Annotated in this window: 42 protein-coding genes and 1 riboswitch (2 of these 43 cut by a window edge); of the genes, 16 read left to right on the top strand and 26 right to left on the bottom strand. The window is 49.6% G+C overall.

The features are described from left to right. The 3 genes from WH45_RS06805 to WH45_RS06795 all read right to left on the bottom strand — a co-directional run. Window positions 1–364, bottom strand: partial view of an ABC transporter ATP-binding protein gene (locus WH45_RS06805; RefSeq protein WP_046213623.1) — the 5' portion only. Its footprint begins 560 nt before the window's first position; the window shows 364 of its 924 coding nt (coding positions 1–364); the start codon lies at window positions 362–364; the stop codon falls past the left edge of the window. Window positions 365–525: 161 nt separating this feature from the next. Further along, window positions 526–1,464, bottom strand: coding sequence for a sensor histidine kinase (locus tag WH45_RS06800; RefSeq protein ID WP_046213622.1), 939 nt, complete (start codon window positions 1,462–1,464; stop codon window positions 526–528). After that, window positions 1,465–2,166 (bottom strand): response regulator transcription factor, encoded by a 702-nt coding sequence (locus WH45_RS06795; protein ID WP_046213621.1) that lies wholly within the window; start codon window positions 2,164–2,166, stop codon window positions 1,465–1,467. It lies immediately after the preceding gene. A gap of 879 nt (window positions 2,167–3,045) precedes the next feature. Here WH45_RS06795 and WH45_RS06790 point away from each other — a divergent pair. After that, a complete protein-coding gene (locus WH45_RS06790; RefSeq protein WP_046213620.1) occupies window positions 3,046–5,121 on the top strand; it encodes a molybdopterin-dependent oxidoreductase in 2,076 nt (691 codons plus the stop codon). Window positions 5,122–5,244: 123 nt separating this feature from the next. Here the strand turns inward: WH45_RS06790 and WH45_RS06785 are convergent, their stop codons facing one another. The 13 genes from WH45_RS06785 to WH45_RS06725 form a co-directional block, all read right to left on the bottom strand. Then, the gene (locus WH45_RS06785; protein ID WP_324292921.1) at window positions 5,245–6,273 is read right to left on the bottom strand and encodes a GGDEF domain-containing protein; all 1,029 of its coding nucleotides are present in this window, start codon (window positions 6,271–6,273) and stop codon (window positions 5,245–5,247) included. Between the two features lie 304 nt (window positions 6,274–6,577). After that, entirely contained in the window at window positions 6,578–7,378 is an 801-nt protein-coding gene (locus WH45_RS06780; protein ID WP_046213665.1) for a class I SAM-dependent DNA methyltransferase, read from the bottom strand. Between the two features lie 94 nt (window positions 7,379–7,472). After that, the gene (locus tag WH45_RS06775) at window positions 7,473–8,393 is read right to left on the bottom strand and encodes a CvfB family protein (protein WP_046213619.1); all 921 of its coding nucleotides are present in this window, start codon (window positions 8,391–8,393) and stop codon (window positions 7,473–7,475) included. After that, window positions 8,390–8,737, bottom strand: a complete 348-nt coding sequence (rsfS, locus tag WH45_RS06770; protein WP_046213618.1) for a ribosome silencing factor — start codon at window positions 8,735–8,737, stop codon at window positions 8,390–8,392. The genes WH45_RS06775 and rsfS overlap by 4 nt, the downstream gene beginning before the upstream one ends. After that, complete coding sequence (gene yqeK / locus WH45_RS06765) at window positions 8,738–9,322, bottom strand: bis(5'-nucleosyl)-tetraphosphatase (symmetrical) YqeK (RefSeq protein ID WP_082096566.1); 585 nt, start codon at window positions 9,320–9,322, stop codon at window positions 8,738–8,740. Continuing rightward, complete coding sequence (gene nadD / locus WH45_RS06760; RefSeq protein ID WP_046213617.1) at window positions 9,303–9,896, bottom strand: nicotinate-nucleotide adenylyltransferase; 594 nt, start codon at window positions 9,894–9,896, stop codon at window positions 9,303–9,305. Before nadD ends, yqeK begins: the two co-directional genes overlap by 20 nt. A gap of 55 nt (window positions 9,897–9,951) precedes the next feature. Beyond that, the gene (yhbY, locus tag WH45_RS06755; protein ID WP_046213616.1) at window positions 9,952–10,248 is read right to left on the bottom strand and encodes a ribosome assembly RNA-binding protein YhbY; all 297 of its coding nucleotides are present in this window, start codon (window positions 10,246–10,248) and stop codon (window positions 9,952–9,954) included. A gap of 21 nt (window positions 10,249–10,269) precedes the next feature. Further along, window positions 10,270–11,142, bottom strand: coding sequence for a shikimate dehydrogenase (locus WH45_RS06750; RefSeq protein ID WP_200897664.1), 873 nt, complete (start codon window positions 11,140–11,142; stop codon window positions 10,270–10,272). Between the two features lie 32 nt (window positions 11,143–11,174). Beyond that, a complete protein-coding gene (gene yqeH / locus WH45_RS06745; protein WP_046213615.1) occupies window positions 11,175–12,302 on the bottom strand; it encodes a ribosome biogenesis GTPase YqeH in 1,128 nt (375 codons plus the stop codon). After that, window positions 12,299–12,826 carry a YqeG family HAD IIIA-type phosphatase gene (locus WH45_RS06740; protein WP_046213614.1) on the bottom strand — a complete coding sequence of 176 codons (528 nt, stop codon included), beginning with the start codon at window positions 12,824–12,826 and terminating at the stop codon, window positions 12,299–12,301. Before WH45_RS06740 ends, yqeH begins: the two co-directional genes overlap by 4 nt. A 184-nt stretch (window positions 12,827–13,010) precedes the next feature. Beyond that, on the bottom strand, window positions 13,011–15,230 hold the full coding sequence (locus WH45_RS06735) for a transglutaminase domain-containing protein (protein ID WP_046213613.1): 2,220 nt from the start codon (window positions 15,228–15,230) through the stop codon (window positions 13,011–13,013). Continuing rightward, window positions 15,227–16,483 carry a DUF58 domain-containing protein gene (locus tag WH45_RS06730; RefSeq protein ID WP_046213612.1) on the bottom strand — a complete coding sequence of 419 codons (1,257 nt, stop codon included), beginning with the start codon at window positions 16,481–16,483 and terminating at the stop codon, window positions 15,227–15,229. The genes WH45_RS06735 and WH45_RS06730 overlap by 4 nt, the downstream gene beginning before the upstream one ends. Before the next feature lie 4 nt (window positions 16,484–16,487). Further along, window positions 16,488–17,447 (bottom strand): AAA family ATPase, encoded by a 960-nt coding sequence (locus WH45_RS06725; protein WP_046213611.1) that lies wholly within the window; start codon window positions 17,445–17,447, stop codon window positions 16,488–16,490. Window positions 17,448–17,728: 281 nt separating this feature from the next. Here WH45_RS06725 and WH45_RS06720 point away from each other — a divergent pair, with 281 nt between their 5' ends. The 11 genes from WH45_RS06720 (at window position 17,729) to WH45_RS06670 (ending at window position 40,497) form a co-directional block, all read left to right on the top strand. Beyond that, on the top strand, window positions 17,729–18,802 hold the full coding sequence (locus WH45_RS06720; RefSeq protein ID WP_046213610.1) for a M42 family metallopeptidase: 1,074 nt from the start codon (window positions 17,729–17,731) through the stop codon (window positions 18,800–18,802). Between the two features lie 436 nt (window positions 18,803–19,238). Further along, window positions 19,239–21,671, top strand: a complete 2,433-nt coding sequence (locus WH45_RS06715) for a right-handed parallel beta-helix repeat-containing protein (protein ID WP_046213609.1) — start codon at window positions 19,239–19,241, stop codon at window positions 21,669–21,671. Between the two features lie 500 nt (window positions 21,672–22,171). Further along, window positions 22,172–24,688, top strand: coding sequence for a right-handed parallel beta-helix repeat-containing protein (locus WH45_RS06710; protein WP_046213608.1), 2,517 nt, complete (start codon window positions 22,172–22,174; stop codon window positions 24,686–24,688). A gap of 362 nt (window positions 24,689–25,050) precedes the next feature. Then, window positions 25,051–25,863 carry a hypothetical protein gene (locus WH45_RS06705; RefSeq protein WP_046213607.1) on the top strand — a complete coding sequence of 271 codons (813 nt, stop codon included), beginning with the start codon at window positions 25,051–25,053 and terminating at the stop codon, window positions 25,861–25,863. Beyond that, window positions 25,815–26,459, top strand: a complete 645-nt coding sequence (locus WH45_RS06700; protein WP_046213606.1) for a hypothetical protein — start codon at window positions 25,815–25,817, stop codon at window positions 26,457–26,459. The genes WH45_RS06705 and WH45_RS06700 overlap by 49 nt, the downstream gene beginning before the upstream one ends. Window positions 26,460–26,980: 521 nt before the next feature. Beyond that, window positions 26,981–29,482, top strand: coding sequence for a right-handed parallel beta-helix repeat-containing protein (locus WH45_RS06695; protein WP_046213605.1), 2,502 nt, complete (start codon window positions 26,981–26,983; stop codon window positions 29,480–29,482). A gap of 348 nt (window positions 29,483–29,830) precedes the next feature. Next, window positions 29,831–32,098: a right-handed parallel beta-helix repeat-containing protein gene (locus tag WH45_RS06690; protein WP_235338308.1), complete on the top strand. Its 2,268-nt coding sequence runs from the start codon at window positions 29,831–29,833 to the stop codon at window positions 32,096–32,098. A gap of 211 nt (window positions 32,099–32,309) precedes the next feature. After that, window positions 32,310–34,574 (top strand): right-handed parallel beta-helix repeat-containing protein, encoded by a 2,265-nt coding sequence (locus tag WH45_RS06685; protein WP_235338306.1) that lies wholly within the window; start codon window positions 32,310–32,312, stop codon window positions 34,572–34,574. Between the two features lie 344 nt (window positions 34,575–34,918). Next, window positions 34,919–37,618, top strand: a complete 2,700-nt coding sequence (locus WH45_RS06680) for a right-handed parallel beta-helix repeat-containing protein (RefSeq protein ID WP_046213602.1) — start codon at window positions 34,919–34,921, stop codon at window positions 37,616–37,618. Between the two features lie 340 nt (window positions 37,619–37,958). Continuing rightward, entirely contained in the window at window positions 37,959–38,933 is a 975-nt protein-coding gene (locus WH45_RS06675; protein WP_046213601.1) for a ring-cleaving dioxygenase, read from the top strand. Window positions 38,934–39,069: 136 nt separating this feature from the next. Next, the gene (locus WH45_RS06670) at window positions 39,070–40,497 is read left to right on the top strand and encodes an SNIPE associated domain-containing protein (protein ID WP_082096564.1); all 1,428 of its coding nucleotides are present in this window, start codon (window positions 39,070–39,072) and stop codon (window positions 40,495–40,497) included. Window positions 40,498–40,571: 74 nt separating this feature from the next. Here the strand turns inward: WH45_RS06670 and WH45_RS06665 are convergent, their stop codons facing one another. The 5 genes from WH45_RS06665 to WH45_RS06645 all read right to left on the bottom strand — a co-directional run bounded on the left by WH45_RS06665 (window position 40,572) and on the right by WH45_RS06645 (window position 47,507). Further along, the gene (locus tag WH45_RS06665) at window positions 40,572–41,366 is read right to left on the bottom strand and encodes an SDR family NAD(P)-dependent oxidoreductase (RefSeq protein ID WP_046213600.1); all 795 of its coding nucleotides are present in this window, start codon (window positions 41,364–41,366) and stop codon (window positions 40,572–40,574) included. A 251-nt stretch (window positions 41,367–41,617) separates the two neighbouring features. Then, window positions 41,618–42,511, bottom strand: a complete 894-nt coding sequence (gene sdaAA, locus WH45_RS06660) for an L-serine ammonia-lyase, iron-sulfur-dependent, subunit alpha (protein WP_046213599.1) — start codon at window positions 42,509–42,511, stop codon at window positions 41,618–41,620. Window positions 42,512–42,530: 19 nt separating this feature from the next. After that, entirely contained in the window at window positions 42,531–43,196 is a 666-nt protein-coding gene (gene sdaAB, locus WH45_RS06655; protein ID WP_046213598.1) for an L-serine ammonia-lyase, iron-sulfur-dependent subunit beta, read from the bottom strand. Between the two features lie 267 nt (window positions 43,197–43,463). Next, window positions 43,464–43,577, bottom strand: a riboswitch (glycine riboswitch). 252 nt (window positions 43,578–43,829) lie between these two features. Then, complete coding sequence (locus tag WH45_RS06650; RefSeq protein WP_046213597.1) at window positions 43,830–44,618, bottom strand: SDR family oxidoreductase; 789 nt, start codon at window positions 44,616–44,618, stop codon at window positions 43,830–43,832. Between the two features lie 114 nt (window positions 44,619–44,732). Continuing rightward, entirely contained in the window at window positions 44,733–47,507 is a 2,775-nt protein-coding gene (locus WH45_RS06645) for an ATP-binding protein (RefSeq protein WP_046213596.1), read from the bottom strand. A 559-nt stretch (window positions 47,508–48,066) separates the two neighbouring features. On the opposite strand from WH45_RS06645, the gene WH45_RS06640 reads away from it, so the two are divergent. Further along, window positions 48,067–48,768, top strand: coding sequence for a response regulator transcription factor (locus WH45_RS06640; RefSeq protein WP_046213595.1), 702 nt, complete (start codon window positions 48,067–48,069; stop codon window positions 48,766–48,768). A gap of 34 nt (window positions 48,769–48,802) precedes the next feature. Beyond that, complete coding sequence (locus WH45_RS06635; RefSeq protein WP_046213594.1) at window positions 48,803–49,789, top strand: DMT family transporter; 987 nt, start codon at window positions 48,803–48,805, stop codon at window positions 49,787–49,789. 253 nt (window positions 49,790–50,042) lie between these two features. Here WH45_RS06635 and WH45_RS06630 read toward each other — a convergent pair whose 3' ends face one another. The 3 genes from WH45_RS06630 to WH45_RS06625 form a co-directional block, all read right to left on the bottom strand. Then, complete coding sequence (locus tag WH45_RS06630) at window positions 50,043–52,094, bottom strand: iron ABC transporter permease (protein ID WP_046213593.1); 2,052 nt, start codon at window positions 52,092–52,094, stop codon at window positions 50,043–50,045. Next, window positions 52,091–52,228, bottom strand: coding sequence for a hypothetical protein (locus WH45_RS23555; protein ID WP_156075150.1), 138 nt, complete (start codon window positions 52,226–52,228; stop codon window positions 52,091–52,093). The genes WH45_RS06630 and WH45_RS23555 overlap by 4 nt, the downstream gene beginning before the upstream one ends. A 214-nt stretch (window positions 52,229–52,442) precedes the next feature. Further along, window positions 52,443–53,099 carry a restriction endonuclease gene (locus tag WH45_RS06625; RefSeq protein ID WP_052723647.1) on the bottom strand — a complete coding sequence of 219 codons (657 nt, stop codon included), beginning with the start codon at window positions 53,097–53,099 and terminating at the stop codon, window positions 52,443–52,445. Window positions 53,100–53,419: 320 nt separating this feature from the next. Here WH45_RS06625 and WH45_RS06620 point away from each other — a divergent pair, with 320 nt between their 5' ends. Next, a complete protein-coding gene (locus tag WH45_RS06620) occupies window positions 53,420–54,211 on the top strand; it encodes an SDR family oxidoreductase (protein ID WP_046213592.1) in 792 nt (263 codons plus the stop codon). A 376-nt stretch (window positions 54,212–54,587) separates the two neighbouring features. Next, entirely contained in the window at window positions 54,588–55,535 is a 948-nt protein-coding gene (locus WH45_RS06615) for a sulfurtransferase (protein WP_046213591.1), read from the top strand. 71 nt (window positions 55,536–55,606) lie between these two features. Here WH45_RS06615 and WH45_RS06610 read toward each other — a convergent pair whose 3' ends face one another. Continuing rightward, a complete protein-coding gene (locus WH45_RS06610; RefSeq protein WP_046213590.1) occupies window positions 55,607–57,082 on the bottom strand; it encodes a DHA2 family efflux MFS transporter permease subunit in 1,476 nt (491 codons plus the stop codon). Between the two features lie 5 nt (window positions 57,083–57,087). Next, window positions 57,088–57,671, bottom strand: the 3' portion of a protein-coding gene (locus tag WH45_RS06605) for an NAD-dependent epimerase/dehydratase family protein (protein ID WP_046213589.1). The gene runs 313 nt beyond the window's last position; 584 of the gene's 897 nt are visible here — the last part of the coding sequence; the start codon falls outside the window, past its right edge; its stop codon occupies window positions 57,088–57,090.

The following is a 57,671-nucleotide window of genomic DNA, read 5'->3' as shown; positions in this document are numbered from 1 at the left end:
GATTTACAAGTGTCAGTGCTTCTTCAATCGCCTGATGATCATAATAACCGGCATATTCACAATGCAGCTGTAGATTCTCACGCGCGCTCAGCTTTTCATAAAATACCGGGAATTCGATAATGCTGCCGATTCTTTTTAACATCTCATAGGAATGCTCGGTCACTTTTTCACCGAAAATCTCGATCTCCCCGCTCGTCGGTTTGATCAGATTGGTCATCATTTTCATAACCGTTGTTTTACCTGCACCGTTGGGACCAAGAAAACCATAAATTTCTCCTTTTTTAACACTCATGTTTAAATTGGAGACTACTTCATGACCATCGTAGCTTTTGCTTAATTGATGGGTTTTAATTAAATATGTCACTGGATTTCCCTCCTAAGTGTAATGGATTACTTATACTTTTACTTTACAGGAGTGAAATTGCTTTTTTATTAATCAACTCTTACTTATTCCTTAATTTCGTGAGAAAGGAATACCTATCCTCGATATCCCCTTTATCCAGTAGGGTATTCTCGATAATTGGATTATGTGGTGTATCGTTTAAGCATTACGGTAAATACCGTCTTTTCATAAGGCTTACTGACAAATGAAATCTCTCCGCCCATTTTCTCCACGAGACGCTTGGTAATGGTTAATCCCAGACCACTCCCCTGGTATAGTCGGTTTCTTGAATCTTCCAGCGTATACATGCGCTCAAACACACGATCTTTGTGCTTTTCGCTAATTCCCTTACCTTTGTCCCATACATCGATACATATATGCTGATTCTGCTGATGAACCGACAACCCCAGTACTCTTCCCTCACTGCCGTACTGAACCGCATTTGATAATAAATTGTTTAATATCCGGTTTAACTCTTCTTCATTTCCATAAGCCATATAATGTTTGTCATCCGGAATATCGATGACGACTTCAATATCCTGAGCAGTCAAAATATCGTAAAAGCTTAAAATATTCGCTTTGCAAATCTCACTTACGTCAATTTTGGAAATTTCGATATCGTGATCACCGGATTCGAGCTTGACCAGATCAAAAAACTTTTTCATTAAGCTGAGCACTTCGATCGTCTTGTCATGAACTTTGGCAAGCAAAACATCCACTTGGGATCTGGTTAGTGTAGGGTCATTCAGGATGACCTCAATGTAACCAAGCACAACCGTAAGTGGAGTACGCAAATCATGTGAAATATTGGATAACATTTTACGGATGGATATTTCCATCTGATAGTAGGAAGCGACCGTTTTCTGATTTTGCTCCAACAGCCGGTTAATCTCATTCAAAAGGGTTTTCAGATGAATATCCTCTGTATGCAGCAGCAGTTTTTCATCTGTATGTTGATTGGTAATGGCTTGTAATTTGGTACAAGCATAAAGAAGATTAGCCTGCTGCTGCTTATAGCGATGATGTTGAAATAAAACCAGCAGTACAAGCATAATGATGACAAGCCCCAGTATAATATCCATTTAAAATTCTCCCAGCTTATAACCGATGCCCCATAATGTTTTGATATAGCGGGGAGTAGAAGGATCATCTTCAATCTTTTCACGCAGTCTTCTCATATGTACATTAATTACATTGTTGTCACCGTAGTAATCTTCACCCCAGACCAGATTATACAGTTGGGCCTTGGTAAATACTTTTTTGGGGTTAGTCATGAATAATTTCAGGATTTGAAATTCTTTGGCAGTGAGTTTAATTTCATCCTCGCTTTTGTACACGGCAAAATTATCCGTATCCAGATCCAATTCACCCACATGGATCTTTTCTTTGGTCACTGTTGTAATAACAGGATTGGAATATTGCAGTGCACGCCGGATATTGGCTTTTACCCGGGCGGTTAATTCAATCATGGAAAATGGCTTGGATATGTAATCATCGGCTCCAAAACCGAGTCCAAGGGCTTTATCAAGATCCCCGTCTTTTGCAGACATAATCAGAATCGGTACCATGCTCTGTGACCGAATAATTTTCAGAATTTCTATCCCATCCAATTTGGGAAGCATCAAATCCAGCAAAATGATATCAAATATATCTTCCGAGAAGGCCTGAAGTGCCTGTTCCCCGTCATAAGCACAGCTAATATCAAAACCTTCTTTGGCAAATTGAGTCTGGATCAATTCACTGATAGATACATCGTCTTCAATCAATAAAATTCGATTATTCACTTGCTGTTCCCCCTTACGTTCATTGTCAATTTTATTCTACCTTAGATTGTATTGATTTTACAATTTTATATTTTATTGATAATTATGTGGATTGAAAGGAATATTATTACTTTGGTTAATCGAGTGAATCGTAGCATTTTTTCATACAGATAGGAGATTTATGCATTGTTGTTCAGCAAATAATACTTATAAAAGTAACTTAAACTTATAAAAGTATAGGTGTATAGTATAGATGCACATACTACTTTTAGCGGTGTAAACAGAACCCCATCTCGCAAAAAAACTCCTATCTTCAGCATATACATCGCCAGGATAGAAGTTGAGTTGGGCAGCGCTGTATATCAACTGGATCGTGCTGCCTTATTATGTATTTATTTTATTTCGGTCAATGCAGAAAAGGATTATCTCTTGCTTCAATAAAAAAGTGATTCGGGGTTCAGCAAAATATCTTACATTAAAATACTACCATTCCATTGCTTTTACAACCGCACCGATACATCTTCTTACTGTACACCCATCCTTCAGCTGCTGACGGCCTTAGTAGTTAGCTTTAAAGCAAAGAGTATAGATAATGTAAACCAAAAGAGCCTCTTTCCCCAGGTACGGAAAGAGGCTCTGTACAGCTTGGAAATTGCCGAGTTATCGCAAGGGCAGCCCTTTCCGCTCTCTGCACAGAAAATATAATGAATATGTAGCTGTAAGGTTGTGCAATAATAAGGAACACGCTATGATATGTAGCAATGTAAGCTTGACTAAATTTGTCGATTCGACAATAATTCTTCTTGATTCTAATTAAACCCAGTAACAAAGTCGACATTAAAGAGAATCTCTTTGGAATAAAATTTAAAAGAAATACTCACCCGAAAGGAGCAGTGATTCATGTCTGCTTATACGCAACAGCCGGATGGCGTCTTCAAAACGGTCTGCTCACTGGACTGCCCGGATCAGTGCGGACTGCTCATTCATAAAGAAAACGGCAAAATCACCAAAATCGCCGGCGACCCGGAACATCCGGTTACCCGTGGCAATATATGCAACAAAGTACGGCATATGGCCGAGCGTATCTATGATGATCAACGTCTCACCCAGCCGCTTAAACGGATAGGACCCAAAGGCAGCCGCCAGTTCGAGCCGATTACATGGACAGAGGCGATCGAGATGATCACTTCCCGCTGGAAAGGCCTGATTGAAGAGCATGGTCCCGAAACCATCCTGCCGTACAGCTTCTATGGCAATATGGGCAATATCAATGCGGAAGGCATGGATCGGCGCTTTTTCCATCGCCTGGGTGCCAGTCAGCTGGAGCGTACAATTTGTACGGCAGCCGGAGGAGCCGGATTCAAGTATACGATGGGCGGCAGCATAGGAACCGACCCGGAAGACACGGTGCATACACGATTGTTTATCCTGTGGGGAATCAATGCGGTCAGTACCAATATGCACCAGATTACCCTGGCTCAGCAGGCACGCAAGCAGGGCGCCAAAATCGTCGTCATCGACGTGCACCGCAATCAGACCGGCCGGATGGCGGACTGGTTCATTCCGATCCTCCCCGGCACGGATACTGCACTGGCGCTTGGGCTGATGCATGTACTGTTCGCCGAGAACCGGGTAGATGAGCATTTTCTGCATGAATATACAATCGGGCATGAACAGCTGCGTGAACATGTGAAGTCCTATGATCCGGTAACCGTATCCGGCATCACAGGCGTTCCTGTGGATGACATTTACAAATTGGCCCGTATGTATAGCGAGACGGCCCCGTCCATGATCCGCATCGGCAATGGGCTGCAGCATCATGATAACGGCGGCATGAATACTCGTGCGATTACCTGCCTATCCGTATTAACCGGCCAGTGGCTGGTGCGCGGTGGCGGAGCGATCCGTTCCAATTCTGCTTATCTGGCTCATAATGCAGCCGCTCTGCAGCGTCCTGATCTGCTGCACAACCGCAATACCCGTTCTTTTAACATGAACCAGCTGGGAAGGGCGCTCACCGCTGCCGAGCCGCCGGTATATTCCCTGTATGTCTACAGCTGCAATCCGGCTGTCGTAGCGCCTCGTGCTGCACAGGTGCGTGAGGGACTGGAGCGGGAAGATCTGTTTACAGTGGTGCATGATCTGTTTTTGACGGAGACAGCGGCATATGCGGATATTGTACTGCCTGCCACTTCAGCCTTTGAGAATCTGGATTTCTATACGTCCTACTGGCATCATTATATACAGATCGGTCAGCCGGTGATCGAGAATTATGGACAAAGTAAATCCAATACCGAAGTGTTTCGTCTGCTGGCGGCTGCGATGGGCTTTGAAGAGCAAGCGCTGCAGGACAGTGATGAGCAGATGATCCGCCAGGCGCTGGCTCATCCGGGCAATCCGCATTTGCAGGGAATTGATTATGAGGGACTGCTGGATCATCAGTATCTCAAGGCGAACCGTGCCACCATTTACCCGGAGCGGCTGGATACGCCAAGCGGTAAGGTGGAACTATACTCCAGCACCATGCTGCAGCATGGTCTGCCGCCGCTGCCGACCTATATTCCGCTGCAGGAACAGGACAGTCACAGCTATATTTTCATACCGGGTCCGACACATAATTTCCTGAATTCGACCTTCTCCAATAATGCCAAGCATGCCGGTATGGAAAAGCTGCCGCGGCTGTTTATGAACACGGCTGATGCCGAGCGGGAAGGCATCGTTGATGGCGATACCGTCATCGTCTCCAATCGGTACGGCTCCTGTGAACTGATCGCCGCTGTCGGCGAGACGGTGCTGCCCGGCGTGGTGGTCAGCCAGGGACTATGGGCCGACACCCCGGATCATCAGCCGTCTCATCTGGTGAATGCACTGACTCCGGACCGCCTGTCTGATATGGGCGGCGGTGCCACCTTCTTCTCGGGTAGAGTCGATCTGCAAAAAAAGCAGGCATTCATTCCTGCCGAATCGTTCGGTTAAACTAATCGGCTGACAAGAAGATTATTCAACTTATAATATGGCCAAAAAATGACCCAAAAGGCTGTCTGCTCCTGGTACTCACAAGAGAGACAGCCTTTTGGGTTGTTTGTCTTAAATCAGCTTTTACTCTGCCGGCGTACAGTCAGCCAGCGCTACCCGATTGCGTCCATTTTCCTTGGCCTGGTAAAGTGCACGGTCCGCTTCGGGAAAGAGCTGCTCCGGCGCGGTCAATGGATAACAGCTTACTCCGATTGAAACGGTCAATTGGATGCTCTGTCCCTCTTCCAGCACAAAGGTATGCTGTTCCATTGCGGTCCGGATCTCCTCTGCCAGCTCTACTGCCTGTCGCTCATCACACTCGTTCAGAATAACCGCAAATTCTTCTCCACCTTTGCGGGCGCAGTAGTCTCCCGGTCGAATCGTCCGGCCCAGCACTTCGGCTACCTGTACCAATACCGTATCCCCGTTAAGATGCCCGTAACTATCGTTAATTTTTTTGAAAAAATCGATGTCTACGACCAGCAGGGCAAATGATCGCTGATGCTCCCTGGCATCAACAATCGTCTGTCGGAACAGCCGGTCAAACGCACGCGGATTGTATAACTGGGTCAGAAAATCATGATTGGCCGCTTCCCTGGTCATAGTGAGCGTATCATCGGCCCGCTGGATATAGCGGATGATATAATAGGCGAACAGCCCGGCACAAATATATAACAATCCAAAAAACAGATTCAGCTCAATATGTGTAATCGCCTGCAAAATGGTGACAGCCACGATATAAACCAGCAAAGTAGCGATAATCGCTCTGAACCAGATTTTCAGCGAGGTCTCCCGTGGGCCGCGCATGCACAGTGAGGTAACGACATACGTAAACATCGCATTGCCAAACCCGACCCATGAACTGAATTGCAGCGGCTCTCCGCTGAACAGACGATACACGCCTATCATAATCGCCGAGATCAGCCCACTCCAGGCTCCGCCATAATAAAAGGAAATCATAATAGCCAGCTGGCGAAAATCCACCATAACCGTATTATCTCCGGTAGAGAAACGGATTGAGAAAAAGCTCATCATGCAAATGCCAAGCAAGCCTGCAAATACTCCGGCAAGCACTGGAATCATCCAATTTACTCTCTGTAATTTTTGATCCATAAATTTCAGAAAAAGATTTCCGAAAAAAAGGACAGTCGTCAAAAAGGTAAGATTGTTGAACAATGTCTGAATAATCGTCTGCATATATCGTCCCCATCATCGTAGCATTGAATTGCCTTCTTGTTTGTATTATCGGGTTCATTTTATCGGTTGTATTTATTATACACAATTCATGCTTCGACAAATATCATCATTCTTTTTATTTTACCGACTATTTAAATTGTATTGTCTATATGTACGCACAAGTAAAAAGCTCCTGAGACAGGAGCTTTACATATTATTCCGTTTTTTTGTCATGCCCGTCTTATTTGACGGCGATAAAAAATAAACGGGCGGCATCATCGCTTGCTTCGATCCATTCAAAGTCGGCATAACATTTCACATCACGGAAGCCGGCTTTGTACAGCTCGGTACGCAGCCAGTCCTGTTCATAGGCACGCTGGACATGTATTTCCTCAAAGCGTTCATACAGCGACTGGCTGTCTTCATTTACCCGGGCAAAAATCGTCAGATGATGCTCAATCTCCGTGCGGGCCGTATCATACTCACAGGTCCACAGATAGGAGATCGACCGGTCATCCAGCATAAAGGGCTGCTCTTCATCATATCGGCGCAGCGTGCTCGGATGATGCACATCAAAAATAAACGTACCACCCGGCTTCAGACCGGCATAAGTGGACTGAAACGTATGCACAATATCTTCCGGTTCGGTCAGGTAATTCAGACAATCGCAAAAGGAAATGACGCTGTCTACCGGCTCAGGCAGCTGCCAGCTGGTCATGTTCTGGCAGATCCACTGGACACTGCCATCCTGGAACAGCCGGTGTCCCTGCGACGTTGATTCCATTTTGTCACGGGCGACCGAGAGCATATCCGACGACAGATCAATTCCAGTCATTCGGAAGCCGGAGTTCACCAGCGGAATGGTAATGCTGCCGGTACCGCAGCCCAGCTCGGCTACCGTACGCGGCATTCCATATCGATCCCAGGCTTCACGTACAAAACGCAGCCAGTCCGGATAAGGCATGTCTTCCATCAACTCATCATATACATAGGCAAACTTGCGGTATGGCACTGCTTTAACCGTCCTTCCCTGTTTTTGCATGCCGGTGATCATGGCTGATGCAAAAACAGAAAGGTCCGGACTGCGGGATGCAGTCCTAACCTTTCCGTCTGTAATTGAAAATCAATCGTTCCCTTTATTGCTGGGATTCCTGTGTGCCTTCAGCGGCAGGAGCATCCTTGTCCACGATACGTGTCCAGTTCTGATCCTGTACGACAACGCCTTCTTTCATCAGCTTGCCGAGTGCGCGCTTGAAAGCTGCTTTGCTGATGCCAAAGCGCTGCTTGATGACATCCGGTGGAGTCCGGTCCGAATAAGGCATTGCCTTGTCCGGGCGATCCAGCATAAAGGACAGCAGACGCTGGGAGTCTTCATCACGTCCGATTTCCTTGCGCTGGATCATGGACAGATTCACACGTCCGTCTTCCTCGCGTACCTGGGTCACGCGTACTTTGACCCGTTCCCCCAGGCGCAGCATCCGGCTGCGTTCGTTCTGATGAATCAGACCGAGTACGCCGAAGCCGAGTACGCCGCCATCCACGAGTACAAATGTACCCATCTGGAGCGGCTTGTACACCAGCGCTTCCACCCATTCATTCATCCAGCTGGTTGGTGCATGGAATACAAGCGGATTGAATTCCTCTTCACCGGCGAGACGGGCGAGCAGACGACCCTGACGGTCATGCTGCATCACCACATACACCTCGTCACCGATCTGCGGACGCAGTTCCGGCTTCTCCGGCAGTTCGCTCATCGGCAGCAGCAGCTGGCGTCCAAGCCCCATTTCCAGAAAAGCACCCAGACGCGGATGCAGATCGGCGATCTTCAGCTTGCCCAGTTCTCCCAGAGTCAGCAGCGGCTTTTTCATCGTAGCGGCCAGACGATCTTCGGTATCATGGAAAATAAATGCTTCCACCCGGTCGCCGACTTTTACTTTGCCGATCAGTTCGCTGTAATGCATCAGTACTTCCTGCTCACCATCAGTCAGGAAAAAGCCATAAGGGGATACTTCACGCCCGATGGGAAGCGTGACAATCGTTCCTGCTTCCAGGCTCATACTTTCTCCACCACTTTGGCGTCGGACCACAGACGCTCGATATTGTAATATTCGCGCTCGTCGCGATGGAAAATGTGTACCACGACGTCACCCAGGTCGATCAGTACCCAGCGTGCCGCGTTAACGCCTTCGATACCACGGATTACTACATTGGCATCATGGGCGCGCTTGCGCACCTCGGATGCGATCGATTGTACCTGTGTATCCGAGTTACCATGACAGATTACAAAATAGTCGGCTACCAGCGAGATTCCTCTCAGGTCCAGTGCCACCAGGTCGTGAGCTTTTATACTTTCGGCTGCGTCAATTGTCATTTGCAGCAATTGTTCCGGATTTAATGCCATTTAAAGTTCTCCCTCCAATTCAAGTTGTTTGACCAGATCATTTCTGGACAATACCGTTAACGGGTAAATCACCTGACGCCGCGCCAGCAGCAGATTAATCGTGGAATCAAATCCTGCGACCAGTCCGGCTTCCAGACTGGTCTCCGCCAGACGGCGAATATGGTCGACTCCCGGAAAATCACGGCCAGGTTCAATATAATCCGCGAGACAGATGACCTTTTCCAAAGTCGTCATGCCTACGCGGCCGGAGGTATGATAGCGGATGGCATTGAGAATCTCCGTGTCTTCAATACCGTATTCGGTCTCGGCGACATAAGCGCCGATCTCCGCATGCCACAGCGGCTTATCATATAACAGCAGTTCATCATTGAGCGCCTTGTCGCGGAGCAGCTGCTCCTGACGGTCACTCGGCCAGTATTTGGCCACATCGTGTAAAATGGCGGCAAGATCCGCCTTGTCGGGGTCTGCCCCATAACGCCGGGCGAGTACGACAGCAGACTGCATGACACCCTCGGTATGGCGCCAGCGCTTTTCCGGCATTTGAGAGGAGACGGATTGAATGAGTTCAGCGCGTGTCAGATTCATAGAGTCCACTCCTCTTGATATATTCATACACATGATCGTGCACCATGTAACGGACGGTTTTGCCGGCAGCGAGACGTTCACGGATGTCTGTAGAAGAAATATCCACCTGCGGCATATTGACCAGCACCACTCTCGGCTGCAGATAGGCAGGCATGGTCTCCGTATGAATGACCGAGCCCGGACGCCCTACACCAACAAAGGTCAGACGCCGGGCCAGCTCTTCGATGCCATGCCACTCGGTCAATGAGTTTACCATGTCCGCTCCGATAATAAAGTAGAATTCATGCTGATCATACCGCTCCTGCAGCGCACGGATTGTCTCAATCGTATAGGATACACCGCCGCGGACCAGCTCGATATCGAGCGTACGGAATGCCGGATTGGTGCCAATGGCATGCTCCACCATCTCCAGACGCTGCTCTCCGCTTACACCGGCCGCATGCTTATGCGGCGGAATATGTGACGGCATGAACCAGACTTCATCCAGTTCGCAGCCTTCAAGCGCGGCCTCTGCGGCGAGCATATGCCCGATATGCACAGGATCAAATGTACCTCCCATAATACCGACTTTCATGAACCCACCACCGAATCATTTTTTATTCCAGCAAAATCGGCTGCCTGACTTTGACTTAACCTCTAGGCAATTCGATCTGCTTGTGATCTTTGGACTCTTTGTACAGAATGATTGTGCGTCCGATAACCTGTACCAGCTCGGCTCCTGTACCTTCAGCCAGCTGCTCGGCCAGATCTTTTGGCTCTTCCAGGCAGTTGTTCAGTACGGATACCTTCATCAGTTCACGTGTCTCGATCGCATCCAGAACGTGACGGACGATACCTTCATTCATACCGGCTTTACCGATTTGGAAAATCGGGTCCAGATGATGCGCCTGACTGCGCAAATAACGTTTTTGTTTTCCAGTTAGCATTGTATATCCCCTTAATTATAATTAATGATTTGCATGGTTCAGTGCTTCCAGTACCGCGCTGTGCATCAGCGACACCGGCGCTTCCTGTCCTGTCCAGTATTCATACGCATACGCGCCCTGATAAATGAACATACCCAGTCCGCCTACCGTCCGGCAGCCCCGGGCACGTGCTTCACGCAGCAGGCGTGTCTCCATCGGATTGTAAATGAGATCACTGACAATAATGCCTTCCGGAATCAGCTCCGCGGCTACAGGCGTCTCGTCCATATTCGGATGCATACCGATCGAGGTCGTATTAATGAGTATATCGGTCTGCGGCAGATACTCTGCCAGCTCTTCATAGGTCGCTGTCTGCATCTGTGCATCGGAAGCGTTCAGTTCCCGAATCAGTTGTGCTGCTTTGTCCACCGTACGGTTGATGAGCGTAATACCGGCGACATTTTCCTTGAGCAGCGCATAGACAATCCCTCTTGCTGCTCCTCCGGCGCCCAGTACGGTCACCCGCTTGTCGGCCAGTTCCCCGGCTTCCTCACGCAGTGAACGCACATAGCCGATGCCATCGGTATTATATCCTTTCATCCGTCCATCACGGATCACTACCGTATTCACCGCTCCGCAGCTGACTGCGGATTCGTCCAGTTCGTCCAGTAGCTTCATAATCTCCACCTTATGCGGGATGGTGACGTTGAAGCCTGTGAACCCAAGGGCACGGGCGCCTGTGACCGCCTCGGCCAGATGATCCGGCTTGACGTGCAGCGGCACATACATTCCCGGCAGTCCGGCCGCTTCCAATGCGATATTATGCATTACCGGGGACATGGAGTGGGCGATCGGATCACCCATGACTCCGAGCAGCAGAGCAGCCTGCTTGTTGGCCTGATTACGGTCAGTCATTATTCTCATCCTCCTCATTACTTACGAAATGATCAGATCAGCGACGGACGCATCATCACTTTGACGCCTTTTGGCAGATGTACGGCAACGAGTGCGCCGTCCGTACTGTTAGCTTTGATCCAGCCCAGTCCGGAGATGAAGATATCCGTCGGTTTGCCTTTGGGAATACGTAGCTCGTGACGTGTCCACGCCGGCAGTTTGTCCAGATCCGCTTTGACCGGCGGAGCCAGCATCTCACCTGCATGGTTCGCATACAGTTCATCTGCGCGCTCCAGCTTGGTGCGGTGGATTTTGAGGCGATTATTCAAGTAGAGGGTAAAAGACTGACGTCCTCCCTGAATATAGTCAAACCGTACCATCGCACCGAAGAACAGAGATTGTCCTTGATTTAACTGGTACACAAGCGGCTTGAGTGGTTTGTCCGGCATAATCGCAGCCAGATCCTGCTTGTTCACCAATTCGGTATAACGGGATTCGTATACAATTCCCGGTGTATCGATAATATAATGACCGTCATCCAGCGGAATATTCACCGTATCCAGTGTCGTACCCGGATAACGGGAAGTGGTCAACTCTTCTTCCAGATCGCTGTAATCGGAGATCAGACGGTTAATGAGCGTCGATTTGCCGACATTGGTCGCGCCGACCACATAGACGTCGCGGTCACCGCGCATCGAGCCGACAATATCCAATAGACGATCAAACCCGGTATTCTGCTTGGCACTGCACAGTACGATATCTTCGACTTTGAGTCCAAGTTCCTTGGCTTCCTTCTGGACCCAGTTGCGAAGCTTGTTCCAGTTGGTTACTTTGGGCAGCAGATCGATCTTGTTGACCGCCAGTACTACAGGATTATTGCCTACAAAACGCTGCAGTCCGGAAATCACACTACCGTGAAAATCGAACAGGTCGACAATATGGATGACCAGTGCATCCTGTTCCCCTACTTGACCAAGCAGACGTAAGAATTCACTCTGATCTACCGTTACTGTCGACGATTCATTGTAGTTACGTATGCGGAAACAGCGCTGACACAGCAGTGGTGTCCGTTCAAGCGCCTGTGCCGGTATATAGCCCGGATGATCCGGGGATTCATTCTGCAGCACGATACCGCAGCCGCTGCATTTGGTTCCAGCGGTTAACCCGCTAAGTTCTGTCATTTATTGCGTTCCTCCTCAGCCCATAAGCCTTTTTTGCGAAGTCTTGTTCTTGCCAGCCGTTCCACCTGACGATTAAACCGGGTTCGCCAGCCCTCTTCATTGAGAGCGATTGGCAGCACCAGAACTGTGAATAAGCCCAGACGATTCCCTCCATACACGTCCGTCAACAGCTGATCCCCCACAACGATCGTCTGATCATCGCGGCAGTTCATCAATTTCATCGCCTTCCGGAAAGGGGCATTGGACGGCTTACGTGCTGCATGCACGAACTTAATATCCAGCGGAGTGGCAAACAGGGAGACCCTGTCCATTTTGTTATTGGATACAATAATCAGTTCAAATCCGTACTTTTTTACTTTGGCGAACCATTCTATCAGTTCAGGCGTAGCCGTAGGTGATTTGGCACCGACCAGGGTATTGTCAAGGTCCGTAATGATCCCCCGATAGCCCTGGGCGTACAGCTTTTCCAGATCAATATCAAATACTGTATTTACACGTAATTTAGGAATGAGTAATTCAAACAAGCTTTATTCACCTCGATTTCATACGACAAACTATATCATAAATTTAACCACTCTGACAAAAAGAAACGCCGCTATGCGGCGTTATTTTGAACTTCATGGTATTTTTTTGATCGGGATACTCTGGCTCACACGATATCGACCGGTGCTCCATCGAGACCGGCCGATACGCACTTTATCCATTATACTACTTTGCGGCAGATTTGCGCCATAACTTTCGTAAATCCTGCAAATGCTGCTTCATCGATACCCATTCATCCTCGGTAACCACCTCGGGACTGTACTTGGCCCGTTCAAACAGGGCCAGCAGCGGGTCCAGCACTCCGCTCAGTTCGGGACGCATCTCCCGCCAGCGGCTTACCGATTCCCGCAGGGTCTCATGAGATTGACGATCCATGCCATGCCGCTTCATCCAGCTCAGCCAGCGTTTGGATTCCGCCATGATTTTCTGTTGTGGTGTCATCGGTTCTCCGTAGCGAATACGCGTATAGGCTGCTTTGAGCTGGCGACGGTAACGATACAGCATGAATCCGGTCCATGCAGCGACCAGCACTGCCGCTGTCCAGACGACAGCTGGCGATACGGCACGATCCGAAGCCTGCACAGGAGCCTTGGTATCTTCCGCTTCCGGCTGCGGTGCAGTTTCTTCCTGCTCCGGTGTATCCGGCGTCGCCGCAGGTGTCTGTACACTCTCGGTCAACAGCGGCATATCAAAGCCCGGCGTTGCTTCCACCGGAATCCATCCATACCCGGCAAAATAAATCTCTGCCCAGGAATGGGCATCCGCATTGGTCACCGTATATTCGGTTGCACCGTCAGGGAAATAGTCATTGGTGACATAGCCGGACGCCTGACCGGGCGCATAACCTTTGACCCAGCGTGCCGGAATATCCAGCGAGCGGGCCATCATGACCATGGCAGTGGAATAATAATCGCAGTACCCTTCCTTGATCTCAAACAAAAAGCTGTCGACAAAGTCGCTGCTTTTTTGGCGGGAAAGATCCGGGTTGTTCGTATAGGCATAATTATTTTGCAAATACTGCTGCAGCAGTTCGATTTTGCGGTAAGGCGTCTCTGCCGAAGCAGTTACTTCCTTTGCCAGATCTTTGACCCGTTTGGGGAAATCCGACGGCACCTGCAGATACGGCTCCAGCGATTTGCCGGCATACAGCTGGTTGTAGGTTTCCTTTTCCAGATCGGCTACCGGTACGACAGGTACTCTCGATACGAGCGAGTAGGATTCCGGGTACTGCCGATTCTGCCGGGTCTGGCTCCAGTGCACCTCACCGTTGTTGCTGCGCCAGTCCAGTTGACTCGTATCATCTCCGCCATTGACGTCTTCGATGCGAGCAATCGTATACGCACCGAACAGCACCGGATAGGTCGTATTGTTGTCCGACAGCATTTTTACCTGCTGCTTGACGCTGCGCTTGTCTTCATCCGAACTCTCATCCAGCGACAGCTCGTCTCCGGCTTTTACCGGATCCAGCTCCCGCCAGCCATTGCCGGAACGATCAATCCAGCCCGTACCCGAATAGGCCAGACGGGTCTCGCCGCGCCAGTAACTACGGCTGGTAGTGCTCACCGTCATTACCGGCGTGTAGTCAAAGTTGAAGCCGCCGCCCAGATTGGAGTCTTCCCGGCTGTAGCCGGAGGAAGCACCCTGTCCATCCAGCGGACTCGAGCCATTAATGGTAATAACCGACTCGCCGCGCCAGTTTTTCCAGGCGGTATACGGATCTTTCAGTGTCGGCTGAATCTCCGGCATATTGATCCCCGCTAGCAGTACAATCGAGAAAATTACGGCGATATTAAACATGATTTTGAGCGGATATTTGCGCAGATGCTTCCAGCCTTTGGGGAATCTCTCCTGAAAATAACGGAAATGATTGCTCACGAGCCAGCCCATTCCGGCAAATACCACCCAGGCAACTTCCTGCCATAATGTCGCAGCCGTAAAGGAATCAAGAACGGCCAGCGCGATAATGTTCGTACCGACAAACATGATGATCGCCCGGCGCGACGTACCGATGCGCGCGGAGACCTCCAGCAGCACCCAGGCAGAGATTACGAACCACACATAGGAACGAAGCGTCTCTATGAACAGTTCCAGATTCGCCATCGGCGATTCGCCGGGCTGCCAGTGATATATACCATAATAATCTAGTGCGTAATATACCACTACAATAACCGCCACCAGCTTGATCAGCAGCCGATACCAGGCGTTGACCGGCAGTACAATATCTATAACTGCAACAGCAGCCATCGTTCCGAGTACGAGTAATGTCGTCTCGGTATACCAGATGTCTGCCGCATATTGAATCCATTGATAGGCAATAATCATCACCCATAACAGGCACAGCGAGTAATACCAGGAGCTGCGAATACCGCTCCACCACTTTATCATAGGGCTCTCCCTCCTAAAACCACCGGCAGCTGATCCAGGGAATTCAGCGCATAGCTGGCCACACCCCGGATATGATCAACGGCAGGTTCCTGTCCGGCGGATTCCTGCTCCTTGCCTTCGATCCGGATCTGTACCGGATTCATCTGACGCATTCGTGCAAACTGGAAAATCTCCCAGGCTTTGTCACCGCGCAGCGGACTGATCAGGACAAACAGCGAACCTGCAGGGAACAGACGTGCATCCCGCTCCAGCTTATCCAGCAGCTCGCCCCGGCCATCCGCCATAATATCTACCAGATGCACCTGCATCCGGTGCCAGTCTGCCGCTTGATCCGTCGGCAGGAATGAATAATTGTCTTCACCAATTGTAAATAAACCCATACCCATTCGCTCGCGCATGCCGTATTCCAGCATGGACGAAGCGACCGATACCGCCAGCTCAAACTGGGTACCCGATTCATAATGATCGGCCATCCCATCCAGCACAATGACGGTCTTGGGCAGTGCTTCATGTTCAAATTCCTTGGACTTCCAGATCCCGGTACGTGCGGTCGCGTTCCAGTGAATCCGGGAAATACGGTCACCGTACACATAGTCACGCACTCCGTTGATCTGGTTAGTCTCGGGACGGGACATCAGCTGCGAAGTCTGCTGTCCGCCAAGACGCGAGTGACGAGAACCCATTTCCCAGTAAGGAACAAAAGCTGTCCGCGGCAGCACCAGAAATTCACCGGGAGCGTTGAACTTGCCCTTATTCTCCAGCAGTCCGAAAATATCTTCACTGATACACTCTGTTCCATAGAAACGATAACGCCCGCGCTCCAGCGGCGGCGTCTGGAACAGCAGCTCTCCCTTGCCTCTCATGCTCGGAATCAGACTCTCCTCAAATGACCATGATTCGCCGTTATGACGCTTCAGCGTCTCACGGACAATCACATACGGCAGCGGCAGGAAGCCCGGAATGGTCACACTCAGGCGCACCTGCACCTGATCGCCCGCATGGATAATCTCGCTATGATCGCCGCCGATAGACAAATGACGGCTGCCCCGCGCACGTCCCACGCCGCGAAAGCCTCCGCCAATCAGATAAAGGGACAGCAGTGTGACCATGGAGAACAACATGACCGACGTTTTGCCGCCCTGAAAAAGCATATACAACAGGCAGCCGATCCATACCAGCACGACGAGCCATAATTTGGATGGCTGATGCTGGCGCTGCAGATTCAGCCGCAAATATGAAAATAGTGCTCTCATGGTATTATGGCCCCACCGATACAGGAGCCGGGATCTGCTCCAGAATCTGATGCATAATCCGGTCTGCGCTCATGCGCTCCATCCGTGCTTCCGGACGGGCAAGTATACGGTGACCGATAATATAAGGCGCCAGACGCTTCACATCATCCGGCAGCACAAAATCGCGCTCATGAATAAAGGCGTACGCTTTGACTGCCATCATAAAGGACAGCGTCGCCCGTGGACTTGCACCGAGCAGTACCGAACGGTGTTCGCGCGTCGCCCGGATAATCCGTACCAGATAGTCGCTGACGGATTCATCCATATGCACCCCGCGAATCTCCTGCTGGATATCCGCAATGCTCTGCATATCGGTGACAGGCTCCAGACGGTCAACCGGCTGTCCGGCCACTCCCTGCTGAAGCAGCAGATTTTTCTCGGTCTGCTCATCCGGATAACCGATCGTAATCTTCATCATGAACCGGTCCAGCTGCGCTTCCGGCAGCATATAGGTTCCTTCAAAATCAATCGGGTTCTGGGTCGCACACAGCATGAACGGATGCGGCAGCGGATGAGTCTCGCCATCGACCGTCACATTGCGCTCTTCCATTACTTCCAGTAGTGCCGACTGCGTCTTGGTCGTGGCCCGGTTGATCTCGTCGGCCAGCAGAATATTGGTCATAACCGGACCCGGACGGAAATAAAACTGCTCATCCCGCGGGTGGAAAATGGACACGCCGGTAATATCGCTCGGCAGTAAATCGGGATTGCACTGAATCCGGCGGTATTGACCGCTCATCGATTTTGCGAGCGCTTTGATCATTTGCGTCTTGCCTGTTCCGGGAACGTCTTCAATCAGGACATGTCCGCCTGCGAGCAGAGCAGTCAGCAGAAGCTCTATTTCAAAAGACTTTCCAAGTATGCATGATTCCAGGTTGGATCTTACAGCTGCGATGACTTGCATCGATTCCTTACGTGCCGGCATATATTGAAAACCTCCTACATCAGGTTCATAGATTCAAAGTCGCCAGTCAGCAAATTCGACAATCCTTTTGCCCTGCCGCTGGCTTATTCTTACTATATAAGAATATTTCATAACAGAAATATGGTTATAACGTATATTGTACATGAACGATAGGGCGTAGTCACTTTTGGATGGAATAAATATAGTTACATGTCCCAAATCTCCACGAGTATGGTTGGACATTTTTCGACAGTACCCTCATACTGGTATGAGCCAAATTATGCTAAGGAGTGAACGATGGAATGGATCAACACACACTTCAGATGTTTAAACAATTAACCGAATTCCCGGCCGTATCCGGCTTTGAACGGGAACTGCGGCAGCTGGTCAAGGAGAAAATGTCTGCCTATACAAATGAGTTTGTGCAGGATCGGCTGGGAAGTCTGTTCGGCGTGCTACGCGGCGAAGAGAATGGCCCGAAGATCATGGTAGCCGGGCATTTTGATGAAGTAGGCTTTATGGTGACAGGCGTTACGGAGCAGGGGCTTGTGCTGTTTCAACCGCTTGGGGGCTGGTTCAGCCAGGTCGTGCTCGCCCAGCGGCTGCACATCATTACCGATCATGGACCGGTAACCGGTGTGGTCGGCTCAACGCCTACCCATCTGCTCAGTCCCGAACAGCGTAATAAACCGGTGGACATCCGGACCATGTATATCGATATCGGTGCCGATGACCGGGCGGAAGCTGAATCGCTCGGTATCCGCCCCGGTCTGCAGATCGTGCCGGTGTGTGAGTTCACTCCGCTGGCAAATCCCAAAAAAATCATGGCCAAAGCCTGGGATAATCGCTATGGCGTCGGCCTGGCGATCGAACTGCTGCAAGCGCTGCAGGGCGAAAAGCTCGGCGGCACGGTCTATTCCGGTGCTACGGTACAGGAAGAGCTGGGACTGCGCGGCGCTCGTACAGCGGCACAAATGATCCAGCCGGATATTTTCTTCGGACTGGATTGCAGTGCCGCCAATGACATGACAGGTGATCGCAATGCATTCGGTCATATCGGCAAAGGCGCACTGCTGCGCATCTACGATCCGACCATGTTCACCCACCGCGGAATGGTGGAATATATCCAGGATACAGCCAGTACCCATCGGATTCCGGTACAGTACTTTGTCTCTCAGGGTGGTACGGATGCGGGAGCGGTTCATCTGAGTGGAATTGGCGTTCCTTCAACCGTCATCGGGATCTGTGCAAGATATATTCATACCTCTTCTTCCATTATTCATACGGATGACTATGATGCAGCCAAGGAACTGCTGATTCGTCTTGTCAAAGGAATGAATGCGTCCACATACCAGACGCTGCTGGAACGGGCCTAACTCTCCGATTTTCTCGCTGCTGTACCTTATTGGTGCAGCAGCTTTTTTGCTTTTCCACCGGATATCCTATCGTGCGATCTATATGGGCCAAATAGCTGCCTCTCTTCTGTATCCCTCTATGCTCTTGTTGAATGATGTGCCGTATTACTCCATTATAACCCGGCGTCACGCCGCTTCAATCCACTTCAACGTACAGTTTCCCAACTATTTTTTGATAAAACTTTATTATGAGAACAGGAAGTTATCATCTCTCATTTTAAAGACTTAGTGCTATATTTTATCATATTTATAATATTTTTGGATTATTTTGCCCAAAATTGTTTCAAATCAATTATATTTTATTATATCAATGCAGGTAACACTTTATCACTTCGTAGTTGTGCTGCTCTTATTCTGAGCCGCTGTTCCCTATTTTCCAAAGAGAAGGAGTGAAATCATGAATCGCAGTCGTTATGTGCTGCAGCTGTTATGTATAATAACCGGCATATTGCTGCTGCTGTCTACAGTTGTTCCTGTCCACGCTGCCAATAGTGGACCTTATTCCGGGATGGATGATTCCAGTCCACTTCAGTCCGAACTCTCTCCTGTCACACCGGTGAACATCTATGTCTCTCCAACAGGGAGTGATGCCCTGAATAAGGGTACCCTGGAGAGCCCGTACCGTACCCTGGGCAAAGCGCGTTCTGTTGTCCGTGATACGTATGGGCAGCGTCCCGAGGGTGGAATTACCGTCTGGCTGCGAGAAGGCCGCTATTCCCTGCCCGCTTCGCTGAATCTGAAGGAAGAGGATTCCGGATCACCCGGCAGTCCCGTCATTTATCGCAGTTATCCGGGGGAGCAGGCCATCGTTACTACAGCCAAAATCATCCCGCCCGCTGCCTGGAAACCGCTGAATCCTGAAGCTGCTGCCCGTGTTCATCCCGACGTCTATGCCGGAGATTTGCGGGAGCTTGATCTGACGGCACTCGATATCCGCAATATTCAGGGATTTCCCGGAGGTACTACTTTTATCCAGGAATGGGGAATTCCCGATCTCATCGTTAACGGGGTCAGACAGCCCATCTCCCAGTGGCCAAATCCCAATCAGGGAGTCGGCGGTGGACGTCCCGGCTGGGCCACCATGAATGGATCGGCGGATGCCCAATCCTTTTATTATGGACCTGGCGGTCAGCCAAAAGACGCCGTGACTACCAACGACCTGGATGCAGATGGAACCGCACGCAGCAGCCGCTGGGCCGCTTCGGTAGCCCAGGGACATGACCTGTATTTACGAGGCTTCTGGCGAACCGATTTTGATCCGGTCATGAGCAAGGTAGAGCAGATTGATGTGAACCGGAATACCATCCGGCTGGTCGACGTACCGGAAGGCGGTATGGGCTCCAAGTGGAGTCAGGCAGCCCCTGGCATGGAAGAACCTGAATCACCGGGTCCCTCTGTCATGAGCAGTACCTATGCCTATGCGCCATGGGACAGCCCTCCTGGCGTAAACGATAGTGTATACGGAGCAGCCGATACGGTCGTTCAGGATGTATACACCGAACCGCCAGCTCCGCCTACGGTAACCGATCAGGTCTACCGGGTAGGTACCGGCAAAGAAGAATGGCAGGCGGTCAATCTGCTGGATGAGATTGATACGCCCGGCGAGTGGGCACTCGATTTTCATGATCGCAAGCTGTACTACTATCCAAACGGCAGCATTGCAGATCAGGATATTATCGTCGCTGACCGTTCCGAACCTATTATCGAAATGTATAATGCCTCCTATATCCAGCTGGTCGGACTTACAATTGAAGGTGGCATGAATAACGGAATCGAGCTCCAACACTCCCATCATATTACGATGGCAGGCAATACGGTACGCAATGTGGGCGGTGGAGGCATTCTCGATTATTACGGACATCACAATGTCATGCGAAGCAATGATATCTATGAGACAGGAAGCTTCGGTATCAGCGTTGGTCATTCCGGCGACCGGATGAATCTGATTCCTTCCCGCACCCAGATTGTAAACAATCATATTCACGATATCGGCAATCTGATCCATCTGGAAGGCATGATTATTACCGAATCGATCGGCATGACGATTACGCATAATCTACTGCATCATATGCCCAAGCATGGTATCCGCTATGCATCGAGCAATGACCTGCTGTTTGAATACAACCGGGTGCATCATGTCTCCCTGATCGATGGAGATGCCGGGGCCTTTTATACAGCGAGAGACTGGTCCTCCTATGGCAATGTACTGCGTTACAATCATATTGCCGACAGTCCACGAGCCAACGGATTCTATGCCGATGACGGAGACAGCGGAGATACCTATTATAATAATGTGATCAGCAACGTCTCCAAAGCCTTTATCTTTGGCGGGGGCCATTACAATCAGGCTTACGGCAATCTGATTATCAATGCCGCTTCGGTCCAGATTGATGATCGCGGCATTCAGCGCAATTATACGCCGGACAGCGAACAGGCCCAGCCACTGCTGGAGAAGCATCCTTTTGAGGAACCCTGGAAAAGCTATGGTACGGTGCTGGCCAGTACCTATGGATATAATACACGTAACCTCTGGCAGGATGTACTGGATCCCGACTGGAATCCGGAGTATCCAAACGGTTCCCGGTTTTTCGATAATATACTGGTCGAGACCGGATCTATAGCCGGTCCCAAAAAAGGGGTAGTCATGATTGCCCATAATACGCGAATCAAGGATATCCGGCTGACCGATCTGCAGGGATTCAGCAAAGTCACATCTACTGTTCAGCCGAAGACCCGCAATACAGCCGTACTGTCTGTGTTCCCAGACATTAATACTACCTATTCACAGATCGGACTTTTCAAAGACCAATACCGCCCTGCTCCATCCTGAATTTATATTGAAATATGGAAATAAACAGTTGACTATTATAAAAAGTATATCTTATTCTGCCCCTGATGAACTCAGGGGCATTTTTATGTAAGTTCTTTCCACCTGAAATCTTGGGAGTACAGGGATAGACCGGGATAATCGGCTAACTGACTTCCTAAAAAGAATAAAAAATGGCTGCTGTCCAGATCCCTTTTTCCTACATTTATAATCTATTATTTATAGAAAATATAGGAATTATTGTATAATATTCGTTTATTTTTTACATATTATACTTAAATATATTAAAAGGAACATTTTTACTTCACCTATGAGAACTAGAAATCATAGGAACTCAGAATCATCAAACTTTTAATTTAAAATTTTCCATACAGGACTTTAGATATTCTTTCTAACTACACCCTTTAGTCTTTCCCGGATTAAGTAAAAATGTTTCTATTTTTCATATGATTTACTGACCAGATCGCTAAGCGGTACAATCACACATCAGGAGGTAATACAACATGATGGATTTCAAAAAATTGACTGCACTGACTTTGTCGGCATCGCTGCTAATCAGCGTCTTACCCGCACCAACCGGAACCACTTATGCGGCGACAGGCCAGGCACTGAGCAGCGGCAGCATTCTGCAAACGGGTGCCAACATCTACGTAGACACCAAGGGAGACGATATTACGGGTAAAGGCACCAAAGAGGCTCCATTCAAAACAATCACGAAAGCGAGATCTATTGTACGTGCATATAAAGGCGCTTTGCCAGCTGGCGGCGTAACCGTATGGGTCAAAGGCGGAACGTACAATCTGCCGGCCACATTGGAAATGTTCCCGCAGGATTCCGGTACAGCTGACAAACCTGTCATTTATCGCAGTTATCCGGGCGAGACTGTCCATCTGACTACAGGTAGAGGAATCGACCCTGCTCTTTGGAAGCCACTGAATGCTGATGCTGCTGCCCGTGTACATCCATCTGTAAGTGCAAGCAAGCTGCGTGAACTTGACGTCGCAACTCTCGGTATCAAGAATATTGCCGGCTTCGAAGGAGGAACATCCTTTACCGAAAAATGGGGCATCGCGGACCTGATCGTTGACGGCGTTCGCCAACCGATCTCCCAATGGCCAAACCGGGATGAAGCAGCAGGCGCCAATCGTCCTGGATGGGCTACGACCAATGGATCAGCCGATTCCAAATCCTTTTACTACGGTGAAGGTGGTATTCCCGAAGATGGAGAAACAGCTGACGAGCTGGATGCGGATCAGACCCGTCGTGCCGAACGCTGGAAAAGGTCGATCGAACAAGGGCATGATCTTTACCTCAAAGGATTCTGGAGAACAGCGTGGAGTCCGGTAACCAGCAAAGTCGGTGCCATCTATCCAGCCGAGTCCATCATTTCCCTGCAGGACATTCCAAATGGCGGTATGGGAGATAAATATAGTCGAACGATTGTCCCTTCCAACCCGACGATGCAGCCAAATACTGTAACTAACAACGGATACTCGCCATCCACCAGTTCATCTACTGCTACTCCTGATGCTTCATCTGCAACTGCCAGTGCCTCATCATCTGCTACCGTTTTGTCCGATGCTTACAGCTTCCCGACCCTTTCTATTCCTTCGATCAGTGCAGCACCAGCAACTGCTGCTTCAGATGTATATGCCCTGACAGCTCCCAGCAGTGTACCGTTTACTCCGGATACAAGTGTTAGCTACCGTGCCGGCAGTGGGCTGGAGGAATGGAAAGCAATCAACTTCCTGGATGAAATTGACCGTCCGGGCGAGTGGGCACTGGACTTCAAAGACGGCAAAATCTACTATTATCCTACTGGCGATATGACCAAGCAAGTCATAACAATCTCTGATAATAAATCTTCTATCGTTAAATTCAACGATGCTGCCTATATCCAGTTCCTTGGCTTTAATGTGGAAGGCGGCATGGGTAACGGATTTGAGTTACAACGTTCCCATCATATTACTCTCGCAGGCAATAACGTATCTTATGTTACCGGCAGCGGAATTGTCGATTACTACGGTAATAACAACGTCATTATGAGCAATGATGTATTTGAAGTGGGTGCCAGCGGGATTACTATTGGTTTTGCGGGTAATCGCGCCAACCTGACCAATTCCAACAGTCGCATTACCAACAACCACATCTACCGTGTAGGTACACTATCCAGTCTTGAAGGTATCGTTGTACGTGAGTCCGTCGGTGTCACAGTCGATCACAATCTGGTGCATGATACACCCAAAGCAGCGATCAAATACCCTTCCGACAATAATCTGTTGATCGAATACAACGAAGTGCATAATACTGCCCTTGTTGAAGGCGATACAGGCGCATTTTATACACCACAGGATTGGACTTCATATGGTAACGTATTGCGCTATAACTTTATCCATCACAATCCACGTTCACATGGGTTCTACTTTGACGATGGGGACAGTGGTGATATAGTCAGCAAAAATATCATTCACCAATCCCAAACCGGCTTCCTGATGGGCGGCGGACATGATAACATCGCTCGCAACAACCTGTTAATCAACGTTCAAAAAGCTGCACAGATCGATGATCGTGGTATCCAGCGTGGTTATACAGCGGCAGGTGCCTATGCCCAGAATCTGCTCGGCAAGAATCCGACTTCCGGCGTATGGATGCAGTATGGTAAAGATCTAAAAGCAACTTATGGATATACCACCAATCTGTGGTCGGATATTCTGAATCCCGACTGGCATCCGGAATTTCCTAATGGCTCCAATGTTTCCAGTAATGTATTTGTCCAGACCGGTGCTGTAACCACTCCCAAAAATGGTACATTCACTGTACAGGATAACCTGAATTTGACCAATATCGCCGATGCTCAATTTTTCGATATTAATAATTTGGACTTCCGCTCCAACAATCCACAGATTCAAGCTAAATTTAGCGAACTCAATACTATTTTCCCGCAAATCGGCTTAATGCAGGACCAATACCGCACCCAAGTCGTATCCCGTGCAGAGTCCGGAGGCACAAGTAACCGGTAATCCTTTTAATGAATAAATTGACTGCTATCAAACGGCATATAGTTGAATAATAACAACCAAAACCCTGGATTATTCCAGGGTTTTTTGGTCATACTGATACTTAATATGTACTTGGAAATTATAAATATCTGACTAATTAAGGATAGAATAAGTATAATTATTTGGAATAAATGATATATATAAGGAGATTAGTAATATTACCTGTATTTTATAGTGAAAATTGTATCAAAGATACAGATTTCATTATATGCTTGCCAAGCACCACTTCATCGTAATTGTAACCGTAATTGCAGCTGTCTCTGTCCCTGCTGTCAGACATCAGTATCGCACATTCAATATCAATTAGGAAAAGGAGTGAAATCATGAAACGCAGTCATTATGCACTGCAATCCCTGTGTCTGCTGACCAGTCTGTTACTGTTATTGTCCGGAACAATTCCTGCTCACGCTGCCAATGACAAAGTTACTTCCACGAGTGAACCAGAGCAGACTCCATTGCAAACTTCTCCTGTAACAACGGTCAATATTTACATTTCTCCAAAAGGAAGCGATACGTCAAACAACGGTACCCTGGAACGTCCCTACCGTACACTGGACAAAGCCCAATCAGTTGTCCGGAATACGTATCAGAACCGCCCTAAAGGCGGAGTTACGGTATGGCTGCGTAAAGGAGAGTATAACCTCTCCGCTCCACTTGAACTTCTGGAGAAGGATTCCGGGACGCCCGGCAGTCCGGTCATCTATCGCAGCTATCCTGGCGAGCGGGCAACAATTACCACTGCCAAGGTTATCCCTTCTTCCGCCTGGAAAAAACTCAATCCCCAGGCAACTGCCCGTGTTCACCCCAAAGTATCTTCAGATGAACTGCGGGAACGGGATTTAAAAGCACTCCACATCAAAAATATTGACGGGGTTCCTGGCGGTACGACATTTGTCCAGGAATGGGGTATTCCCGATCTGATCGTAAACGGAGTGAGGCAGCCTGTCTCCCAATGGCCCAATCCGGACCAGGGAGTGGGCGGTGGTCTGCCAGGTTGGGCGACCATGAATGGCTCTGCAGACGCGCAGTCCTTCTATTATGGACCTGGAGGACGTCCAGTCCAACTGATGGGATTACTACCAATGATATGGATGCGGATGGCAGCAAACGCAGCAGCCGCTGGTCCGCTTCCATGAAGCAGGGGCATGATCTGTATCTGCGCGGATTCTGGCGGACCGACTTTGATCCGGTCATGAACAAGGTGGAGCGGATCGATGTCAAACGAAATACAATCCGGCTGCTGGATATACCCGAAGGCGGCATGGGTTCCAAATGGAGTATGGATGCTCCCGGAGTGGGTCTTACAGCAACTCCAGATCTTTCCGTAACGAGCAGCACCTATATGGAAGAAACTGATCCTGCCGGGTCAGACAGCTATGCAGACCGTGAATTCGGCACCGTTCATCATAATGTCTATGCTGAATCGCCGGCTACGGTAACCGCTCAGGTGTACCGGGTAGGCAGCGGTACCGAAGGATGGCAGGCGGTCAACCTGCTGGACGGAGATACCTACTATTTCTTCGATAATATACTCGTAGATACCGGAATGATTGCACACAATACCCGGATCAAGGATATTCGGCTAACCGACCTGGAAGGATTTACCCACAGTGATTCTAGCATTCATCCGCAGACTAGCAATCGTGCGGTACTGTCCGTATTCCCGAATATCAATAAAGTATATGCACAGATTGGACTTTTCAAAGATCCCTATCGTCCTAATCTGCGTTAATCTGTCGAATCATAGGAGTATCTATTAATATTTCATACCCTTTAGGAAGGCTTTGGACTAGTCCAGAGCCTTTTTTGTGCCTTTATTTAGCGATTGATGGTCCTACTATGTACGTTTATACATGGTTATTCACTACCTATAAGGTCCCAGTTTGAATTTTGCTTGCTATGTAATAGGAAGGAGCTACTATATTCGCGCTTTTTTCCTAATAATTTACTCTTTTACCTCTAATAAAGAATAAGAAATTCAGGCGGTTATCAGATATACCCAGCTGTATTATACTAAAAATGTCGAAAGGAACATTTTTACTTCACCTATGAACCACTGGTAATTATAAGCCGATGGAACCACACTCACTCCTTTGTACCTGACCATTCGACAAGATTATCATTTTGCTGGATGTGTTTAAGGTTCTACTCTTATCTTACCTTTTTATTTCACGGATTAAGTAAAAATGTTTTTACCTTTTAATCCATTTACCGGGTTACTTACCGGATCCAATATATCAGGGGGAATTCATCATGTTTAACGCAAAAAAATGGACAGCATTGACTTTATCGACAGCATTACTGGTTGGCTTCCTGCCAACACAAACCAAAACCACTTATGCAGCAGCAGCCACTCGGATGGTCAGCAGCGGCAATATCGTTCAGACCGGCGCCAACATCTATGTGGATTTGACAGGTAATGATGTTACAGGCAAAGGAACAAAAGAAGCTCCATATAAATCCATCACCAAAGCAAGATCAGCTGTACGTGCTTACAAAGGTGTCCTGCCTGCTGGTGGCGTAACCGTCTGGGTCAAAGGTGGAACCTACAATCTGCCAGGCACACTCGATATGTTCCCACAGGATTCCGGAACAGCAGACAAACCGGTCATCTACCGCGCCTATCCTGGTGAGACCGTCAACCTGACTACAGGCAAAGGCGTCGACCCTACAATGTGGAAGCCGCTCAGCGCTGATGCAGCAGCTCGTGTAAACCCTGCTATCAGTGCCAGCAAGCTGCGCGAGATTGATGCAGCGGCTCTCGGCATCCAAAATATCGCCGGATTCGAAGGCGGCAGCACTTTTACCGAGAAATGGGGTATCGCAGATCTGATCGTTGATGGTATCCGCCAGCCGATCGCCCAGTGGCCGAACGCTGACCAGGCCATCAACTCCAACCGTGCCGGCTGGGTAACTATGAACGGTTCCGCCGATTCCAAATCCTTTTATTACGGTGAAGGTGGTATCCCGGAAGATGGAGATTCCACTGATGATCTAAATGCCGATAATACCAACCGTGCCGAACGCTGGAAAAAATCCATGGCACAGGGTCATGATCTGTACGTTAAAGGCTTCTGGAGAACAGCTTGGAGTCCGGTAACAAGCAAAGTAGGCGCTATTTACCCTGCGGATTCCATCATCTCTCTGAAAGATATTCCAAGCGGCGGCATGGGTGACAAGTTCAGCCGGACTGTCGTAAATACCAATCCTACTCTCAAATCTACCAATGTTACTGCCAATGTATACAGCACTTCCACTTCATTCACCCAACAATCACCAGTTACGTATCTGTCCTCTTCCAATAACAACGTATCATCCAACGTATATGAAACACCTTCATTGATCGTTCCACCGCTTGGCGCAGCAACTGCAACATCCAGCGTATACGGATTGGCAGCAGCGAACAGCGAGCCATTTATCCCGGATACAAGTGTAAGCTACCGTGTCGGCAGCGGCCTGGAAGAATGGAAAGCCATCAACTACCTCGATGAAATCGATGTACCGGGCGAATGGGCACTGGACTTTAAAGACGGCAAAATCTACTACTATCCTACCGGCGACCTGACCAAACAAATCGTAACCATCGCCGATAACAAATCATCCATCGTCAAATTCAACGATGCTTCCTACATTCAATTCCTCGGCTTTGACGTAGAAGGCGGTATGGGCAACGGATTTGAACTGCAGCGTTCCCACCATATCACTATCGCCGGCAACAATGTATGTTATGTAACCGGCAGCGGTATCGTAGACTACTATGGCAACAACAATATCATTCAAAGTAACGATGTATTCGAAGTCGGTGCAAGCGGCATTACCGTTGGTTACTCCGGCAACCGTGCCACACTGACCAACTCCAATACCAAGATCAGCAATAACCATATTTACAAAGTCGGTACACTGTCCAGCCTCGAAGGAATCGTTGTTCGTGAATCGGTTGGCGTGACTGTTGATCATAACCTGGTGCATGATACACCAAAAGCAGCGATCAAATATCCTTCAAACAACAATCTGCTGATGGAATACAACGAAGTGCACAATACTTCCCTGGTTGAAAGTGATACTGGTGCTTTCTACACACCACAGGACTGGACTTCATACGGCAACGTACTGCGCTACAACTTTATCCATCACAACCAGCGTTCCAACGGTTTCTACTTTGACGATGGCGATAGCGGTGATGTAGTCAGCAAAAACATCATTCAACAATCCCAGACTGGCTTCCTGATGGGTGGCGGACATGATAACCTGGCTCGCAACAACATGGTCATCGACACTCAAAAAGCCGGACAGATTGATGATCGCGGTATCCAGCGCGGTTACACAGCTACAAGTGCTTATGCCCAGAATCTACTGAGCAAAAACCCGACTTCCGGCGCATGGTTGCAATACGGCAAAGATCTGAAAGCAACTTATGGTTACACTACAAACCTGTGGGCTGATATCCTGAACCCGAACTGGTACCCTGAATATCCAAACGGCTCCAATATTTCCAATAATGTATTCGTACAATCCGGTGCAGTCACTACTCCAAAAAATGGTACTTTTACCGTAAAAGACAATCTGAATTTTACCAATATCGCTGACGCCCAGTTTTTTGACGCCAAAAATATGGATTTCCGCTCTAATAATCCTGAAATTCAGGCTAAATTTATCGGACTCAACACTATTTTCCCAAGAATCGGTCTGGTAAAAGACCAATATCGTACTAAAGTCGTATCTCGTGCCGAGTCCGGAGGCCTGACAAACCGTTAATTCATTTTACCGAGTAAGTTACCTCTTAAGTAATATACACCTTTATGCTCGTCGTTCCTGACTCCTCTCTCATTCCCCCCGCTTCCTCAGGCAGAAATCCTGTACTCCCAGGATTTCTGCTTTCCTTTCCTTAGCATAAAAAGTCGATTTTTGTTATTTTTTAACCAAATTTATCTATAAATATTAATAAATAGACCACTATATCCGACAAAATAACTATTACACCATTCCTGCAGCATTCCATCATTATCATTTCTATAGAACATCATATACAGCCAGTCAGGATATCAAGTTAAGAAAGGGAGTTTTATCATGTTTGGAAAGAAGCCTATTACAGCTATTCTTTTAATGAGTACATTAGTGCTGGGATCAATTGTATCCCCGGCTTCTGTATATGCAGACCGTACGTTAAATGGAAATGTTACTACACTGAACAGCGGTGCCACTACCAATACAGGACTTAATCTCTACGTCGATGGTTCCGCAGCTGCTATCGGAGACGGCAGCAAAGGCAAACCATTCAAAACTCTACCTCAGGCACGTGACGCTATTCGCGCCAAAAAAGGCGTTCTTCCCGCCGGTGGCATCACCGTCTGGGTCAAAGGCGGAACGTACAAGATTACGGGTACTTTTGAACTAACCGCTTCCGATTCCGGAACGACCGGCAAATCCATCGTCTACCGCTCTTACCCTGGAGAGAAAGTTATCATCTCCAATGGTGTATCGGTAGCCCCTACCCTCTGGAAACCGCTGAACAGCAGCGCCCAGAAACGTGTCAATCCCAAAGTCAGCGCTTCCAAGCTGGTCGAGCTGGATGTGAGATCCATGGGTCTGACCAATATCAATTCCTACCCTGGCGGAACCTCTTTCTCCGATAAATGGGGAATCATTGACCTGATCGTCGATAATGAACTGCAGCCGATCTCTCAGTGGCCGAATCCAGACGAAAAAGCCGGCGGCAGCCGCGGTGGCTGGACGACAGCGAATGGTTCTGCGGATGCCAAATCCTTTTATTATGGAGGAAATGGCGTGCCAGCAGATGGAGACACAGCCGATGCACTGAATAGCGATGGTACCAATCGCGCCGAACGCTGGAAAAAATCGATCGCCGCTGGACATGACCTGTATTTGCAGGGCTTCTGGAGAACACTGTGGGCTCCACTGATGAGCAAAGTGCAAAGCGTCAACACCTCCAACGGCAGCATTACCCTGGTTGATATGCCTGCTGGCGGCATGGGCTCCAAATTCAGCAAGGAAGTTGCCGGTTCCAATCCGGTCTACCGTGTAGGTGAAGGTACCGAAGAATGGCGTGCACTGAATCTGCTGGATGAGATTGATCAGCCCGGCGAGTGGGCACTGGACTTTAAAGATGGCAAAATCTACTACTATCCAAATGGCAATATCGCCGATATGGATGTAGAGATCGCCGATAAACCAAATGCCGTTGTAAAAATGAATGGCGCATCCTATATCTCCTTCCTCGGCTTCCAGATCGAAGATACACTCGGCAACGGCATCGATCTGCAGAAGAGTCATCACATCACCATCGCCGGCAATACCGTACTCAATGTCGGTAACGGCGGAATCATCGACACTTACGGCTATTCCAACCTGATCAAAAGCAATGACGTATACGATACTGGCGGTTTTGGTATCAGTGTCGGAAGCGCGGGCAACCGCTCCACGCTGACAGGTGCAAGCACACGAATCACCAACAATCATATCCATCATATCGGCCAGCATGCCCATCTGGCAGGCATCGTCATCCGTGACTCGGTCGGCGTCTGGGTGGATCACAATCTGGTACATGATGTACCAAGGGACGCTATCCGCTATGAGCGAAACAACAACCTGACTTTTGAGTTTAATGAAGTCCACAATACTGCCCTCGCCGAAAGCGATACCGGTGCTTTCTATACTGCACAGGACTGGTCTTCCTACGGTAATGATCTGCGTTACAACTTCATCCACCACAACCAGCGTGCCAACGGCTTCTACGCGGATGGCAGTGATGCCGGAGATAACTACTACAACAACATTATTCAAGGTTCCGATCGTGCCCTGCAGCTGAACGGTCATCACAATATCGCCAAAAACAATGTGATTATCGCTTCCAATACTGCCCGCATCGAGAACCGCAGTGATACGCTGGCAATCAGCGATACTGTCTCCAAAAACTATGGTGTAAGCAGCATCTTCGCAGATACGCTGCGTTCCAAAAACCCAACTTCCGGTGTATGGCTGAACTATGCAGCCCAGCTGAAAAGCAAATATGGCTATACCGATAATCTGTGGACGGATATGCTGGACCCTGCATGGCGTCCGGAATACTCCAATGGTTCCAAAATCATTGATAATGCACTTGTGCAGGTCGGCAGTGTCATCAAGCCAAAATACGGAAAATATACTGTAGCGAACAACAACACTATTGATACGATCTCTGCCGCTTCTTTCTACAACTACAACCAGATGGATCTGCGCTCCAAAAATTCTCAAGTACTATCCAAATTCCCTAACCTCAACAGCATTTTCCCTCAAATCGGCCTGCAGCAGGATTCTTATCGCATCCGCGTTGTGACCCGAGCCGAGACAGGCGGATTAAGCAACCGTCAATAAATGCACAGCAACACAGTTTTCGATCAACGAAGCACCTTTATATAGAAGAAACCAGTCTGCTACCTGCGGACTGGTTTCTTTTTTATGTAGGTTAGCCAATTAACAAACAGGAACAAAGACTGGGTAGGTTCATCATTCAAAAAATTGACACTGCTGTTCTTCCCTCCATATACTACCTTTAACAAGGAAAAAGGGGGGTTAGGTATTGCAGGTGAAAAACATAAGATATGTAGTACTGATAAGCGGTCTGATCCTGCTTTTATTGTTCCCTTTATGGCATGGTGGACGAGCTGATTCCAAGCAGGGTGCACTGGATAGTGGACCTGATGCTTCAACACCGATCAATCTGTATGTGGATGCTGCTGCCAGTGCCAAGCATTCGGATGGCAGTCAGCAGCACCCTTACGCCACGATTCAGGCAGCACGCGATGATCTGCGCAAACGCAGCAAGCCGCTGCCATCCGGCGGAGCTACCGTATGGGTCAAAGAAGGCAATTACAATGTCACTGCCACACTGGAATGGACAGCTGCCGATTCCGGCACTATCCAGGCACCCATCACTTACCGGACTTATTCCGGCAAAGTCGCCACATTGTCCAATGGCACGGCAGTGAATCCGTCCGATTGGAAATCGCTCAGCCCGGAAGCACGTGAACGTGTGAACCCGGCGATTCAGGCCAGCGAGCTGATGGAGCTGGACGTGAAAAAGCTGGGCTTCCAAAATATTCAGGGCTTTACCGGTGGTGATTACTTTACGGAAAAATGGGGCATTCTGCAGTTGATCGCGAGTGATGCGATGCAGCCGGTCTCCCAGTGGCCCAACCGGGATGATGCTTCGGCAGGCAATCGTGCAGGCTGGGCGGTCGCTTCGGGGATCGTCAACGAGCGATCCTTTTACTATGACGATATGCAGAACAAGGATACCAGCAATCTGGGACGAATGGCACGCTGGCAGCGGGCAATTCAGACCGGACATGGCGTCTATCTTCAGGGGTTCTGGCGCACCGTATGGAGCCCGGCAACAGTACGTCTCAAAGAGATTCAGCCGTCTTCCCGCTCCATTCATCTGTCGGAGACACCGACAGGCGGAATCGGCTCCAAATTCAGTGCGGTTGCCAATGCAGCTACTCCGGATAACCAGTATCGGGTAGGTAATGGTACCGAGGAATGGCGGCTGCTCAATCTGCTCGAAGAGATCGACCAGCCGGGCGAATGGGCACTCGATTTCAAAGACGGCAAAATCTATTATTATCCGCCCAAACCGATCAGTGAAATGCATACGGTTATCGCAGATCGTACCGATCCGATTATCCGGATCAACGGCGCGTCCCACCTCCGCTTTATGGGCTTTGAATTCAAAAACGGGCTGGGTAATGCCATCAATGTACAGAACAGCAATCATATTACACTGGCCGGACTGACCATACGCAATATGGGCAACGGCGGAATTACCGATTCCGGCGGCAGTCACAACATGATTCAGAGCAATAATATTCATGATACCGGCAGCTTTGGCATCAGTATCAACAAGGCGGGCAGCCGGGCCAACCTGACTGCTGCCAATACGAGAATTACCAACAACCATATCTATAATACCGGTATACTGGTACATCTGGAACCACTCATTATTCGCGAGTCAGTCGGGCTGCGGATTGATCATAATCTGCTACATGATGTACCCAAGGATGCGATCCGCTATACATTTAGCAACAAACTGTTATTTGAGTACAACGAAGTACATAATACAGGACTGGTCGAAGGCGATACCGGTGCATTCTATACTGCGCAGGACTGGTCTTCGTATGGCAATGTACTTCGTTATAACATGATTCACCATAACCAGCGCTCCAACGGCTTCTATGCAGATGGCGGCTCCAGCGGCAACACGTATCAGAACAATATTATTCAGGATACCAAACGGGCCTTTATCGTGGAAAATGGTCATCACAATGTGGCGACCGGCAATCTGCTGATCGAGACGGAATCTATGGAAATCAACGATCGATCCGACAGTCTCAACTATGGGCTGAACAGTCCATATGCCCAGCTGCTGCGCGGGTTCCATCCGCAGAGCGGTCCGTGGAAACAATACGGTGAGAAGCTCGCCCAGCAGTATGGCATGAAAGGCAATCTGTGGAGTTCGGTGCTGAGTGCCAGCTGGAATCCGCAGTACCCTAACGGCAGCAAGCTGAATAACAATGTACTGGTCGGTGGCGCTACGATCAAGATCCCCAAAAAAGGCGATGTATCCGCTCAGGGCAATGTCATTTTGAATACGCTGAATGAAGCCGGATTTTACAATTACAGCAATCTGGATCTGCGCACCCAGAACAAGGCAATTCTCAAGAAGTTCCCGAACCTGAACAAGGTGGTTACCGAAATCGGTCTGTACAAGGACACCTATCGTGTTCAGCCGATTGCACGTAATCAGTACAACGGATTAAGCAACCATTCTGCCCCTGATCCGACTTCCTGATTCTTAGGTTGCAGTACCGCTTCACATGGACAGCAAGCATGATTTGCCGCTGTTCATGTGAAGTCTTTTTTTATCCTAAACTTGACAACGCTGAATAAGCTGTGCTCAAATGGTTACAAAAAAGAAACACATATATTAATTTAATGAGACAATTTTTACATTTAATGATATTTTTTTTTGTTTTTGCTAATTTCTCGACAATCTTTTATTATATATAATGGCTTTGGCTGAATTATTCTGTGAAGGAGGTGGTTGCAGATTATAAATCAGGTACTGCATCTTGGCGGGGAGACACTATTCCCCCGGTTACTCGCACACAAAGAGAATGGAGGGAAATCATACACATGAAGAAGTTCCAAAAAATTGTATCGCTTACAGCTGTACTTACGCTGTCCAGTACACTGGCCGTTCCCTACGCGGTCGCCGAACAGGTGAGCACTCAGGGAACCGCCGCACTGAGCAGCGGAGCAGTAACAGCAACCGGAATGAATCTCTATGTTGCTACTTCCGGCAGCGATACAAACGGAGATGGCAGCAAAGACAAGCCTTATGCCACTCTGGATAAAGCAAGAGATGTGATCCGCGCTCTGAACGGCAAGCTGCCAGAACACGGAATTACCGTCTGGGTCAAAGGCGGCGAATACGAGACTTCCACCCTGGAGCTGACTGCCCAAGATTCAGGCACAGCGGATAAACCGATTATTTATCGCACTTACCCTGGAGAACATGTCACACTGACCAACGGTGTGCATGTACCGGCCTCTGACTGGAAACCGCTCAACCCGGAAGCAGCAGGCCGCGTTCATCCCGATGTCTATGCCGGCGACCTGTACGAACTGGATATGAAACAGAAGAACTTTAAGCATATTTTTCACTTTCGTGGCGGTACTTCCTTTACCGAACAGTGGGGGATTGTCGATCTGATCGCCAATGGCGAACGGCAGCCGATCTCCCAGTGGCCGAACCCTGGTGAATCGGTGAATAATCATCGCAAAGGCTGGACCACCATCAACGGTTCTGCGGATGCCAAATCCTTTTATTATGGCGAGGGAGGCATTCCAGAAAATGATGATACGACCAATACACTGGATCTGGATGGTACTAATCGCTCCGAGCGCTGGAAAAAGTCGCTGGAAGCGGGCCACCCACTCTATCTCAAAGGATTCTGGAGAACGGTATGGAGCCCTATTACCAGCTCCGTCCAGGAAATAGATACCAACCATCATGTCATTACACTGAAAGACATCCCTGCTGGCGGTATGGGTTCCAAGTGGAGTAAGGCTGTAGTCGATTATCGCAACAGCACATCCGCTTCGGCAGATACGTACAAATATCAGCCGTCGCTGACAACTCCGTCTTCGGCAGACGATGCTCTACATGATGTGGATACTTCCAGCAAATCCTATACCCTGTATCAGCAGGGCGGAGCCACTACATCCGTCGAGCTCAAGGAAGAATTGACCGAAGACTCCCTGTTGAAGACCGAAACGGCTGATCCTTCCCAGGAGACCGAAGATGCCAAGCCGGTCACCCTGAAGTCGGAGCCGTTTACCATGCAGTCGGACGGAGCCTCTTCACCGATTACGTATCTTGGCGATCAGCCTTCACCGGTATATTATCCGGGCGACAACAGTACACCGACAGCCGTCACCCCGGATGTGTATAAGAGATCCGTTAAAGCCGATGTCTATGCTTTTAGCTCGGAATACAAGGCCAAGATTCGCGCGCCTTACCGAATCGGAACAGGTATTGAAGAATGGCGGGCCATTAACTATCTGGATGAGATCGACCAACCCGGCGAATGGGCACTGGATTTCAAAGACCATAAGCTGTATTACTATCCAAAAGGCGGAAAACTTCAGAACCTGAATATGATTATTGCCGATAATGAAAATCCGGTTATTGCATTCAAGGATGCCTCGTATATACAAATGCTGGGCTTCACGATTGAGGGAAGCATGGGCAACGGGATTGAAATCAAAAACAGTAATCATATTACACTGGCTGCCAATACGCTGCGCAATCTGGGCAATGGCGGCATTCTGGATGTGAGAGGTTCATACAATCTGTTCCAGAGCAATGATATTTATGAAGTGGGCGGATTCGGGATCAGCATCAATGATGCCGGTAACCGTAAATCTCTGACGGCCGCCAACAGCCGTGTTACCAACAACCATATTCACCATGTCGGTGAATTGACGCATCTGGAACCCATCCTGGTGAGGAACTCTGTCGGCGTAACATTCGATCATAACCTGATGCACGATGTACCCAAAGATGCTGTGCGCTATGTGTACAGCAACAATCTGACGTTTGAATACAATGAGGTACATAATACCTCACTGATCGAAGGCGACACCGGAGCCTTCTATACGGCGCAGGACTGGGCATCTTATGGTAATGTACTCCGCTATAACTTTATCCATCATAACAAGCGTTCCAATGGCTTCTACTCGGATGGTGCGGACAGCGGAGATAACTACCAGTACAATATCGTCCAGGGCTCGACCAAGGGCATTCTGCTAAATGGACATGACAATATTGCCAAAAACAATCTGGTCGTTGACTCCAATATGATTCAGATCGACCAGCGCGGCAACAAAAAGAGCCATGGGGTGAAAAGTATCTTCGCCGATCAGCTGCGCGAGATGAATCCAAGCAGCAGTCCGTGGGCACAGTACGGTAAGCAGCTTCAGGACAAGTATGGCTACGATCACAAACTGTGGGACAGCATACTGGACCCAAGCTGGCATCCGGAATATCCAAACGGAACCAAAATGACGGATAATATGCTCGTAAATACGCCGAGCGTCGTTGTTCCCAAAAAAGGAGATACCACGATAGAAGGCAATGACTTTATCAATACGGTCGGCGAAGCTGGATTTTATGATTACAGCAAAATGGATCTGCGTACCGACAACAAGCAGATTCTCGCCAAGTTCCCTAACCTGAACGAAGTCTTCCCGCAAATCGGTCTGAAAACAGACAGTTATCGTACACGGGTAGTTACCCGAGCGGAAAGCGGCGGTTTGTCGAATCACTGATAACACTGGTAATATGATCACATTATAATTTAAATAATTTTGACCAAGACCACTCGGGCAGGTTCCGGGTGGTTTTTGCTGTATGATTTTCAGTATGGCTTATGGTTTGATTACCGTATGATTTGCTGCCTCATTGGTTGTATGGCTTGCTGTAAGTCTGGTGTACGAATCGCTGTAACATTGCAAAGTACAATCCCACTTTTTATAAAGCAGCTATACTTTTTTCACAAAAATTGCTCTATCCTATTGTATTCTTCTGGACTCATGTTATAATTATCTTAACTTTAAGATTTCAAATACAAAAACAATTTATATAAACAATCCCAGGAGGATGATAATTATGGAACTGTTAGGTATTCACCATGTATCGATCATGACCGGCAAAGCGGAAAAGAACTTCGAATTTTACACCAAAGTAATGGGTATGCGTCTCGTCAAAAAAGGGGTTAATCAGGATGATACAACTTCCTACCACCTCTTTTATGGAGATGGTGTAGCTTCTCCCGGCAGCGAACTGACCTTTTTCGATCTGCCGGGTATTGGCCCTACGTATCAGGGTGTATCCAGCATCTCCGCTTCCTCCCTGCGGGTAGCCGATACAGCGGCGCTGCAATACTGGTCCGACCGGTTCGACAGCCTGAACGTCACCCATGAGGAGATCAAGCAGCGCGCCGGACGGGACACACTCGCTTTTCAGGATTTTGAAGGAACCCATCTGATTCTGGTAGCGGATAATAATGAACAGGGTGTAGCACCCGGACAGGCATGGGACGGCTCGGATGTACCGGTAGAACATGGTATTCTCGGTCTTGGACCGGTGACCTTGACGGTAGCCAATCCGGAGAACACGGTACTTATTCTGACCGGCGTACTCGGCTTCCGCCACGCAGGTTCCTATCCATCCCTCGCCGGTGAAGAGCACGCCGATATTCAGGTATACGCTACCGGTGAAGGCGGCGCAGGTGCCGAAGTTCATATCGAGACTCGTCCGGAACTGCCATTTGCCCGTCTTGGCCGCGGCGGCGTCCACCATGTCGCTTTCCGTGTGCCGGATGAGGAACAGTACAATGCCTGGTCGGAAAGGCTGTCCAAACTCGGTATCCCCAATTCCGGCAAAGTCAACCGTCATTACTTCCGTGCACTCTACTTCCGCGAGCCCAATGGTATTCTGTTTGAGCTCTCCACCGATACGCCGGGATTTGATATCGACGAATCGATGGATTCACTGGGCGAGACCCTGTCTCTGCCTCCTTTCCTGGAGCCCCACCGTACCGAGATCGAAGCCAAGCTTCGGCCGCTGGTGCTGGAAGATTAATTTTATAATGCACCATCCGCAGTCATCCCTGTTGATGCACTGCGGATTTTTCGTTATTAGGATATAAAAAAATATACTTTTAAGTAATTTAATGGATTATAATAAAAATATATTACATATTTATGGAGGTTAACGAATGAAAAAATGGTATCTTTCTACCTGGTTTATCGCCTTGTTATGCTGCTTTGCTACTGCCGTAGTCCCTCTAATTGCAGCGGTAATTCTGCTGCTGATTCGCTATTCTGCCGAGAAAAAAGAATACGCTGAACAGGCCCGACAGGATCAGGAATATCAGTTGCTTCGACAGCAGCATGATTCCCTCGAAAGTCAATATCAACACCTGCAATCTCAGCAAGACAACCTGCAGCAAAGCCGTGATACGATGGAGCACCAATATAAATTAATGAAAAATGAACATCATATGATGAGAGTCGCCTACGAACAGATTGATCCAGTGGAACGTCAGCGGCTTATTCAAGAATATGAACATCATAAGCAGCAATTGATTGAGTTGAATGATGAGCTGCTGATGCAGGAGTTTGGACTGTACGAACCCCTATATGATCTGGCTACATCCGAAGCTTATAAATATCGGCTGGAAGAAACTCGTGATCAGCAGAAAGAAATGGTTCGCAATAAACAAGCAGCCGCGTTTAGAGAAGCATGGACAGTGAATGGAAGCGAAAAAGAAGGTAAAAAAATGATGAATGATCTGATTAAGCTGTTTATTCGTTCTTTTAATAACGAGTGTGATGCCTCCATTATCAAAGTCAAATTCAACAATATAAACTCGATTGAGAACCGTATACAGAAATCGTATGATGTTCTGAATAAACTGGGAGCCATGAATGGTATCTCCATTACCCCGACCTATTTAAATTCCAAGCTGGAAGAACTGCATCTGAATTATGAGTACGAGAAGAAAAAGCAGGAAGAAAAAGAAGAACAGGCACGGATTAGAGAGCAAATGCGCGAGGAAGCCAAAGCATTGAAAGAAATCGAAGCCCAAAAACAAAAATTCGAAAAAGAAGAAAATCACTTTAATCAGGCTATTGAAGCATTGAGATCCAAAATGCAGCTGGAAAACGCAATCGAACAGGAGAAGATTCAGCGCAAACTGCAGGAGCTTGAAGCCCAGCTTGCTCAAGTACAGCACGCTAAAGAAGATGTCATTAACCGTGAACGCAATACAAGAGCAGGCTATGTCTATATTATTTCTAATATTGGATCTTTTGGTGAAGAAGTATACAAAATCGGCATGACACGCCGTCTTGAACCACTTGATCGCATTATTGAACTGGGAGATGCTTCAGTGCCTTTCCGGTTTGATGTACATGCCATGATCTTTAGCAATGATGCACCTGCTCTAGAAAATGCATTGCATCGACGCTTTACCAATCACCGGTTAAACAAAGTCAATTTAAGAAAAGAATTTTTCCATGTGACACTTGCGGAGATCGAGGAAGAAGTTCGCAAAAATCATAATGAAGTCGTACAATTCACCAAACTGGCAGAAGCTTCCGAGTACAGACAATCTATTCAGGAAGAAGACATTGCTGTTTAAAATCCGATAAGCTTCCCAGATACAGTAAAGGCAGCGTTCCCGCAACAGGGCGCTGCCTTTCTTTTATCAAATGATCAGAACACGCTTCGCACCACTCCACCATCAATCCGCAGGGCTGCTCCGTTGATCGCTCCAGATAGCGGGCTGCTTACAAAAGCAACAAAGTCCGCAATCTCTTCCGGGCGAATCAGACGCTGGATAATGGAGGTTGGCCGGTTTTCTTTCATGAACCGCTTCTCCGCCTGCTCCAGGTCAAAGTCATCCCCCGGGTACAGACTGCGCAGCATCTGCTCTACGCCTTCTGTCATCGTCGAACCCGGCATAATCGTATTCACGGTCACTGCCGTGCCCTGAGCCAGCTCCGCCAGGCTGCGGGAGACGGAGAGCTGCATCGTCTTGGTGGCGCTGTAATGAGCCATCTCCTGGGATGGCATCACGGCGGCTTCGCTGGCGATAAACAGAATCCGCCCTTCGCCGCGGTCGATCATGTGCCGCATATAATGACGGCTCAGCCGCACACCACTCATCACATTCACCTCGAAGAACCGGAACCATTCTTCATCAGGGATGTCGAAATATTCCGCCGGTTCAAAAATCCCCAGATTATTCACCACAATATCCAGCTCCGGATAATCTGCAATCAGCTGCTGACAGCCTTCTTCACTGCCCAGGTCTGCCGCCGCCGGCAGCAGTCGTGCGGATGGAAGCTGCTCCTGAATATCGGTGATTGTCTGCCGGATCTTGTCCTCGCTTCTCCCATTGATCAGCACTTCCGCTCCTTCCCGTGCCAGTGCTGTTGCAATTGCCCTGCCGATCCCGTGTGTAGAACCGGTTACGAGTGCTTTTTTGCCTGTAAGTTGTAAATCCATCTGCGATTCCTCCTCTGATTAATTTGCTGAAAATCACTTCAGCATCTTTTCACACGTTGGCCGAAAGTTGAATCAGCAGATGCTGTGGTACTGTTTTATGTCCCATAGAACCCGAATGAAATCCAATACAAAAAAGCCCCTGCGCAAAGGCAGGGACTTTGGGAACAGCACTGTGCAGGAGTTAGAACTGCAGGAGTTTGCCGTCCAGCTTTTTTGGTATTCAGCTATGCATACGCGCCTGATCCGAACGGTTAATTCCCGTTATTCTGTCGGCGGCGGCGCAGTTCTTCGGTGATTTTGCGACCGGTCGGTGTCTGGGCCAGTCCACCACGAGCGGTTTCGCGGTGCTCACTCGGCATGGAACGTCCAACCTGCAGCATCACATCCACCACTTCATCGGAAGGAATCGCGCTGCGCACTCCAGCCAGTGCCATATCGGCAGCAGCCAGTGCATTGACCGCTCCCAGTCCGTTACGCACGATACATGGAATCTCTACCAGTCCGGCGACCGGGTCACAGATCAGTCCCAGTGTATTTTTGAGCGCCAGACCGACAGCATGCATCGCCTGCTCCGGCGTACCCTTACGCAGTTCAACGACCGCTCCGGCAGCCATACCAATCGCCGATCCGACTTCAGCCTGACAGCCGCCCTCCGCTCCAGAGATGGAGGAGTTATTGGCAATGACATAACCGATCGCTCCAGCTGCAAATAATCCCATAACCATCAGCTCATCACTCCAGCCGAACCGCTCCTGGGTGCTGACGAATACACCGGGAATAATACCGCAGGAGCCTGCGGTTGGAGTCGCAATAATGCGGCCCATCGAGGCATTCACTTCGGATACCGCCAGCGCGTAGGACATCGCCCGCGTCGCATCACTGCCGGATGCGGTCTCGCCATTATTGAGATAATTGTATACCCGGCGCGCATCGCCGCCGGTCAGTCCGCTGCGTGATACGGTATCTTCGGTAATGCCCTTGTGTACCGCTTCTTTCATAATATGATAATAATCCGTCATCTGCCGGATCACTTCTTCCCGGGATACTCCGGTCTCCTTGACCTGCTCCTCAACCATCAGTTCGGCAATCGTGAGAGAACGTTCCTCACAGAGTCTGATAATATCTTTTAACGAACGGAATTGCATTCCGGTTCACAACCTTCCATTAATCCAGATTAATAACGACCGCACGGGTCACGTAAGGTAATTGTTCGATTCTATCCAGCACCTGCTGAACAGGCGCGCTATCCAGTTCGATGATGGTCATGGCTTCACCGCTGCGTGATTTGCGATCCACATCCATAAAGCCGATATTCAGCTCGGATTCGCTCAGTGTACGCGTAATATCGGCCAGTACACCCTTACTGTCCTGATGTTCAACTGCCAGTGTCGGATACTGCCCCGAGCCCTTGAGATCGAATCCGTTCATCTCATGAATCTCGATATTGCCGCCTCCGATCGAAGCACCTGCCAATTCGGCTGTCTGCTCACCTTGGCGCAGCCGGATACGTACAAAGTTGGGATGCGGATAATTGCCGCTCCCTTTATCAAACTGGATCGTCATGCCCAGCTGATCCGCTTCCTCGGCTGCATCAGGCAGACGCGGATCATCGGGGCTGTAATCCAGCAGGCCTCCAACCAGCGCCAGATCGGTGCCGTGTCCCCAGTAGGTCTCGGCAAATGAACCATACAGAATGATATCCGCATGCTCCGGGCAGACGCCCAGCAGCTGTCGGGCTGCCCGGCCGAGGCGTGCTGCTCCTGCCGTATGTGAACTGGATGGTCCTACCATCGATGGGCCAATAATATTGAATACATTTTTAAAACGCATTCTGATTCCTCTTTCCCGCATATGCGCCTGTGAATTGTTGTCTTGAACAAGTTATATTCCGGCAGAGATCTGCTGCATGCTGTCTCTCTTCACTCCATCTGCACCGCTGCCAATTCTATAGCTTTTCCATATATTCCACGAGTTGACAGCAAAAAGGACAGAGCAAAGCCTGCAAGGGCCTATTGCTCTGTCCTCGTTACCTGAGAGTTTGGACGGGAAACTGCTCCTGTCATACCCCTTGGGTGGCTTGCGCTCTCTCCAGAGTTGCGTCCGGCAGCGGTTCCTGGTACCTGAGAGATTGGCCGGGGGGCTGGCATTCCCTCCGACTTGCTCCTTCGGTGGCGGATCGCATACATCCGCAGACTCTCCCGCTATCTTCATTCGCAGTCTATGTTATGGGGAATATCCCCGCTTGGGTTCTGCTCATTATCCTTGTCATCCCTAGCTTAATTCAGTCAGTACAACACTGTCAATTCCCTAACCAAAAGTTATGTCATCCAGACATTTACTACCCAAATATCCCCTTTCCCGAACAGGAAAAGAGGATAGAAGTTCTGCTGCCCATGATGCAGCAGCATATCGTATTTGGGTCATGTAATGAGGCTGCGGCTATTACCCAATCCAGGCTGCGGACTACATCAGCAGCGATTCGGTTCCATCCACAAATACTTCCGTACCGGAAATCTGGGACGCCTGCTCGGAAGCGAGGAAGAATACCAGATTGGCTACCTCCTCTGCTTTGCCCGGCTCGCCTTTGAGCGGATGCTGGCCGTCCGGATATTCCACCTGAATCTGTACCTTTTTGAGATCATCGCTCTCATAGGTGTTGTCTTCGATATCGGTGTCGATAAATCCGGGACATACGGCATTTACCCTTATTTTGTAGCGCGCCAGTTCCAGCGCGGCCATTTTCATAAAGGCCGTCTGTCCGGCCTTGGACGTCGCATAGGCGGAAGCGCCGATTTTGGAGAATGTACGGTTACCGTTAATCGAGCTGGTAATGACGATACTCCCTCCACTTTGCTTCATATAGGGAATGGCATATTTGACAGTTGCAAAAGTACCTCTCAGATTGATCTCAATCGTACGGTTCCAATCCTCTATCTCCATCGTCTCGATCGGAGCGGTCTCTCCGTTAATGCCTGCATTGGCAAATACGATATCAATGCTGCCGGATTCTTCACCCGCCTGCTTCATCGCCTGCTCAATCATCTCGGGACGCGAGACATCGCATTCGATCACGCTGGCCTTGCCGCCGGCATTTTCAATTTCGGCTTTGGTCTTCTCCGCCTCTTCGGGCGTACGGTCCAGCATATACACTTTTGCGCCTTCGGCAGCGAGACGGATTGCGGAAGCTTTCCCGATACCCGAACCTCCGCCGGTAACGATTGCGGTTTTGCCTGCTAATGTTAATTCTGCCATGTGAGTCATGCCTCCATTTTCAGAATCTGCTTTCCTGTGTCTGTCCGCATGATGCCGCAGACCGACCTGTACGTACAGTAGTAACCGTAAGGCTGGAAAGATGAATCAGCAGGCTCAATCAGGCGGTGTATACTTCGGCAGGGTGAGGGTAAATATGGAGCCGGACCCCGGATTGGAGGATACCTGAAGCTGACCATGATGATCCTGCACAATCAAATGGGCGATATACAATCCGAGCCCGGTACCGCTGACCTTGCGTGAAGCCTCAGAGTGCGAGCGGAAAAACTTCCGGAATACATGCGGCTGATCCTGCTCGGGAATACCGATGCCATAATCCTGTATCGCAATAACGACAGAATCTTCTTCCTGCTGCACATGGATATCAACAGCCATGCTGTCCGGTGAATATTTGAGCGCATTGCTGATCAGATTATGAATCACCTGAATCATCCGGTGCTGATCGCCCATAATATACAGCTCTTCACCTTCATTGTGCACACAAATCCGGTGCCGGGAATGAATGTCCCACTGATAACAGACCGTCTGCACCAGATCGCGTACCGGCAGGCAGCTCATATGGTACTCAATATGCCTGGCTTCGATACGCTGACTGTCCAGGAAATCGTCGAGCAGTCTGGACAAGCGGTCTCCTTCCTGCTGAATCGTATGCATGAACTCCTGCCGCTTCACAGCCGGCATATCTTCATAAAGGGTCAGCATCTCAATATAGCCCATAATTGCCGACAGCGGCGTTCTCAGCTCGTGAGAGACGACGGTAATCAGTTCATCCTGCATCTGGCGGACTCTTCTCTCTTCCGTACAGTCGCGGAATACGAGCAGGAAGCCATGTTCGATCTCTCTCACCGGATCGATTACCGGTGTAACGTAGAGCGACAAAATGCGCTTGCTGCGCAGCAGAATCAGTTCACCCTGCTCCCAGTGCTCCCCGCTGTTCATATAATATTCCAGCCGGTCATTCAGGGAACCGGTATTGACGGTTAGCTGATCAATATGAACGAGCAGCTCGGTAATCGGGCGGCCGGTATAATCCTCCAGATTAAAAAATGCCTGCATCGTCGGATTCATAAACGAGATCAACTGCTGGGAATCACACATGACTACTCCTTCTTCGACCGATTGCAGCAGATTGCCAGTGATGCTTTTTTGCCTTTCGGCTGCTCCCTGTTCTTCCAGCAGACGGTCATTTAGCAGCTGCAGTTGACGGGCCTGTTCATTGTGCTGTTCTTTGAGATGCTCTTCTTCTGTCAGATCATGAACGAAAAAGGTACGGAATGAAGTACCTTCCGCCAGCACCTTGCTGCGTGTCAGCTCCACCGGGAATGTTGTACCGTCAAAGCGGGTCGCCTGCACCGCAATGCAGGTGTCTCCATCATCACCGGGCTCCAGCAGAATAATATCCGACAGCGGACGACCGATCACCTCTTCCTGTCTGCAGCGGAACATCCGCTCGGCCGCCGGGTTGAAGTCGGTAATCCGCAGATGGCTGTCCGTAGAGATAATCCCGTCGATCGCCATCTGTAGAATGGCATTCTTCTGCGCCTCACTCTCCGCCAGATCAAACGTACGCTCCACAACCCGGATTTCCAGCAGTTCCTTGTCTTTTTTGATCTGCAGATACTGGTGTTCCATAATGCTGACGACCGACTTGAAGTTGCGTATCAGCTTGCGCACTTCAATAATATTCGTCTCCGGCCATTCCAGCGGACGGTTCTCTTTGACTTTGGAAGGAATATTATTCGACGCCTTGGCCAGCTGCATCAACGGACGGGTCAATTTACGGCTGATCGGACGTGCCAGCACCAGCGCAACCACAATTACAATTAATATTTTTAAGATACTACATAGATAAAAGGCATAATATGGGTATAAATAAAAGTTAAGAGGCATAGTTAAGACAAGACGATATTGTTGCGACAATGGTACATTCATTACCAGATAAGACTCCTGCCAGCGTTCCAGCTTGTATTGCGCCCTATCCGGGAACTGTTGATAGACGCTCCCATGGACAGGCTGATCCTTCAGCAGCAGCTTGCTGTATCCTGTATTATCCGCAAAGCGGCTTACCATATCCGCATTCATTGTCGTATAACGGGCTTTGCCGGAAGCATCCAGCATCATGGAATCCATCATAAAGTCCTTTTTGAAATCAATCATCAACGATTGAATCCGGTCCGGTCTTATTAGCAGATTCTGCTGAATTTCCTGTATATACAAACGTGAAGACCGGCTCATATATTCCGATCCGTAGCCCAGTATATCTTCAAACTGCTGGCGTCCATTCACAAACATGACCAGCAGCGAAGTCAGCACCACCGAAGCCAGCAAATATTTAAAAATGATCCTTCCCAGCGATATCGGATAACTCGGGCGGCTGCCGATTGCAACCCGGCTTAGCAGCGACTCGACACCAATCGAAGCGATCAGTCCATTGATGATGCCATTGAGTACATTGTTTATCGTCAGCAGCCCGATCAGCCGGTTATCGGTATTCTCCAGCGCATCCCGGTATACGATATACAGTAAGGGCAGTGCAATAAATATCCAAAATGATGCATCCACCTTCAGCAGACTGCTTCTCGGAAATACACGGGAGCATAAGCATACAAAGATCAATTCCAGTCCCAGGACAGTGATAAGCAGCCCATATGATCCTGTCCACAGGAACGGCAGATTGATAAGCAGCAGCGCAGGCAATGCGAACTTCAGCCCGTACAGCCTTACAATCATCAAGGCTGCCGTACCTCCAAAAATAAATTGCAGCACGACCGACAGATCCAGCTTGAAGCAGTTTACGGCTATACCGAGAATCGTCAGGATGCCTGTCCCCAGCCAGGGGGATTTTAACCGGTGAAGTATTTTGTGATTCATAACGAACGGTCCTTTCTCACACGGACAGCAGCGTCACCCGTAAGACCGTCTGACAAATCGTCATACTACGCCTGAGTGCATGTATACCTGATCCAGATGTTCCGATACGACATGGTCTGTCTGTCACATTGATCAACATAAAATATTCCTTATCCACCATATCCGCTAACAATGGTACAATATATCCGTATTTGTCAGAAGGTTTGTTAGCGAAATCTGTATGTAAAGTATATTGCTGTCAGCTTGTTTTATTATAACGTCAAGAGACGGTTTGGAAAATAATTCATATTGTGTTCAGATGTATAAAACTATACTTCCAGTAACCTTACTATCTTACATATTGAACAGAATTACCATGGGATCAGCCAAATTTATACCTATCCATCATGATCCTGCACAGCCATTACAGCAGGCTGCGAACCGATTCCCCTTAACGATTGAACTTTTACAACGGTTTATTCGTATGTTTGCAAAAAATAGTTCACTTAAAACAGCTAATGGGCTTGATCGTCATGCATACTCATCAAGCTTATAATTTTTACACAGGAGAGTGACTGGCATGCCCATCAAAGTTTTGCTTATTGAAGATGAAAAAAGTCTCGCTGATATGATCGCATTTTTCCTGCAGGAAGAAGGTTACCATACAGAGCTGATTCATGACGCCAAAGAAGCAATTGGCAAACTTAATGACTATCAGCCCGATATCATTGTGACTGATCTGATGCTGCCCGATCTGAGCGGCAGTGAGCTGGTACAGCAGATCCGCCGGCAATCCACCGTGCCGGTACTAATGATCTCAGCTAATACGATGCTGAACGAGCGTCTCAAGGCACTGGATAACGGCGCAGATGACTTTCTCTGCAAGCCGTTCAGCCTCAAGGAGCTGGATGCCCGGATCAAGGCGCTGCTGCGCCGCAGTGGTCCCCAGCGGCTCAATGGCTATAATACAACTTCTCCTGTAGCCGCCCAGGTACAGTCGAGAATCTCGGTTAATGATTATCGGCACAGCCTGTTTGTCGAAGGTCAGGAAGTGGAAGTCACCCAGATCGAATTTGCGATTATGCGGGAGCTGTATCATTTTCCCGGCAAAGTATTCACGCGTAACGAACTGATGGACCGGATCAAGGGGGGCGACCGCGCCTATCTGGAGCGTACGATCGATGTTCACATTTCCAATCTGCGCAAAAAAATCGAACGGGACCCCAAAAACCCCGAGCATATCCTAACCGTATGGGGTACCGGTTACAAATATGTAATGTAAAATCAGGCTGAACTGGCAGCATAGGAGAGCAGACATGAATCAATCCATCAAGACCCGTGAGCACTGGATTCCACTGGAAGTGCTGTACGTGATCGGTATTATCGCTATTTCGTTTTCATCCATCTTCATCCGCTGGTCGGACGCAAATGTATCGGTGATCGCCATGTATCGGCTGTACTTTACCGATCTGCTGCTGCTGCCGCTGGCGATTCGTTATTATCGCGAGCTGTTCCGTATCCCGCCCAGAGTGTGGCTGATGCTGTTTATTTCCGGACTGATGTTGGCGCTGCATTTCCTGCTATGGATGGGATCACTGCGGCTGACGACGGTAGCCAGCTCTACCGTTATTCTCACCCTGGAGCCGATTATGGTCGTAATCGGTTCGTACTTTCTGTTCAAGACACGTACCAACCGGTATATGATTATCGGTATGGCGATGGCAGTTATTGGCTCTATCGCGATTGGACTGGGCGATTTCAAAGTATCCGGTACGGCGCTGCAGGGAGATATGCTGTCCTTTTTCGGTACAATAGCGGTAGCCATACATATGCTGATCAGCAAGCATATCCGCTCTCATATGGAAGCCTTGATCTATAACTTCTGGGTGTTCTTTATGGCTGCCAGTGTGCTTGCCGTGTATAATCTGGTCAACCATATTCCATTTACCGGCTATGAAGCGAGAGACTGGGGTGTGTTCTGGCTGTTGGCTCTCGTTCCGACGCTGTTTGGACATTATCTGTTCAACTGGCTGCTCAAATATATGAATGCCGGTGCCGTCTCGATGGCTGTGCTCGGAGAGCCAGTCTTCTCTTCCCTGCTGGCGTTCTGGCTGCTCGGCGAAGCGCTGACCGGTATGCAGCTTGGAGCAGGTACACTGATCCTGCTGGGTGTCTGGGTATTTATCCAGTTTGGCAAGGACAAGACCGAAGCGCTCGTTCCGCCGGACATTATGGCACCCGAGGGAGAGAATGCCGAACAGCAGCAGGAGAAGCTGACACCCGTGTCCGGTAAAAATCACTGATCGCTCCAATGAACAAACAGGCCCAACAAGCACCTATACAGCTAAATAAACCTCCCCTCTAACCCTTTAAGTGTACAGGGGATGACTATCGACAAACTCATACGTCATAACCAAAAAGAGCTGTCCCTCATCTTCACGATGAACAGGGACAGCTCTTTGGGCTGCAAGTCTGGGTTACATAGCAACCCGGATCATTTAACCATTTTCCAAATCACACTTCGTCTACCCTTCTTTGCTGCCTGATGGTACAGGATTAGCTCGTCGGACGATGCCAATTGGAACGATACATCAGATAGAGGAAGTACGGAGCGCCGATCAGAGCGATCAACAGACCGGAAGGAATCTCTGTCGGTGCGATCACCGTACGTCCCACCGTATCGGCCAGCACAAGCATGACCGCGCCGGTCAGTGCAGACAGAAACAGTGAACGCCGCATGTGATGACCGGTCAGCAGACGCACCATATGCGGCGCGATCAGACCGATAAACCCTACCGTACCGACACAGGCTACCGCGCCTGCTGCCAGCAGTACACCGACCGCCATCGCCAGCAGGCGTGTTCTGCGTACAGACAGTCCGAGTCCCGAGGCACTCTGATCGTCAAATACGAGCAGTTCGAAGCGCCGGGCCATCCACCAGGCGACCGGTACAAGCAGCACGAGGAAGATACCGATCATCTTCACATGATCCCATGTACGGGCATAGGTGCTGCCGGTCAGCCAGATGTAGCTGGACCCACCCCACAGGGCGCCCTGGACGATCAGAATCTGGATGCCCGCACCGGCAATCGCAGAGATCGCGATACCGAGCAGTACGACCGCAGACGGATTTAACCCTTTATTCCAGGAAAGGAAGAAAATGATCGACGCTGCAGCCCCTGCACCTGCAATCGCAGCAATTGGCACCATAAATGCAGGCAGCGCAGGCCACAAAATCATAATTATCATCGCGCCCAGTCCCGCTCCCGAGGACACCCCGACGATCGAAGCATCCGCGAGCGGATTGCGCACTGCTATCTGGATCAGCACGCCGCTAATCGCCAGCGCCGCACCTGCACCCGCTGCCACCAGCGTACGCGGGATACGGAACTGCAGCAGCGCCGAATACAGTCCATCCGAACTGAACAGCGAAGGCAGTAGATCGCCCAGCGGAATACGCAGGCCGCCAAACATCGTGCTGCCTACGGTCAATACAACTGCCAGCACCGTAAAAATAACCGCCAGTCGGCCAAACGGCCAGCGCTGGGCAGATGCTCCTGTACTCATCGAAGCAGAGCCGCCGGCGCCATTGGCTGCCTTCATTTTCACCAGTACAAGCCAGATCAGCCATGGTGCGCCGATTAATGCCATTACTGCACCTGTTGGCAGTTCCATGCTGGAGTTATGGACCATCTTGGCGAGTACATCGGCGCCGATCAGCAGCGCTGCTCCCCAGATGAATACACCCGGCAGCAGCCAGCGATGAGCACGTATACCACTCAGACGAACGAGATGCGGCGCGACCAGGCCGACAAAGCCGATCGGTCCCACCACACTAACGATAATCGCAGCCAGCAGCACAGCGACCAGCAGACCGCCGGCACGCGCTACGCCTACCTTTTGTCCGAGAGAGGAAGCTGTCGATTCATCCAGATCCAGTACATCCCACTGTCTGGACAGCAGCAGTGCCGCGATCGCGATACCTACGACCCACGGCCAGGCATACTGTACCCCGCTCCAGTCATTTTGTACGAGTGTACCCGATCCCCACAGGAACAGCCCCTGCGTCTCCAGGGCAAAGAAAATATGCAGCGCACTTGTAAATGAGCCGAGCACCATCGAGATAATCATTCCCGACAGCGCGAGCCGGACCGGACTGGAAGATCGCCCTCCGCCCATCAGATAAGCTGCCGCTGCCGCCATCAGCCCGCCAAGCGCCGCGAACAGAAAAGGCGACGTACGGAGCAGATCCGGAAATAATACGGTTCCCAGTACAACGACAAAATAAGCACCTGCATTAATCCCGAGCGTATCCGATGCCGCCAGCGGATTGCGGGTGATCGTCTGCAGCAGTGCGCCGGCCACTGCCAGTGCGCCCCCGGCCAGAATACCGATCATCGTACGCGGCATGCGCAGATCCCAGATCATATTATGGTTCAGCGAATCCTGTCGTCCTGTCAATGCTTCCATTACCGTATGCAGCGGAATCGCCGCTTCCCCATAACACAGGCTCACGAAGAAAAGCACTACAAGAGCGGCCAATCCGCCGCCATAGATGCTGACGACGCGCCACGGGTACATGGAGCCTGTTAATGGAACCGAACTCATCGTGCAGCCACCCCGGCAGCCTTGTCCGCAGGTCTACGCGAAGCTCTACCAGTATGGTTAACCCGGTCATAGTCAGCCAGCAGACGATTCATTGCCATTCCCTCTATTGCTGTATGTATTGTTTGTGGCATCACGATTCCATCCCCCTGTGTATGTATATCTCATAATCCATAATGATAATCATTATCATTATCATTATGGATTATGAGGGTGTATATTCGCTTTGTCAATGTAGATCACTTACTTTTTAACGCAGAAAATAACCGGGCAGATAAAACTCCCGGCTGAACGTTCTCTATTCTCTGTTTCTTGTAAATCAGAAGCCGCCTCAAAAGCCGCGTCCCCGTCCTAGCGGTTACGCAGCCATTTCTCTGCCTTGCGGTCCTTGCCGATAGAACGCATAGGCTTATCCAGGTACTCTGCCCACGGAGACAATACAGTATACGCTTCCGCCTCGATACAGTCCATCGCGTCTTCATAATGTCCTGACTTGAAATCATCCATCAGTTGGATCAGATCTTCACGATTGAGCAGCTTGACGCCATTCACCCCGGCCAGTGTCTCACAGGCAGCGGTAAAACGTCTGGCGGACGTCAGCACAATCGAGCGTCCTGCCTGGTAGTAGCGCATGGAACCATACACTTCCTGAACCGCATCAAGACTGATCGCATTATTCTCCTGATATCGCTTGGCCTGCAGTACATTGCGCACACCATGACGGTCGGTAAAGACCAGATCCGCGCCAAAATCGCTGCTGTCCTTGGTCTTGAAGGTATCTACGTAACCCAGTTCATGGAACAGACGGTATAAATACCTCTCAAACTCCGCCCCCTCCATCTGGTCGATATCTCCAATCGTAATTCGCCGCGGGTCCAGCTGCTCCCGCCGAATACGTGCACTGCGGCGCCGGAGTCCACGAATAATCAGCACGAGCAGCAGAATGACTATTACTGCTGTCAGTCCATACATCCACATCGGCTGGGCTATAAAAAAATCGTTGTTCATATCTTGGATGTCCCTTCTTCTATGTGTTCTTCTGTGTATTCTTCTATATCTCGAAGTAACTATACCAGATCCGCTCAGGCTGCGGAAGATATTGCCTTCCAAGCCGCTGCTTTGCTGGGTCTTCCGCTGCATTTTGCCATAATCAATCAGGAGTCGCTGCACTGGTTAACAGCCCTTTTGAATCCCAGCGATGTGATCCTGTTATGCCTCGTGTCGGGATTGCCTTCTGGTTAACTGCCGATGAGTACGGGTAAATGCAGTATTAGTGACATGTGCGAAATAATTTTCCAAATCATTTTCAATTCAAGGAGGACAATCATATGCTAGGTAAAAAAACCATTTTCATCACAGGTGCAGGCAGCGGGCTCGGTAAAGGAGCTGCGATTGGACTCGCCCAAAAAGGACATAAAGTGATCGCTACCGTCGAAACAATCTCCCAGGTTCCTCCTCTGCAGGACTATGCCAAGGAACAAGGACTCAATATTGAAGTATTCAAACTGGATGTAAATAATCCGCTGGATCGTGCCCAGCTGGAGAAATACGATATCGACGTATTTGTCTCCAATGCAGCGATCGGTCAGGGTGGCCCGCTGGCTGAACTGCCGGTCGAGAACCTGCGCCAGATTTTCGATACCAATGTATTTAGCTCCCTGGAGTTGGTACAGATTGCCGCGCGCCAGTTTGTTGCCAAGAAGAAAGGTAAAATCATCTTTATCAGCTCCATTGCCGGACTGAGTGTAACGCCGTATCTCGGACCATACTGCGCATCCAAGCATGCTGTTGAAGCAATTGCGCAGGCGCTCAAGGACGAACTGGCCGAGTTCGGTGTCCAGGTCGCTACGATCAACCCGGGTCCTTTCAAAACCGGCTTCAACGATATGATGTTCGCCGAGAAGGAAAAATGGTACGACGAGAAGACCAATTTCACCAAGCGCTCCGATATAATGAAAGGCGAGAAAATGCTCGCCCAGCAGTTCGATCCGCAGGATATGATCGACAAAATGGTCGAGATCATCGATGCCAAGCATCATCCTTTCCGCAACGTCTATCCGGAAGCATCCGAACAGCAGGTCAAGGAATATCAGGCCAAGCTGTGGGAAGAGCAGGTCTAATCATCAGCACACATCTTGTATGCGATTATACCGATAATGCTTCTTTAAAAGGAATTACTTTTTAGCAGATCATAAACGGCTGGTTTTACAGAATCATTTGTAAAAGTTATATACCAGTACCTTATTGCCAGCAAGAATACTATATTACCGAAAAGCCCGCTGTGTGCGGGCTTTTTTATTTTATATCCGGAGCTTGCTGCTGTACGTCATATACTGATGAAAATGAACGCTCCAACGCAACATCTCCTGTACCACATCCAGAATAGATGCCGCCGCCGATACAGTGTAAAATAGAAAGCATACTTATATCTACAGACATTCCAATGCAGCACAAATCATATTTATTCCATTTTCATAGACGAAAGGAGCACAACATATGCAAAATACCGTATCCATCAAATGGCTGCTCGCCCGGATGTTCGAACCGGACCTCGTTATCGCCGACTGCCGTTTCTGGCTGAATGACCCGCTGGCTGGACGGCAAAACTACAATGAAGCCCATATCCCCCGTGCCATCTATCTCGATCTGGAGGAAGATCTCTCCTCCCCGGTCAGTACTCATGGTGGTCGCCATCCGCTGCCCGAGCCGGAACAGATGGCCCGCATCTTCGGTCGTGCCGGACTAAGTCAGGATGACCGGATCGTTATCTATGATGATAACAACGGTATGAACGCTGCCCGGCTGTGGTGGATGCTGACTTATCTGGGGCACAATCAGGTGTACATACTGGAGCAGGATTTCAGCGTCTGGAAGCAGGCCGGCTATCCGGTAACTGATGAGCAGCCGGTAGTTGTGCCGAAGACATTTGAAGCGCGTCCACAGAAAGATATCGTGGTGGATGTCGATTATGTGCGCCAGGTGTCAGAACGACTGTCCGGATCGGGCAGTACCGATGCCGAGCAAGCGGGCAATGTTAATGATACGACTGCTGACCATACCGTCAGCAGCAACGAAGCAGACTCCAATATACATCTCAACACGTCAATAGTACTTATCGACTCACGTGCTCATAACCGCTATCTGGGACTGGAAGAACCTCTGGACAAAAAAGCCGGTCATATCCCCGGCGCAACCAATTTTTTCTGGCAGGATGTACTGACCGAAGCCGGCAGTCTAAAATCTGCGGAGCAATTGGAAGAACAATTTGCCGGACTGGATAAAAACGCAGAGATCATTGTGTATTGCGGCTCCGGTGTGTCGGCTTGTCCGAATGTATTTGCCCTGAAGCAGCTTGGATTCGAAAATGTGAAGCTGTATCCGGGCAGCTGGAGTGACTGGATCTCGTATGAAGATAATCCGATTGCGACAGGAGAAGAGGTTTAAAGTTGCTTAAAGCAGGAAAGCCCGCATCCAATGCGGGCTTTTTTTATAACGAGCTGTTGGATATCCGAAACTCAGTCGATCCTCCGCTCGGCCTCCTCTTCCTGAAGATTGGAGAGCAGCGCCCGGTCTCTGGACGTTTCTTCTACAGAGGTTCTGGACGAGCTCATAAAGAAGGAATAAGCGGCTCCCGCTCCGGTCACGATCGTAAGAATCCAGAATACGGCGCGAATACCCGGCAGCGTATTCGCCGGGAAAGGCAGCGAACTGTGCGCAGCGAACGGAGTGAGCACGGCGGCCAGCACGACTCCGCTCAGCGCGCCGCTGAAGGCGCGGACCATAATCATCATGGGCGAAGCATGCTTGATTAGACTGGGCGGGATATTTGCCATCGCATAGGCCGTAACCGGCGACATGATAAAACCGACGCTGACCATAAAAACAGCAAACAACAAAACGAGCAGGAGAATCGGAGTGGCGGGTCCGATCAGCAGCGCGAACAGCAGCAGAGCGGCCGTCATGCTGAGCAGCGCGAAGCGGACCAGCCGGGCTGCGCCGAAGCGATCGTACAGCCGCCCCGAGATGAAGCCGGAAATGCCCATCAGCAGCGCTCCAGGAAGCAAGGTCAGCCCGGATTCCCTCGGCGTCATTCCGCGAACGTTCTGCGCATACAGCGGCAGAAAGATTTCGACGCCGATCATGGAGAAAAATAAAGCGATGCTGATGAGCGTCGTCTGCGTGAATATCCGATTCCGGAACAGCCGCATATTCAGAAAAGGCTCGGGCAGTCTCAACTGGCGCATGACGAACAGGGCGACCAACACGATTCCGACCAGCAGCACGGCCCAGGCGGAAAGCGTATTTCCCTGCCGTCCAACCGAGTTTAACCCGTACAGCACACCGGAGAATCCTGCCGACGAATAAAGCAGGGAACGCAGATCCAGCTTCGCCGGACTTCGTTCACCCACATTTTTCAAACTGACAAAAGACAGCGCAAGATTCAGCACGGCAACGGGCAGCATCGCATAAAACAGCATTCTCCACGAGTGATCTTCCACTACGATTCCTGACAAGACGGGACCGAGCGCGGGAGCGAGGCCCATCACGATCCCGACCGTGCCCATCGCCGCCCCGATCTTTTCTCTGGGGAATACGCGGAGAATCGTCGTCTGGAACAGCGGCATGAGCAGGCCCGCTCCGATGCCCTGCACCAAGCGTCCGATCAGCAGGAGAAAGTAGCCGGAAGAGACGGCGGCGATCAGCAGTCCGGCCAGGAAAGCGCCTGCGGAAGCGAAGAACAAAGCCCGCGTCGAGAAGCGCCCGAGCAGATACCCGGCGGCCGGCACGACGATTCCGCTGGTCAGCAGATACAGGGTAACCAGCCACTGCGCCTGGTTTTCCAGAATGCCCAGATCGCTCATCATGCGAGGCAGCGCCGTATTCAGCATGGTTTGCATCAATTGAGCCAGGAAGTTTGCGGCGATCAAAGAAGAAACGATCCAGCCCGGTCGGGCGAACGCGGCGGGCTGGATCGATTTTACATGGGCCATAACAATCAGCTCCTCCTGTAAATATGCGAAATCCAGGACTGAATAGATTCTCCGTCCGGCCGCCAGCCCAGAGTTTCCCGTGCCAGAACCGAACGCACCCGGGAATTGGAAGCAAGCGTATACTGCGCGATCGGTCCGAATTCCGCCACTGCTTCGTCCAGCGGCCATGAAGCCGTTCGGCCTTCATAACCAAGAGCCTCGCTTACGTAACGGGCCAGTTGCTTAAACGATTCTTCTCCGTTCTCGGCGAACAGATAAGATCCGGCCGGCGCTTTTTCAAGAGCGAGCAGATACAGCCGGGCCAGATCGCCGATATGCACGTTGGACCAGCGGTTGAGTCCCTGGCCGATATAGACACCCGCGCCTTTTTCTTTCGATTTGCGGACAATGACAGGCAATTGCACACTTTCGGCGGGAAGACCGAGCGATGTTCCGTATACCATGGACGGGACGATAACGATTCCGCGCACGCCTTCTTCCTCGCCGGCTTTGCGTACCCGTTCGTTGATGCGGATATGTTCCAGATCCCGGTTCAGCGGCGTCGTTTCCCGATAGATCTGCTCCGCTTCGTACTCTCCCCGCGCATCGT

This window comes from Paenibacillus wulumuqiensis (assembly GCF_000971965.1).
Lineage (GTDB): Bacteria > Bacillota > Bacilli > Paenibacillales > Paenibacillaceae > Saccharibacillus > Saccharibacillus wulumuqiensis.
The sequence above is the reverse complement of the archived record's forward strand: the minus strand, read 5'-3'. Positions and strand labels throughout refer to the sequence as shown.

Bases quoted from the DNA above. Each gene is read 5' to 3' on its own strand.
- WH45_RS06790 (WP_046213620.1), top strand. From the start codon at position 3,046: ATGTCTGCTTATACGCAACAGCCGGATGGCGTCTTCAAAACGGTCTGC.
- WH45_RS06620 (WP_046213592.1), top strand. From the start codon at position 53,420: ATGCTAGGTAAAAAAACCATTTTCATCACAGGTGCAGGCAGCGGGCTC.
- WH45_RS06665 (WP_046213600.1), bottom strand. From the start codon at position 41,366: ATGGATTTACAACTTACAGGCAAAAAAGCACTCGTAACCGGTTCTACA.
- WH45_RS06720 (WP_046213610.1), top strand. From the start codon at position 17,729: ATGGATCAACACACACTTCAGATGTTTAAACAATTAACCGAATTCCCG.
- WH45_RS06645 (WP_046213596.1), bottom strand. From the start codon at position 47,507: ATGAATCACAAAATACTTCACCGGTTAAAATCCCCCTGGCTGGGGACA.
- nadD (WP_046213617.1), bottom strand. From the start codon at position 9,896: ATGAAAGTCGGTATTATGGGAGGTACATTTGATCCTGTGCATATCGGG.
- WH45_RS06775 (WP_046213619.1), bottom strand. From the start codon at position 8,393: ATGAGCCTGGAAGCAGGAACGATTGTCACGCTTCCCATCGGGCGTGAA.
- WH45_RS06730 (WP_046213612.1), bottom strand. From the start codon at position 16,483: ATGAGAGCACTATTTTCATATTTGCGGCTGAATCTGCAGCGCCAGCAT.
- WH45_RS06800 (WP_046213622.1), bottom strand. From the start codon at position 1,464: ATGGATATTATACTGGGGCTTGTCATCATTATGCTTGTACTGCTGGTT.
- WH45_RS06715 (WP_046213609.1), top strand. From the start codon at position 19,239: ATGAATCGCAGTCGTTATGTGCTGCAGCTGTTATGTATAATAACCGGC.
- WH45_RS06725 (WP_046213611.1), bottom strand. From the start codon at position 17,447: ATGCCGGCACGTAAGGAATCGATGCAAGTCATCGCAGCTGTAAGATCC.
- yhbY (WP_046213616.1), bottom strand. From the start codon at position 10,248: ATGCTAACTGGAAAACAAAAACGTTATTTGCGCAGTCAGGCGCATCAT.
- WH45_RS06750 (WP_200897664.1), bottom strand. From the start codon at position 11,142: ATGACTGACCGTAATCAGGCCAACAAGCAGGCTGCTCTGCTGCTCGGA.
- yqeK (WP_082096566.1), bottom strand. From the start codon at position 9,322: ATGAATCTGACACGCGCTGAACTCATTCAATCCGTCTCCTCTCAAATG.
- WH45_RS06625 (WP_052723647.1), bottom strand. From the start codon at position 53,099: ATGAACAACGATTTTTTTATAGCCCAGCCGATGTGGATGTATGGACTG.
- rsfS (WP_046213618.1), bottom strand. From the start codon at position 8,737: ATGGCATTAAATCCGGAACAATTGCTGCAAATGACAATTGACGCAGCC.
- WH45_RS06670 (WP_082096564.1), top strand. From the start codon at position 39,070: ATGAAAAAATGGTATCTTTCTACCTGGTTTATCGCCTTGTTATGCTGC.
- WH45_RS06680 (WP_046213602.1), top strand. From the start codon at position 34,919: ATGAAGAAGTTCCAAAAAATTGTATCGCTTACAGCTGTACTTACGCTG.
- WH45_RS06705 (WP_046213607.1), top strand. From the start codon at position 25,051: ATGAAACGCAGTCATTATGCACTGCAATCCCTGTGTCTGCTGACCAGT.
- yqeH (WP_046213615.1), bottom strand. From the start codon at position 12,302: ATGACAGAACTTAGCGGGTTAACCGCTGGAACCAAATGCAGCGGCTGC.
- WH45_RS06785 (WP_324292921.1), bottom strand. From the start codon at position 6,273: ATGGATCAAAAATTACAGAGAGTAAATTGGATGATTCCAGTGCTTGCC.
- WH45_RS06690 (WP_235338308.1), top strand. From the start codon at position 29,831: ATGAGTACATTAGTGCTGGGATCAATTGTATCCCCGGCTTCTGTATAT.
- WH45_RS06780 (WP_046213665.1), bottom strand. From the start codon at position 7,378: ATGCAAAAACAGGGAAGGACGGTTAAAGCAGTGCCATACCGCAAGTTT.
- WH45_RS06630 (WP_046213593.1), bottom strand. From the start codon at position 52,094: ATGAGTTCGGTTCCATTAACAGGCTCCATGTACCCGTGGCGCGTCGTC.
- WH45_RS06675 (WP_046213601.1), top strand. From the start codon at position 37,959: ATGGAACTGTTAGGTATTCACCATGTATCGATCATGACCGGCAAAGCG.
- sdaAB (WP_046213598.1), bottom strand. From the start codon at position 43,196: ATGCGTTTTAAAAATGTATTCAATATTATTGGCCCATCGATGGTAGGA.
- WH45_RS06650 (WP_046213597.1), bottom strand. From the start codon at position 44,618: ATGGCAGAATTAACATTAGCAGGCAAAACCGCAATCGTTACCGGCGGA.
- sdaAA (WP_046213599.1), bottom strand. From the start codon at position 42,511: ATGCAATTCCGTTCGTTAAAAGATATTATCAGACTCTGTGAGGAACGT.
- WH45_RS06695 (WP_046213605.1), top strand. From the start codon at position 26,981: ATGTTTAACGCAAAAAAATGGACAGCATTGACTTTATCGACAGCATTA.
- WH45_RS06735 (WP_046213613.1), bottom strand. From the start codon at position 15,230: ATGATAAAGTGGTGGAGCGGTATTCGCAGCTCCTGGTATTACTCGCTG.
- WH45_RS06640 (WP_046213595.1), top strand. From the start codon at position 48,067: ATGCCCATCAAAGTTTTGCTTATTGAAGATGAAAAAAGTCTCGCTGAT.
- WH45_RS06635 (WP_046213594.1), top strand. From the start codon at position 48,803: ATGAATCAATCCATCAAGACCCGTGAGCACTGGATTCCACTGGAAGTG.
- WH45_RS06615 (WP_046213591.1), top strand. From the start codon at position 54,588: ATGCAAAATACCGTATCCATCAAATGGCTGCTCGCCCGGATGTTCGAA.
- WH45_RS06700 (WP_046213606.1), top strand. From the start codon at position 25,815: ATGGATGCGGATGGCAGCAAACGCAGCAGCCGCTGGTCCGCTTCCATG.
- WH45_RS06610 (WP_046213590.1), bottom strand. From the start codon at position 57,082: ATGGCCCATGTAAAATCGATCCAGCCCGCCGCGTTCGCCCGACCGGGC.
- WH45_RS06710 (WP_046213608.1), top strand. From the start codon at position 22,172: ATGATGGATTTCAAAAAATTGACTGCACTGACTTTGTCGGCATCGCTG.